The organism is Streptomyces sp. NPDC041968 (assembly GCF_055589025.1).
In genome coordinates, this window is the sequence record NZ_JBVJCB010000001.1 from 618135 (window position 1) to 674976 (window position 56842).

Sequence of the window (56842 nt, forward strand, 5' to 3'; positions counted from 1 at the left end):
GTGGCTGTGCGGGTGCTCGTCGAAGCCGGCGCCGGGGGCGAGACGCTCCTCGTTGCAGGCGAGCAGAGCGCCGAAGCGGAGGTTGTCCGGGTCGTAGTGGGGGCCGAAGGAGAAGGCGTGGCGGGAGACGATCCCGGCTGCCGGATCACCGCCCGGGAAGCGCTCGTCGGCGCGGCGTACGTCCATCACGTCGTTCACCGTAGCCCCGGCGGCACACCCGCCCGTCCCGATAAGGCAGTCTTGTCCCCGTGCCCGAACCCGAAACCGGCAAGCCCGACGCCCCCACCCGGCCCGTCCACTCGCACACCGCGACCCTGAAGCGGCTGGAGCAGTCCGCCGGATCGCTCGCCGCGCAGGCCATCGCGCGGATGGACGAGACACTGCCGTGGTACCGGGCCATGCCACCGGAGAACCGTTCCTGGATCGGGCTGGTCGCCCAGGCGGGCATCGCCGCCTTCACCGAGTGGTTCCGGCACCCGGACGCCCCGCAGGCCATCTCCACCGACGTCTTCGGCACCGCGCCGCGCGAGCTGACCCGGGCCATCACGCTGCGGCAGACCGTGGAGATGGTGCGGACGACGATCGAGGTCATGGAGTCCGCGATCGACGAGGTCGCCGCTCCCGGGGACGAGTCGGTCCTGCGCGAGGCGCTGCTGGTGTACGCCCGGGAGATCGCCTTCGCGACCGCCCAGGTCTACGCGCAGGCCGCCGAGGCACGCGGTGCCTGGGACGCGCGGCTGGAGTCGCTGGTCGTGAACGCCGTGCTCAGCGGCGAGGCCGACGAGGGAGCCGTGTCGCGGGCCGCCGCCCTCGGGTGGAACTCGCCCGAGCACGTGTGCGTCGTGCTGGGCACCGCCCCCGACGGCGACTCCGAGCTGACCGTGGAGGCCATCCGGCGCGCGGCCCGGCACGCCAAGCTCCAGGTGCTGACCGGGGTGCTCGGGGACCGGCTGGTGGTGATCGCGGGGGGCAGCGACAACCCGCTCGCGGTGGCCAAGTCGCTGATCGGGCCGTTCGCCCAGGGCGCGGTCGTGGCCGGTCCCGTGGTGCCGGACCTGCTGGCCGCGACCCGGTCCGCGCAGGCCGCCGCGGCCGGGCTCAAGGCGTGCACCGCCTGGCAGGACGCTCCGCGCCCCGTGCTGGCCGACGATCTGCTGCCGGAGCGCGCCATCGCCTCCGACCCCTCGGCCCGCGAGCAGTTGGTGGAGGAGATCTACAGACCGCTGGAGGAGGCCGGTGCAGCCCTGCTCGAGACGCTCAGCGTCTATCTCGAACAGGCGAGCAGTCTCGAAGGCGCCGCCCGGATGCTCTTCGTTCACCCGAACACCGTGCGCTACCGGCTCCGACGTGTGACTGACGTCACCGGATGGTCACCCTCTGATGTACGGTCTGCGTTCACACTGCGGATCGCGCTCATCCTGGGGCGTCTGGCCGATGGAGATCCGCAACTCTAAGCTTTTGTCGGGGGTCCACAAAACCCCCTCCCGTTCTTCGTCCCTGTCCCCACGGGCGGCCGTGGCCGTCCTCAAGAGAGAGTGTGAGAGTGCTCGTACTCGTCGCTCCCGGCCAGGGCGCCCAGACGCCCGGCTTCCTGACTGACTGGCTCGCCCTGCCCGGCGCCGCTGACCGCGTCGCCGCCTGGTCCGACGCCATTGGACTCGATCTCGCCCACTACGGCACCAAGGCCGACGCGGACGAGATCCGAGACACGTCCGTGGCACAGCCGCTGCTCGTCGCGGCCGGAATCCTCTCGGCCGCGGCACTCGGTGACATCGCCGACCTCGCGCCCGGCGCCGTCGCGGGCCACAGCGTCGGCGAGTTCACGGCCGCCGCGTTCGCGGGCGTCCTCGACGACACGGCCGCGGTGTCCCTCGTACGCCGTCGGGGCCTGGCGATGGCCGAGGCCGCCGCCGTCACCGAGACCGGCATGTCCGCGCTGCTCGGCGGCGACCCCGAGGTGAGCGTCGCGCACCTGGAGAAGCTCGGTCTGACCCCGGCGAACATGAACGGCGCGGGTCAGATCGTGGCCGCCGGCACCATGGAGCAGCTGGCCGCGCTGAGCGAGGACAAGCCCGAGGGCGTGCGCAAGGTCGTCGCGCTGAAGGTGGCCGGCGCCTTCCACACGCAGCACATGGCGCCCGCCGTCGACAAGCTCGCGGAGGCCGCGAAGGCGCTGACGCCGGCCGACCCCAAGGTGACGTACGTCTCCAACAAGGACGGGCGGGCCGTCGCCTCCGGTGCCGAGGTGCTGGAGCGGCTGGTCGGCCAGGTCGCCAACCCGGTCCGCTGGGACCGGTGCATGGAGACGTTCCAGGAGCTGGGCGTCACCGCGCTGATCGAGGTGTGCCCGGGTGGCACGCTCACCGGGCTGGCCAAGCGCGCGCTGCCGGGCGTGAAGACGCTGGCCCTGAAGTCCCCCGCCGATCTCGACGCGGCCCGCGAGCTCGTCGCCGAGCACGCCCAGCAGGCCTGACAAGGAGCGCGAGAGCATGTCGAAGATCAAGCCCAGCAAGGGCGCCCCGTACGCGCGCATCCTCGGCGTCGGCGGTTACCGCCCGACGCGGGTCGTGCCGAACGAGGTGATCCTCGAGAAGATCGACTCGTCCGACGAGTGGATCCGCTCGCGCTCCGGCATCGAGACGCGGCACTGGGCGTCGCCCGAGGAGACCGTCGCGGCGATGTCGATCGAGGCCTCCGGCAAGGCCATCGCGGACGCCGGGATCGCCGCCTCGCAGATCGGCGCGGTGGTCGTCTCGACCGTGTCGCACTTCAGCCAGACCCCGGCCGTCGCGACCGAGATCGCGGACAAGCTGGGCACGGACAAGGCCGCCGCCTTCGACATCTCGGCGGGCTGCGCGGGATTCGGCTACGGCCTGACCCTCGCCAAGGGCATGGTCGTCGAGGGCTCGGCGGAGTACGTCCTGGTCATCGGCGTGGAGCGGCTCTCCGACCTGACCGACCTGGAGGACCGGGCCACGGCCTTCCTCTTCGGCGACGGCGCGGGCGCGGTCGTGGTCGGCCCCTCCCAGGAGCCGGCGATCGGCCCGACCGTCTGGGGCTCGGAGGGCGACAAGTCCGAGACGATCAAGCAGACGGTCTCCTGGGACCGGTTCGCGATCGGCGACGTCTCGGAACTGCCCCTCGACAGCGAGGGCAACGTGAAGTTTCCTGCGATCACGCAGGAGGGCCAGGCGGTGTTCCGCTGGGCCGTGTTCGAGATGGCGAAGGTCGCCCAGCAGGCGCTGGACGCGGCCGGGATCAGCCCGGACGACCTGGACGTCTTCATCCCGCACCAGGCCAACGTGCGGATCATCGACTCGATGGTGAAGACACTGAAGCTGCCGGAGCACGTCATGGTCGCCCGTGACATCCGCACCACCGGCAACACCTCGGCCGCCTCGATCCCGCTCGCGATGGAGCGGCTCCTGGCGACCGGCGAGGCGAAGAGCGGCGACACCGCGCTCGTCATCGGTTTCGGGGCGGGTCTCGTCTACGCCGCGACGGTCGTTACCCTCCCCTAGGCACTCCGTGCCGGATCATCCGGTCCGGGACGGAGACCAGCACCAACCCGCCGCCGACGCGGCGGGCCGCCACACCCTATGGAAACTACGAAGGAGCGCCATCATGGCCGCCACTCAGGAAGAGATCGTCGCCGGTCTCGCCGAGATCGTGAACGAGATCGCCGGCATCCCGGTTGAGGACGTCCAGCTGGACAAGTCCTTCACCGACGACCTGGACGTCGACTCGCTGTCCATGGTCGAGGTCGTCGTCGCCGCCGAAGAGCGCTTCGACGTCAAGATCCCGGACGAGGACGTCAAGAACCTCAAGACGGTCGGCGACGCGACCAACTACATCCTCAAGAACCAGGGCTGATCGACCGATCACGTCCCTGGGCTGACTGCCCCGCCACCCGGCGGTGGCGCCGTACGAATCCCGTATCCCGTTGGAGAAAGAATTCCCGTGAGCTCGACCAATCGCACCGTGGTCGTCACCGGTATCGGCGCAACCACACCGCTGGGTGGCGACGCAGCCTCTACCTGGGAAGGCCTGGTCGCCGGCAAGTCCGGCGTCAAGCCCCTGGAGCAGGAGTGGGCCGCCGACCAGGCGGTCCGCATCGCCGCACCGGTCGCCGTGGACCCCTCCGAGGTCATCCCGCGGCCCCAGGCCCGCCGTCTGGACCGCTCGGCCCAGTTCGCGCTGATCGCGGCGCAGGAGGCCTGGAAGGACGCCGGTTACTCCGGCAAGGCGGGCGAGAGCCCCGCCGAGGAGGGGGCGGCCCAGGTCGACCCCGACCGTCTCGGCGCGGTCATCGCCTCCGGCATCGGTGGCGTGACGACCCTCCTCGACCAGTACGACGTGCTGAAGGAGAAGGGCGTCCGCCGTGTCTCCCCGCACACCGTCCCCATGCTGATGCCCAACGGCCCCTCCGCCAACGTGGGCCTGGCCGTGGGCGCCCGGGCGGGCGTGCACACGCCCGTCTCCGCCTGCGCGTCGGGTGCCGAGGCCATCGGCTACGCCATCGAGATGATCCGTACCGGCCGCGCCGACGTCGTCGTCGCGGGTGGCACGGAGGCCGCGATCCACCCGCTGCCCATCGCCGCGTTCGGCAACATGATGGCGATGTCCAAGAACAACGACGACCCGCAGGGCGCCTCGCGTCCCTTCGACACGGGCCGTGACGGCTTCGTCCTCGGTGAAGGCGCCGGCGTCCTCGTCCTGGAGTCCGCCGAGCACGCCGAGGCACGCGGTGCCCGCGTCTACGCGGAGGCGGTCGGCCAGGGCATCTCCGCCGACAGCCACGACATCGTGCAGCCGGAGCCGGAGGGCCGCGGCATCTCGCACGCCCTGCAGAACCTGCTGGACCGCACCGACCTGGACCCGACCGAGATCGTGCACGTCAACGCGCACGCCACCTCGACGCCGGCCGGTGACATCGCCGAGCTGAAGGCGCTGCGCAAGGTCCTCGGCGACGACGTGGACCACATTGCGGTCTCCGGCACCAAGTCGATGACCGGTCACCTCCTCGGTGGTGCCGGCGGCGTCGAGTCCGTCGCGACCGTGCTCGCCCTGTACCACCGGGTGGCCCCGCCGACCATCAACGTCGAGAACCTCGACCCCGAGGCCGAGGCCGCGGCGGACATCGTCCGCGGCGAGGCCCGCAAGCTGCCCGTCGAGGGCCGGATCGCCGCGCTGAACGACTCGTTCGGTTTCGGCGGACACAACGTGGTGCTGGCCTTCCGCACGGTCTGAGCCGTACCCGTACGCAGCTGAAGGGCCCCCACCGGTCGGTGGGGGCCCTTCAGCTGCGTACGGGTACGGCGGCGGTCAGACCACCTGGTGGAGCCAGCGGACCGGGGCGCCCTCGCCCGCGTGGCGGAAGGACTCCAGTTCGTCGTCCCAGGGCTTGCCGAGGAGTTTCGCGATGTCGGACTCCAGGTCGGTCTCGCCGCTCCGGGAGCGGACCAGGGCGGCGCGCAGCCGGTCCTCGGGGACGAGGATGTCGCCGTGGATGCCGGTGACGGCGTGGAAGATGCCGAGGTCGGGGGTGCAGCTGTAGCGCTCGCCCTCCGCGTTCGCGGACGGTTCGGCGGTGACCTCGAAGCGCAGCAGCTGCCAGCCGCGCAGCGCGGAGGCGAGCTGGGAGGCGGTGCCGGCCCGGCCCTGCCAGGAGAACTCCGAGCGCCAGGTGCCGGGCGCGGCGGGCTGCCGGATCCAGTCCAGGCTCACGCGCGTACCGAGCACCCCGGCGACGGCCCACTCGACGTGCGGGCACAGCGCGCGCGGCGCGGAGTGCACGTACAGAACTCCACGTGTCGTCACCGGAACCTCCGGGCTGAGCGGGACATCTCGGAACGGGCGGAACGGCTGTGGCCGGGCGGGCCACGTTGAGGCCGAGGCTACCGTGCGCCGGGGCGCGGAGTGTGACGTACCGTCGGTCCCGGTGCCGACAAACCCCAGGTATTCACCCAGTAGGACGCTTGTACGGGTGTGAGCCGTTGCATCGCCGCTCGCGGGAACCCCCGCGCGGTGTCATGGGTTGAGGACACTGGAAGCACGAGGCGAGGGGTGGGAGCCGCATGGTTCAGGGGTCGGAGCAGGGTGCGCGGCGTGTCCGTCGCCGTTCGCGTGCCGCGCTCGCCGTGCTGACGGCCGCCGTCCTGGGCGTGACGGGCTGCGACGCCGTGGGTGGCGACGCCTCCCCCGGCCCGTCCGCCTCGGCCTCGAAGCGGACGAGTCCGGCCCCGGTCTGGGACACCAGCCCGGCGTCGGTCGCCGCCGTGGGGGACTCCATCACGCGCGGCTTCGACGCCTGCACGGTCCTGTCCGACTGTCCCGAGGTCTCGTGGGCGACCGGCAGCAGTGCCGAGGTCGACAGCCTCGCGGTGCGGCTGCTCGGGCAGGCCGGGGCGGCCGGGCGGAGTTGGAACTACGCGGTCACCGGGTCCCGGATGGAGGACCTGCCCGGGCAGATGACGCGGGCGGCGGCGCGCAGGCCGCAGCTCGTCGCGGTGATGGTCGGGGCGAACGACGCCTGCCGCGCCACCACCTCGGCGATGACCCCGGTGGCGGACTTCCGGGACCGGTTCGAGGAGGCCATGGCCACCCTGCGCGCGAAGCTGCCGAAGGCCCAGGTGTACGTGGCGAGCATCCCGGACCTCAAGCGGCTGTGGTCCGAGGGGCGCACCAACCCGCTGGGCAAGCAGGTGTGGAAGCTGGGCCTGTGCCCCTCGATGCTGGGCGACGCGGACGCCCTGGACGCGGCGGCGACGCAGCGCCGCAACACCGTGCGGGACCGGGTGCGGGCCTACAACGACGTGCTGCGGGACGTCTGCGCGAAGGACCGCCGGTGCCGCACCGACGGCGGTGCGGTGCACCAATTCCGGTTCGGCACCGACCAGTTGAGCCGCTGGGACTGGTTCCACCCGAGCGTGAGCGGCCAGGCCCGGCTGGCGGAGATCGCGTACCGCGCGGTGACCGCGAAGAAGCCCTGAAACCGCCCTGACCTGCGGGTGTCCTAGAGTTCCGCACATGAGCGAACTCTTCGGCACACTTTCCGACGGCACCCCCGTCCACCGCTGGACCCTGGAGCGGGCCGGAGTACGGGTCCGGGTCCTGTCGTACGGCGGGATCGTGCAGTCGGCCGAGGTCCCGGACCGGGACGGCCACACCGCCGACGTGGTGCTGGGGTTCGCGGACCTGGACGGCTATCTGGCCCACCCGGGGCCGTACTTGGGCGCGCTCGTCGGGCGGTACGCCAACCGGATCGCGGGCGGCCGTTTCCCGCTGGACGGGCGGACGTACACGACGGTGCGCAACGAGGGGCCGAACTCGCTGCACGGCGGCGAGCGGGGCTTCGACCAGCGTGTGTGGGACGTGGAGCCCGTCGGGGACGGCGGACACGGCGTCCGGCTCAGCCGGGTCAGCCCGGACGGCGAGGAGGGCTTCCCCGGCCGGGTGGAGATCTCGGTGACGTACACGCTGGACGGGTCGGGCGCGCTGCGGATCGCCTACGAGGCGGTGACGGACGCGCCGACCGTGCTGAACCCGACCAACCACAGCTACTTCAACCTCGCCGGCTCCGGCCACGCGGGCGGCCACGAGCTGCGGCTGGACGCCTCCCGGATCACGCCGGTCGACGCCGCGCTGATCCCGACGGGCGAACTGCGGGACGTGACGGGCACGCGCTTCGACTTCCGGCGGGCGCGCGAGGTCGGTTCGGGCTTCGACCACAACTTCGTCCTGGACAAGGGGGTGACGGACACGGCCGTGGAGGTCGCCGAGCTGTCCGACCCGGTGTCGGGGCGGGTGCTCACGGTGTCGACGACCGAGCCGGGCCTCCAGCTCTACACCGCCGACCACCTGGGCGAGCCCTTCGCGCCCGGCGCGGGCGTCGCGCTGGAGACGCAGCACTTCCCGGACTCCCCGAACCGGCCGGAGTTCCCCGGCACGGTGCTGCGGCCGGGTGAGGTGTTCCGCTCGGAGACGGTGTACGGCTTCTCGGCGCGGTGACCCGTGCCCGCGGGCCGGCCCGGCGAGCCCCGGCCCGGCCGTCAGGTTCCGGGCCGGGGCTGTCCGCGGGGGGACGCCGTCTGGAGGCGTCCCGGTTCAGACGGTAATCGTCGCGGTGATCCGACGGTCCTCGATCGAGCGTCCGCTCACGAGTTCGTACGAACCCTTCACAAACGCCCACGAGCCGGTCGCCCCGTCCACGACCTCGGCGTCGGTGGACATGCCGGGCACCTTCGGGGCTTCCTCGCCCTCCTCGGCGAGGTCGTGCCGTAGCGCACGCCCCTTCCGTCACGCGATACTGCCGCCGTCCGGCAGCGCACCCCACGGCGACGGAAGGACCTGGACTCCCTTGACACACCTACGCGTTCGGACCGGCGTACTCGGACTGGCCCTGGTGGCGGGGCTGGTGGCCCCGGCGACGGCCACGGCGGCTCCCCCGGCCCCCTCCCCCGCCTCCGCCCCCACCGTCGAGGAACGGCGCCTCGACGGGGAGGTGCCCCGCGAGATCCTGCGGCGCTCCGGGTTCGCCGGGGTGGCGCCGGCGTTCGCCCGCGGGCTCGACCGGGCGGACTCCTACCGGGAGGCCCGCTGGGTCGTCGCCCGCGAGGGCACCGCGCTGTGGCGGCGGGCCGTGGACCGGGCGCAGGGGCGCGGGCCGGCGCGCGGGGACCTCAGCCGGGACGACGACCGCCCGCTGTACTGGGCGCGCCTCGGGATGACGCGGGAACTGCGCGCCTGGGCGCCCGGCTTCCGGCTGTCCGAGGGGCGGCGGGCGGCGCTGCTCGACGTGCTGGAGCAGGCCTCCCGCGGCCAGAGCGACCTGCGGCTGCCCCGCGGTGAGCGGGACGAGGGCACCAGGCGGGTCCTGCTGACCGGCTTCGACCCCTTCACCCTCGACCGTGACATCCGGATCTCCAACCCCTCCGGCGCCGCCGCGCTCGCCCTGGACGGCACGGTGATCGACACACCGGACGGGCCCGCGCGCGTGGAGACGGCCGTGTTCCCGGTGCGCTGGCGGGACTTCGCCGAGGGGGCGGTGGAGCGGGCGCTGCGGCCGCACCTGCCGCGGGTGGACCTGTTCACGACCGTGAGCCAGGGGCGGGTCGGGCGCTTCGACGTGGAGCGGACCAACGGGGCCTGGCGGGGCGGTTTCGCGGACAACGAGAACGTCTCCCGCACGGAGACGGTGCCCGTCGCCGACCCCGCCACGCAGCCGCAGTGGACGACGACCACGCTGCCCTACGGGGCGATCACGGCCGCGGACACCGGGCGCTTCCCCGTGTACGACAACACGAGTGTGACCGAGATTCCGGCGGGCGCCACCGAGCCGGTCGTACGGCCCGAGGGGCCCACGCCCGGGTCGACGGCCCGCGCGGGGGGCGGCGGGGACTACCTGTCCAACGAGATCGCCTACCGGGCGACGCTGCTGCGGGACCGGCTCGGCCTGCACGCCACGCTGCCGGGCGGGCACGTGCACACCCCGGTGCTTCAGTTCGGCGCCGGGAACACCGATCCGGCGACCGGGGCGGTCACCGATCCCGCGTTCGTGCGCAACCGGCTGGACATCGTGGCGCAGGTGCGGGCGATCGTGGCCGCGGCGGTCAGTGCGCCGGGGCCGGACCGGGGCTGACCGCCGGGTCCGTGGAGCCGCCGTCGGAGCGGTCGCCGTCGCCGTCGCGGGTCTCCTCGCCCAGCAGCTCGCGGGCGAGGAGGGTGGCGCCGGCGACCGCGCCCGGCATCAGGAAGACCGCGACGAACGGCACCAGGAAGGCCACGCCGAGCGGCGTGCCGAAGCCCCAGACCAGCCTCTTGCGGGAGCGCAGGAGGACAAGGCGGTCACGGAGTCGGACCCCGCGGCGCTGGAGGGCGACGGAGGTCAGTTCCTCGGTGAGGAAGAAGCCGGTGACGAAGAAGCCGATCACCGGGACCACCGTCTGCCCGATGAGCGGGATGAAGCCGAGGGCGAAGAGCAGCACGCCCCATCCGAGGGCGCGGACGAGGATCCGGAGGCTGTCGCGGCCCGAGATCCACAGCTCGCGCATCAGCGGCAGGTTCGACTCGGGGGTGGTGCCGTCCGGGGAGACGTCGCGGTCGACCCGCTCGGAGAGGCTCTCGTAGAACGGCTGGCCCACCAGCAGCGTGACGGCGGTGAAGGTGAGGACGGCCAGCAGCAGGGCGAGGGCGAACAGGACGGCGGTGAGGAAGCCGCGGAAGAGTCCGGGCCAGGGGCTGGACCAGTCGTCGGCGAAGGGGGTCGCCCAGGCCACGAAGTCGGTGCCCCACAGGGCCAGTCCGACCAGTGCCGCCGCGTACAGGACCATGGTGATCAGACCCGGCAGGAGGCCGAAGCCGTAGCTCCTGCCGTGCCGGGCCACCCATCGCTGGCCCTTCATCAGATGACCGAAACCCGCCCCGAGATCGCGCATGGGCGGAACTCTACCGGGCACCGTCACACCGGCCCGGGGGACGGCCCGGAGGCCGCACCCCGTGGTCCCGGGTCGGGCCTTCGGCCCGTCCGTGCCGGACGGCCCCGGTCAGACGAGCGTCACCGTGATGTTGCCGCGGGTCGCCTTCGAGTAGGGGCAGACCTGGTGGGCCTTCTCCACCAGCGACCGCGCGGTGGCGGCGTCCACGGACGGGATCTCGGCGGAGATCTCGACGATGATGCCGAACCCGTCGTCGTTCTTGCCGATGCCGACCTTCGCGGTGACGGTCGAACCGGTGACGTCGGCGCCCTCCTGGCGGGCCACGACGGCGAGCGCGCCCTGGAAGCAGGCGCTGTACCCGGCGGCGAAGAGCTGCTCCGGGTTGGTGCCGGCGCCGCTGCCGCCCATCTCCTTGGGCGGGTTCACGACCACGTCGAGCTTGCCGTCATCGGTGGCCACCCGGCCGTCACGGCCGTTCTCGGCGGTGGCTACGGCGGTGTAGAGGACCTCGGACTGCTGAATCGGCATTGCGGTTGTCTTCCTCCTCGGTCCGCCGTGACTCGCGCCCACGATCACGACGGATTTCGGAAAGACGCTACCGCATGCCGGAAAGTCCGGGAAGGGCACTCCCGCGCGAGGCCGGCGCCGGGTGCCCGTCGCCGGCCTCGGGGGCCTCGCTCGGGGGCCTCAGAGCTTGACGATCATCTTGCCGGTGTTGTCGCCGCGCAGGACGCCGAGGAAGGCCTCCAGGTTGTTCTCGATGCCCTCGACGACCGTCTCGCGGTACTTGAGCTCACCGGAGGCGACCCAGGGGCCGACCTCCTGGACGAACTGCGGCTGGAGGTCGTAGTGGTCGCCGACCAGGAAGCCCTCGATCCGGCCGCGGGTCTGGATGAGACGGGCGAGGTTCTTCGGGCCCGGGGCGGGCTGGGTGTTGTTGTAGACGGAGATCGCGCCGCAGATCGCGATGCGGCCGTCCCGGTTGAGGGACCCGATGGCCGCCTCCAGGTGATCGCCGCCCACGTTGTCGAAGTAGACGTCGACCCCGTCCGGGGCGGCGGTGCGCAGCTGCTCGCTCACCGGGCCGTCCTTGTAGTTGAAGGCGGCGTCGAAGCCGTACTCGTCGACGAGCAGCTTCACCTTCTCGTCGGAGCCGGCGGAGCCGATGACCCGGGAGGCGCCCTTGAGCTTCGCGATCTGGCCCACCTGGCTGCCGACGGCACCGGCGGCGCCGGAGACGAACACCGAGTCGCCCTCCTTGAAGGCGGCGGTGCGCAGCAGACCGGCGTACGCGGTGAGCCCCGTCATGCCGAGCACACCGAGGTACGTCGACAGCGGCGCCGCCTGCGGGTCCACCTTGACCGCGTTCCTCGCGTCCACGGCGGCGTACTCGCGCCAGGCGAAGAAGTGCAGGACGTGGTCGCCCACGGCGAGGCCCTCGGCGTTGGAGGCGACGACCTCGCCGACCGCGCCGCCCTGCATGGGCTTGCCCAGCTCGTAGGGGGCGACGTAGGACTTGGCGGCGCTCATGCGGCCGCGCATGTACGGGTCGACGGAGACGTACAGGTTGCGCACCAGGACCTGGCCCTCGCCCGGGGTGGGCAGCTCCGCCTCGACGAGGGCGAAGTCCTCGGGCTTGGGCCAGCCGACCGGGCGGCTGAGCAGGTGCCATTCGCGGTTGACGGTGGGGAGGGCGGGGGAGTCGGTCATGAGGGCGCCTTTCCGGTGGTCGGGGATCACAGGCGATGTTTCAGCCTCTGAAACAACCATGCGTCTGAACATTTCACCTTGTCAAACAAATGGGTACCCTGGTTTCCATGGCCACACCACGCGACACCGCCCGCCGACCCGACGCGCTCACCCTGGAAGTCGTCGAGCTGATCGGCGAGGTCGTGGCCCGTTTCCACGCCGACTACGAGGAGGCGGCCGCCGAACGCGCCCTGACCGGGGCGCAGGCCAAGCTGCTCAGCCTGCTGTCGCTGGAGCCGCTGCCGATGCGGAAGCTGGCCCAGAAGCTGAAGTGCGAGCCGTCGAACGTCACGGGGATCGTGGACCGGCTGGAGGCGCGGGGCCTGGTCGAGCGCCGCCCCGACCCCGCCGACCGGCGCGTGAAGGTCGCGGCGGCGACGGAGGAGGGCCGCCGGGTGGCACGGGGCCTGCGCGAGTCCCTGCGCTTCGCCCGGGAGCCGCTGGCGGGACTGTCGGACGGGGAACGGATCGCTCTGCGGGACGCGCTGCGGAGGATGCTGCGGGACTGAGCGGGGGGCGCGCGTTCACGGAGGCCGACGCACGGCGCGCGGCGGTGGTCGCCGGTGACCGGCGCCGCCGGGACGCCCGTTCGGCGGCGGAGGGCGGCGCGGTCCCAGGGCGTGAGCCCCTAGGTGCACCACCACAGGAAGCGGTCGCACGTCTCCGTCGGGGTCGGGGCCGGGGTCGTCGGTGCCGGGGTGGGGGTCGCGGCCGGGGGCGGGTCGTTCGGGGCCGAGGACGGGGGCGGCGTGTTCTCCGGCTCCGGGGGCGTGGGCGCGGACGGGTCCTCTTCCGTGTCCGGCGTCCGCGGGTTCTCCGCCCGGGGGGACCCCGACGACGACTCCGACTCCGATGCCGACGCCGAGGCCGAGGAGGAGGAAGAGGAAGAGGCTTCGGGGGACGGCGTGCCCGAGGGGGGCGTCGTTCCCGACGTGCCGTCGACCGGTGCGGCCGAGGTCTCGCCCACCTCGCGGGTCACCCCGCCGTCCGTCGTCTCGTCCCCGGCGGCCGCCGGTGTCGCCGGGGAGCCCGGGGCGTCCAGGCCGAGTTCCGCGAGGCTCAGACCGCCGGCCGCCAGGACGAATCCCGCGGCGACGAACAGGGTCCGGCGACGTCGGCGGCGGTGGGCGGCGGCCTTGCGGTCGCGGCGGCCGGCCCGGCCGCCGGTGAAGGCGTCGTCCGGGGTGCCGTCGGGGGTGCCGGCCGACGGGTCCGTCTCCTCGGCGGCCGGCGGTACGGGCGCCGTGTGCCGCGCGTACCCCGGGGCCTCCGCGGGACCCGCGTACGGCGTCCGCACCGGCAAGTGGGGCTCGGGCGGGTGGAGTTCACCGGCAGGGGTGCCGCACCCCGGGCAGGCGAGGGCGCCGTTGAGGTGCCGTCGGCACGGGAGGCAGTAGTCCATGACGCGGGAAGGTTAAGTTCCGCAACAGCGGTGTTCCTAGAGGCCGCCGTGAAGGTTGTGTGGGGAAGCGGTCCGGGCCGTTCCGCGCCGCCTCGGGAAACTGCCGAAACCGTTATGTGTCCGACCCATTGACACCTCCGCCGCCCCCTCCTTACTGTCACGCCAGCATTTCGAACGAGTGACGAAATATCGAACACAGCGAGGGGCAACCGCCGTGCGCATCACCGGAATCAGCACACACGTGGTCGGGACGCCGTGGCGCAACCTGACCTACGTCCAGGTGCACACCGACGAGGGCATCACCGGAGTCGGCGAGACCCGGATGCTGGGGCACACCGACGCTCTCCTCGGCTACCTGAAGGAAGCCGAGGCCAACCACATTCTCGGATCGGACCCGTTCGCTGTCGAGGACCTGGTCCGCCGCATGAAGTACGGCGACTACGGCCGGGCGGGCGAGATCGTGATGTCCGGTATCGCCGTGGTGGAGATGGCGTGCTGGGACATCAAGGGCAAGGCCCTCGGGGTCCCGGTCTGGCAGCTCCTCGGCGGCAAGGTCACCGACAAGGTCAAGGCGTACGCCAACGGGTGGTACACGACCGAGCGGACCCCGGAGGCGTACCACAAGGCCGCACAGGGGGTCATGGAGCGCGGGTACCGGGCGCTGAAGATCGACCCGTTCGGCACCGGGCACTTCGAGCTGGACCAGCAGCAGACGCACTACGCCGTCTCGCTGATCGAGGCCGTGCGGGACGCCATCGGGCCGGACGCCGAGCTGATGCTGGAGATGCACGGCCGCTTCTCACCCTCCACCGCCGTCCGGCTCGCGCGTGAACTCGCGCCCTTCAAGCCGGCCTGGCTGGAGGAGCCGGTGCCGCCGGAGAACCTCAAGGCGCTGCGGAAGGTCGCCGAGAAGGTCGACATCCCCGTCGCCACCGGTGAGCGCATCCACGACCGGATCGAGTTCCGCGAGCTGTTCGAGGACCAGTCCGTGGACATCATCCAGCCCGACGTCGGCCACATCGGCGGCATCTGGGAGACCCGCAAGCTCGCCGCCACCGCCGAGACCCACTACACGCTGGTCGCCCCGCACAACGTGGGCGGGCCGGTGCTCACCGCGGCCTCCCTCCAGGTCGGCTTCACCTCCCCGAACTTCAAGATCCTGGAGCACTTCAACGACTTCGCCGACGCGGAGATCAAGAAGGTGGTCAAGGGCGCCCCGCAGGTGGACCCGGAGGACGGGTGCTTCCACCTGTCCGACGCCCCCGGCCTCGGCGTCGAGCTGGACACCGACGCGGCGGCCGAGTTCCCGCAGCAGCAGGCCCGGTTCGACCTGTGGGCCGAGGGCTGGGAGCAGCGCAAGCCGAAGGGGACCGGGGCATGAGCGGCGCGGTCGTCGTCGACGCGCCGGGCGAGCACCGGATCGTGCCGCACGAGCCGCGCGAGCCCGGTCCCGGTGAGGCCCTGGTCCGGGTGCACGCGGCCGGGATCTGCGGCAGCGACCGCGAGGTGTACCAGGGCAACCGCCCCGAGGGGTACGTGCGTTACCCGCTCACCCCCGGCCACGAGTGGTCCGGGACCGTGGAGCGGGTCGGCGCGGGAGTCCCCGCCGGCCTGGTCGGGCGCGGGGTCGTCGGTGAGGGGTTCCGCAACTGCCAGGTCTGCGACCGCTGCCACGCGGGCGAGACGACGCTGTGCACGGCCGGGTACGAGGAGACGGGCTTCACCGAGCCCGGGGCCATGGCGCCCACCCTCACGCTGCCCGCCCGGCTCCTGCACGTCCTGCCGGACGGCGCCGACCTCACCGCCGCCGCCCTGCTGGAGCCCGCCGCCTGCATCGCCGCCGCCGCGCTCAAGGCGAACGCCCGCCCCGGCGAGCGGGTCGCGGTCGTCGGCACCGGGACCCTCGGCATGTTCGCCGTGCAGTTCCTGCACGCCGCGTCCCCGGGCGAGCTGCTGGTCGTCGGGACGCGCGGGGACCGGGAGGCGCTGTCGCGGCGGTACGGCGCGAGCGACTTCCGGACCAAGGACCAGCCCCTCCCCGACGACTTCGACGTCGTCATCGAGACCGCCGGGTCCGCCGACGCGGCCCGCACCGCCGCCGCGCTGCTCCGCAGGGGCGGGCGTCTGGTCCTGACCGGCATCCCCGCCCCGGGCGCCGACGGGCTCGACCCCACCGACCTCGTGGTGCGCCAGCTGGAGGTGCACACCGTGTTCGGGGCGCCACCGGACGCCTGGGCGCACACCGTGCGGGTCTTCGCGGCCGGCCTGCTCGACCCGGGGCCGCTGGTGACGCACGAGCTGCCGCTCGACGGGTTCGCCGAGGCCATCGAGCTGGTGGGGTCCGGCGACCCGAAGGTCGGCAAGGTGCTGCTGCGTCCCTGACCCCGCCCCCCGAGCCGTACGCCGGTACGGGGGCGACCTGACGGTCCCCGTACCGGCGTACCCCCATCCGCACGGGCTTCCCGTCCCCAGAGACGCGAACCCCGTCCGAAATACCGAACATTAAGGACAGCTTGTGACCGACGCTTCCGCCAAGGCCGCCGCACGCAGGCCCGGCGAGCAGGCGCTCGCCGCGCTCGGCCTGGCCGCGCCCGCCCCGGACCCCGCCGACGCCTCGCCGCACTCCTTCCCGGGCGGCGGCCGCTGGCGCACCGAGATCCCGTCCGTCGAGGGTCCCGAGGCGCTGGGGGTGGTGCTGAAGGAGTCCTCGCGGCTGGACGTGCCGATCCACCGGATCAGCCAGGGCAGCGGCGTGTGGATGCTGACCGACGCCGAGATCACCGAGATGGTCGAGGCCACCGCCGAACGCGACATCGAGCTCTGCCTGTTCACCGGCCCGCGCGGCACCTGGGACATCGGCGGCTCCACCCGGACCGACTCGGGCGGCGCGGGTCTGCGGGCACGCGGCCACGACGCGGTCGCCGGGTGCGTCGAGGACGCCGTGCGTGCCACGGAGCTGGGCGTCAAGTGTCTGCTCGTCGCCGACGAGGGTGTGCTGTGGACGCTGCACCGGGCGCGCGCCGCCGGCCTCCTCCCGGCCGGCACCACGCTCAAGCTCTCCGCGCTCGTGGGGCCGGTCAACCCGGCCTCGTACGCGGTCTACGAGCGGCTCGGCGCCGACTCCATCAACGTGCCCAGCGACCTGACGACGGATCACCTGACCGAGATCCGGCGGGTTTCGGCCGCGCCCATGGACATGTACATCGAGGCTCCCGACGACCTCGGCGGCTATGTGCGGATGTACGAGGTGGCCGAGCTGATCCGGCGCGGAGCCCCGCTGTACCTGAAGTTCGGTCTCTCCAAGACCCCCGGGATCTACCCGTACGGCCACCACTTGAGGGAACTGACGCTGGCCACCGCGAAGGAGCGGGTGCGGCGCGGCCGGCTGGCGCTGGACCTGCTCGCGCGGCACGGGGCGGACGGGGACATGGCTCCGCTCGGCTCGCGGGAACCGGGCCCGCTCCACCGGTTCGAGATCTCGTCATAACGTTCCGGAAACGTGCTTCACAAAAGAAGACACGACCGCGCACAATCCCACACACACCTGTCATCGGTCGATCCACCCTCAGCTCTTCGCGGGTCGGCACCACCCGACCGAACCCTGCACCCACATCAAGGATGATGACCATGCGCAACCGCAGAGCCGCACTCGCCGCGATGGCCTCCGCCGCCTCCCTCGCCCTCACGCTGACCGCCTGCGGCCAGAGCGGGGAGGGCGGCAGCGAGGAGGACAAGGGCGGTGCCGACGGCGGCACGATCGGCATCGCGATGCCGACCAAGTCCTCCGAGCGCTGGATCGCCGACGGCGCCAACGTCGAGAAGGAGCTGAAGGCCAAGGGGTACGAGACCAAGCTCGTCTACGGCGAGGACGACCCGGACCAGCAGGTCTCCCAGATCGAGAACATGATCACCCAGGGCGTGGACGCCCTGATCGTCGCCGCGATCGACAACAAGTCGCTCAACAACGTGCTCCAGCAGGCCAAGGACGCCGACATCCCGGTCATCTCCTACGACCGGCTGATCCTCGGCACGGAGAACGTCGACTACTACGCCTCGTTCGACAACGAGAAGGTCGGCGAACTCCAGGGCGGCTACATCGTCGACAAGCTCGGTCTGAAGGCGGGCAAGAAGGGCCCCTTCAACGTCGAGCTGTTCGCCGGCTCCAACGACGACAACAACACCAAGTACTTCTTCCAGGGCGCGATGAACGTCCTGAAGCCCTACATGGACAAGGGCGAGGTGGTCGTCCGCTCCAAGCAGACCGCCCTCAACCAGGTCACCACCCTGCGCTGGGACGGCGGCACCGCGCAGAAGCGCATGGACGACCTGCTCACCTCCAGCTACCGCAGCGCCCGGGTCGACGCGGTGCTCTCGCCGTACGACGGCATCTCCATCGGCATCCTGTCGGCCCTCAAGTCGGACGGCTACGGCTCCAAGGCCAAGCCGATGCCCGTCGTCACCGGCCAGGACGCCGAGGTCGCCTCGGTGAAGTCGATCATCGCGGGCGAGCAGACGCAGACCGTCTACAAGGACCTGCGCCAGCTCGCCAAGGTCGCCTCCAACATGGTCGACGCGGTCCTGAACGACAAGAAGCCCGAGACCAACGACACCAAGTCCTACGACAACGGCGCCAAGGTCGTCCCCGCCTACCTGCTCCAGCCGGTCAGCGTGGACAGGACCAACTACGAGAAGGAGCTCGTCGACGGCGGCTACTACACCGCCGACGACCTCAAGTAGCCGGGCCCTCTCAAGGATTGGAAGGCACGACCATGGCGGGACCCGTCCTGGAAATGCGCTCGATCGTCAAGACCTTTCCCGGTGTCAAAGCGCTGTCGGACGTCACGCTGACCGTCCGCCAGGGCGAGGTCCACGCCATCTGCGGGGAGAACGGCGCCGGGAAGTCGACCCTGATGAAGGTGCTCTCCGGCGTCCATCCGCACGGCAGCTACGAGGGGGACGTCCTCTTCGAGGGCGAGACCTGCCGGTTCAAGGACATCCGGGCGAGCGAGCAGCACGGCATCGTGATCATCCACCAGGAGCTGGCGCTGGTGCCGTATCTGTCCATCGCGGAGAACATCTTCCTCGGCAACGAGCACGCCAAGCGCGGACTGATCAACTGGAACGACACCCTCAGGCACGCCACCGAACTGCTGCGCCGGGTCGGTCTGGACGAGCACCCGGAGACCCGGGTCGCCGACATCGGCGTCGGCAAGCAGCAGCTGGTGGAGATCGCCAAGGCGCTCTCCAAGAAGGTGAAGCTGCTCATCCTCGACGAGCCGACCGCGGCGCTCAACGACGAGGACAGCGGCAAACTCCTCGACCTGATCCTCCAGTTGAAGGACCAGGGCATGACCTCGATCATCATCTCGCACAAGCTGAACGAGATCCGCCGGGTCGCCGACTCGGTCACGATCATCCGCGACGGGCAGTCCATCGAGACGCTCGACGTGAAGGCGGCGGAGACGACCGAGGACCGGATCATCAGCGGGATGGTCGGCCGGGACCTGGAGAACCGCTTCCCGGACCGGACCCCCCACCACCCGGAGGAGGGCAGCGCGCCCGCCCTGGAGATCCGCAACTGGACCGTGCACCACCCCATCGACCAGCAGCGCAAGGTCGTCGACGACGTCTCGATCGAGGTGCGGCGCGGCGAGATCGTCGGCATCGCCGGGCTCATGGGCGCGGGCCGCACGGAACTCGCGATGAGCGTCTTCGGCCGCACCTACGGCCGGTACGCGGGCGGCACGGTCCTGAGGGACGGCGCCGAGATCCGTACGAAGACCGTCCCGGAGGCGGTCGGGCACGGCATCGCGTACGTCACCGAGGACCGCAAGCACTACGGCCTCAACCTCATCGACACCATCAACCGGAACATCTCGCTGACCGCGCTGGGCAAGGTCGCCAGGCGAGGGGTCGTCGACGAGCACGGGGAGCGGCAGGTCGCCGAGGGCTTCCGCAAGTCCATGAACATCAAGGCGCCGACCGTCTTCGAGCCGGTGGGCAAGCTGTCCGGCGGCAACCAGCAGAAGGTCGTCCTCAGCAAGTGGATCTTCGCGGGTCCCGAGGTGCTGATCCTGGACGAGCCCACGCGCGGTATCGACGTGGGCGCCAAGTACGAGATCTACACGGTCATCGACCAGCTGGCCGCCCAGGGCAAGGCGGTCGTCTTCATCAGCTCCGAACTGCCGGAGCTGCTCGGTATGTGCGACCGCATCTACACCATGGCCGCGGGCCGGCTGACGGGTGAGTTCTCGCGGGCCGAGGCCTCGCAGGAAGCGCTGATGCGTCGGATGACGAAGGACAAAGAGGTAACCCGATGAGCACGGACGTGACCGCCAAGACGCCGGCCCCCGCGCCGTCCGGCCGGGGCGGGTCGGCCGCCGGGGACGGACTGCTGCGGCTGATGCTGGACGGCATGCGCCGCAACATGCGGCAGTACGGCATGCTGATCGCCCTCGGCCTGATCGTGGCGCTGTTCGCGGTGTGGTCGGACGGCGACCTGCTGCTGCCGCGCAACGTCTCCAACCTGGTGCTGCAGAACAGCTACATCCTGATCCTCGCGATCGGCATGATGCTCGTCATCATCGCGGGCCACATCGACCTGTCGGTCGGCTCGCTGACCGCGTTCATCGGCGCGATGGCCGCGGTGCTGATGGTCGAGAACAACCTGTCCTGGCCCGTCGCGGTGGTGCTGTGCCTGGCCATCGGCGCCGTCGCGGGCGCGGTGCAGGGATTCTTCATCGCCTATCTCGGCATACCGTCGTTCATCGTGACCCTCGCGGGCATGCTGCTCTTCCGCGGTCTCACCGAGATCTTCCTGGAGGGCCAGACCCTCGGCCCGTTCCCGAAGGACCTGCAGGAGATCGCCAACGGCTTCCTGCCCGAGGTCGGCCCGGACACCAACTACCACAACCTCACGCTGCTGCTGGGCTTCGCGCTGATCGCGTTCGTGGTGTACCAGGAGGTCCGCGACCGCAAGCGGCAGCAGGAGTTCGCGCTCGAGGTGCTGCCGGCCAAGATGTTCCTGCTCAAGCTGGTCGCGCTGGTCGCCGCCGTCCTCGTGGTCACGCTGCTGCTGGCCAGCTACAAGGGCGCCCCGATCGTGCTGCTCATCCTGGGCGCGCTGGTCGTCGGCTTCGGCTACCTGATGCGCAACGCGATCATCGGCCGCCACATCTACGCCATCGGCGGCAACCTGCCCGCGGCCAAGCTGTCGGGCGTGAAGGACAAGAAGGTCACCTTCCTGGTCTTCCTGAACATGGGCATGCTCGCGGCCCTGGCGGGTCTGGTCTTCGCCGCCCGCTTCAACGCGGCCTCTCCCAAGGCCGGTCTCAACTTCGAGCTGGAGGCCATCGCCGCCTCGTTCATCGGCGGCGCGTCGATGAGCGGCGGTGTCGGCACGGTCCTCGGCGCGATCATCGGCGGTCTGGTCCTGGGCGTGCTGAACAACGGCATGAACCTCGTCGGCATCGGCACCGACTGGCAGCAGGTCATCAAGGGCGCTGTGCTGCTGGCGGCCGTCGGCTTCGACGTGTGGAACAAACGCAGGGTCGGTTCGTAGGTCCCCCGGGCCCCGCCGACCGAGGCGGGGCCCGCTTCTTTCCCGGAAGTACAGGAGCCCGCACATGGAACTGAGCAGACGCACGGTCATCGCATCAGCAGCAGCCGCCGGCCTCGCCGCCTCCGCGGCCGGCGGCACGGCACACGCCACGGGAGGCAGGAAGCCGGTGAAGGAGCTCTTCGGCAGGCTCGCCGACGGCACGAAGGTGCACCGCTGGTCGCTGGAGAACGGCGGCACGCGGATGAAGGTGCTGTCCTACGGCGGAGTCGTCCAGTCCCTGGAGGTCCCCGACCGCCGGGGCCGGTACGCGAACGTCTCCGCGGGCTTCGACAACCTCGACGACTACGTGGCGTCCAGCCCGTACTTCGGCGCCCTCATCGGCCGCTACGGCAACCGCATCGGCCGCGGCCGCTTCACCCTGGACGGCAAGGCCCACCAGCTCTCCGTCAACGACGGCGAGCAGAGCCTGCACGGCGGCGCCCAGGGCTTCGACAAGCGGGTGTGGGACGTCGAGCCGTTCACCGCCGGCTCCGACGTCGGCCTGGTCCTGTACTACACCAGCGTCGACGGGGAGATGGGCTACCCGGGCACGCTCCGCTCGAAGGTGACGTACACCCTCACCCGACGCGGCGAGTGGCGCATCGACTACGAGGCCACCACCGACAAGGCCACCGTCGTCAACCTCACCAGCCACGTCTACTGGAACCTGGCGGGCGAGGGCAGCGGCACGATCGAGGACCACGAGCTGTCGATCGCGGCGTCCCGCTACACGCCCACCGACGCGGGACTGATCCCGACGGGCGAACTGGCGAAGGTGTCCGGCACGCCCTTCGACTTCCGCCGGGCCAAGACCGTCGGCCGGGACCTGCGCGACGCCCACCCGCAGTTGGTCACCGCCAAGGGCTTCGACCACAACTGGGTGCTGGACAAGGGCGTCACCGACCGTCCCGAGCACATCGCCACCCTGCGCGACCCGGCCTCCGGCCGCACCCTGCGCATCGCGACCGACCAGCCGGGCCTGCAGTTCTACTCGGGCAACTTCCTCGACGGCACCCTGACCGGCACCGGCGGCTCCCTCTACCGCCAGGGCGACGCCCTGTGCCTGGAGACGCAGCACTTCCCGGACTCGCCGAACCAGCCGTCGTTCCCCTCGACGGTGCTGCGGCCCGGGCAGACGTACCGGACGACGACGGTGCACTCGTTCGACGCGTGAGGCCGTCCGGCGGCGCGCGGGGGCGTGCGGGGGCGCACGAGGGACACACTTTCTTCACACGCGTTGAACAGTGTCACTCCGTCCCCCGTATGTAGGGGCGGCCCGCGCTCCCCCGCGGGCCCCCCACCGACGGAGGTCCACTTGTCCGGCAACGTCACCTCGCTGTTCCGCAGCACCGCGGCACACAGCCCGTCGATGGCGGCGCTGGCGCGGGAGAGCGGCGGGACGGGCGCCGGACCGGTGGACTTCTGCATCCCCTGCAACCCGTACTTCCCCACCCCTGCGATGTTCGACGAGATGGCCGCCCGGCTGCGCGACATCATCACGTACTACCCGAGCAGCGCCGACACCATCACCGCCGAGCTGTGCAGCCTGCTGCAACTGCCCCCGCAGTGCGTGGCGATGGGCAACGGCTCCACGGAGCTGATCACCTGGATCGACCATCTGCTGGTCCGCGAGTCCCTCGCCGTCCCCGTCCCCACCTTCGGCCGCTGGACCGACCAGCCGATGGAGACCGGCAAACGGGTCGACATGTTCCCGCTCCAGGAGTCCGGCGGCTTCGCCCTCGACCTCGCGCGTTACGCCGAGTTCGTCCGGGCCCGCGGCACCCGGGCGGTGGTGGTCTGCAACCCCAACAACCCCGACGGCGGCTATCTGCACAAGCAGGCGCTCGTGCAGTTCATGGACGCGATGGCCGACCGGGACCTGGTGGTGATCGACGAGTCCTTCCTGGAGTTCGCCGACGCGGAGGCGGAGCCCAGCGTGGTCCAGGAGGCGATGCTGCGGCCCAACGTCGTCGTCCTGCGCAGCCTCGGCAAGAACTTCGGCCTGCACGGCATCCGCTTCGGTTACCTGGTCGCCAACCCGGCGCTCGCGGGCCGGGTGCGCGCCATGCTCCCCAAGTGGAACCTCAACTCCTTCGCGGAGTATGTGGTGTTCATGCTGCGCGACCACGGGCCGGAGTACGCGCAGAGCCTGCACCAGGTCCGCCGGGACCGCCTGGAGATGTCCGGTCAGCTCTCGGCGCTCCCCGGTCTGACCGTCTACCCCTCCCAGGGCAACTTCCTCTTCGTGCGCCTGCCCGTGGGCGCCGAGGGCACCGTCGTCCGGGACCGGATGCTCACCGAGCACCGGGTCCTGGTCCGCGAGTGCGGCAACAAGATCGGTTCGTCCAGCCGCTTCCTGCGTCTCGTGGTGCGCCCCCAGGCCGACGTCCGTCGCCTGGTGTCCGGCCTGGAACAGGTGCTCTACGGGACCGGAAGGGGAGCCGCCGTGCCCGAGCCCGCCACAGGGACCGGTTACAGCTCGGGCACGGCGGTGGTGGACCGCCTGCTGAGCCAGACCGACGGCGCGGGCCTGCGGGCGCTCGCCGACGGTGGCTCCACCCCGGGACCGGCCGCCCCGGCGGCCCCCGGCACCGGCATGCCGCTCCCGGCCGCGGCGCCCGTCGCCCCGGCGGCGGCCGCCCTCGGCCCGATGCCGGTGCCGGCACCGCCGCCGCAGGTCCCGCAACCGGCGCCGGTCCCCCACCCGGCGCCGTACCCCGGGCCGGTGCCGGTCCCCCACCCGGCACCGGCCCCGCAGCCCGTGCCCGCCCCGGCTCCCGCGGCGGACCCCTACCCGGCACCCACCCCGCCCGGCGTCCCGGCCCGTGGCGGACTCACGGCCGCCCAGGTCCGGGGCACCAACGGGCTGGAGTCGGTACCGGCGACGGGCTGGCCGGCCCAGCAGAACTGGCCGAGCGCGGCGGGCATGGGCCGCACCGGATGAGGGCGCGGGGCCGGAGCGACGCGCCCTACACCGGGTCCAGTCGCCACTGCTGGCAGGCGTTGTTCAGCCAGGACCACTGCCGTACGTCGGCGGAGTCGGCGGTGGAGCAGTTCGCGACGTCGGCGACCTTGCCGGTGGCCCGGTTGACGATCCGGACGTGGCCGCTGTCGGTGGCGAGGAACCGGAACCGCTGACAGGTGTTGTCCAGCCAGGACCACTGCCGCAGGTCGGCGCCGTCGGCGGCCGAGCAGTCGGCGGTGTCCAGCACCTTCCCGGTGGCCGCGTTGAGCAGCCGGTGGGTGTCGTCGCCGAGGTCCTCCAGGCGCCAGCGCTGGTGGGCGCCGCCGTTGCAGGTGTACTGCCGCACGTCGGCCCCGTCCGCGGCCGAACCACCGGTCACCTCCAGGCACTTGCCGCTGTTGCGGTTGGTGACGGTGTACGTCCTGCGGACCGTGGACGGCTCTCCCGAAGGACCGGGCAGGGCGGCCCCCAGCCGGACGGGCGTACCCAGGTTCGGGGTGCCGTCGGCGTTCCAGGCGAACTTCTGCGCCCGTGCCGTACGCCCGTTGTCGCAGCCGTCGGTGGCGGCGTCGTTGGCGTGGTAGACGATCCAGCTCTCGGTGCCGTCCGGCGAGGTGAAGAAGCCGTTGTGACCCGGGCCGTAGACGCCGTTGCCGTCGCTGCGCTGGAAGAGGGGCGTGGGCTTCTTGGTCCAGGAGGACGCGGACGTCGGCGGGGACCCGGTCAGTTCGAGCTGCCCCAGCTTGTAGTCCGGGGTCCAGCAACCGCTCGCGGAGTAGACCAGGAAGGTCCTGCCGCCCCGCCGGAGGATCTCCGGCCCCTCGTTGACCGGGGCGCCGGAGCGTTCCCAGTCGTACGTCGGCGTGGACACGGTCGTGAAGGAGGAACTGACCGTGTACGGGTTGGACATGCGCGCGGCGACGATGTTCTGCGTCCCGTCGTGCGTGCTGCCGAAGAGGTAGAGCTGCCCGTCGATCGTGGCGACCGTGGGGTCGAGCATCCAGGCGGAGTTGAGCTGCCCCCGGTAGGTGTACGGCCCCATGGGGTCCGGGCCGGCGCTCTCCAGGACGTGGCTGCGCTGGGTCGGGTTGTAGTCGGTCACGTTCTGGCCGGCGACGTAGTACAGGTACCAGCGCCCGTTCAGGTGGTGCAGTTCGGGCGCCCAGATGTTGCAGCAGCGGGAGGCCGCGTCGCCCTGCCACACCTGCACACCCGGCGCGGTGGACAGCCCGCCCAGGGTCGGGGACTTCCGGACGGTGATCACGTCGCTCCAGCTCGTCGACACCAGGTAGTAGTCGCCGTCGTGGTACGTGATCCAGGGGTCGGCGCCCTTCTGCGCCTTGACCGGGTTGGCGAAGGAGGCGGCGCTCGCGGACGGCTGGCCCAGCGAGAGGGCGAGCAGCAGCGCGGCCAGCAGGGTCAGTAGGCGACGGGCCATCCGCTGCTCCAGTTCAGGAGGTTGATGCCGAGCTTGGGCGTGCCGTTGTCGTTGCCGTCGTAGTAGTGGTAGACGATCAGGTCGCCGTCGACGTCGTTCATGATCGACTGGCCGCCGGGGCCGATGACGCTGCCGTGCGACTCCAGGACCGGCGTCCCGCCGTTGTTCATCATCGAGACGCCGTTCCTGTCGCGGTACGGCCCGGTGACGCTCGTGGCGCGGCCCACCTTGACCTTGTACGTGGAGCCGGTGCCGGCGCAGCAGGTGTCGTACGAGGCGAAGAGGTAGTAGTAGCCGTTCCGCTTGACGATGTACGGGGCTTCGACGGCCTTGGTCCCGGAGGGCCGGGAGGCGATCGAGTGGCGGGTGGTGTCGGACGAGAGCTGCTTCCCGGTCGACGGGTCGATCCGGATCATCTTCAGCCCGGTCCACCAACTGCCGAAGGACAGCCACCACTTTCCGTCGTCGTCGACGAAGAGGTTCGGGTCGATGGCGTTGTAGTCGCTGGACGAGCCGGAGGTGTAGACGATGCCGTAGTCACTCCAGCTGCCCGGCCGGCCGGTGGTGGAGGCGGCGAGGCCGATGGCGGAGGTGTTGGAGCCGAACTTCGAGACGGAGTAGTACATCAGGTACTTGCCGCCGTGGTACGAGACGTCGGGCGCCCAGGCCTCCGGCACGCTGGAGTAGCGGGACCACCAGCTCGGCCGGGAGCCGAAGGCGTCCGCTCCGGCGGCGAAGGCGGTGCGGTCGGAGGAGGTCTTGCTGCTGATCCCGCCGCCGGTGGCGTAGAGCTGGTACTGCCCTGACGCGGTGCGGATCATCGTCGGGTCGTGCGTGACGACGGAGCCGGTGACCCGGCCGGGGTAGGGGTAGGCCGACGCCGTGGTGGGGACGAGCGCGAGCAGGGCCGCGGCGGGGAGGGCGAGGAGTGCGGTTCTCTTGCGCGTCATGGTCGCGATGGTCATGGGGGGACGCTCCTTCGTGTCCGGCATTTCGAACAGCGATCGCCTTTTCGGACGGGAACGTAGAATCGAACCCCTTGCGCGTCAATGGTTCGCGCAACGCCGGCAACCAACGCCCGGGGAACACCGCGCTTCTCACATGACGCGCCGGTGAATTGCTGACGGACGGTCAGCAGCGCGTCGCCCGGACACGCCTCCCCGCCGTCACCATGGCCTCCCCGTCCCTGTACGTCCGTCCTGCCTCGGGAGTCGGTCATGAACGGTGTGCCGTGGGAGTCGGTGATCGCCGTGCTCGGCCTCGCCGTGCCCCTGATCGCCGCCCTGTGGGAGTTCTTCCTGGCGGGACGCAAACGGCTCGGCTACCGCGTGCAGATGGACACCACCGTCCGGGACTCGTCCACCTCCGGTCCCGAGACCCGCGTGTTCCAGCGGATGCAGTGGGACGGCAGGACGCTGACCGACCCGTCGGTCGTGCTGCTGCGCATCGAGAACGCCGGCTGGTCCCCGATCGTCGAGGGCGACTACGTGGCGCCCGCCACCGACCCGGTGGGCGTGAGCATCGCCTTCCCGGGCCGGCGGGTGGTCGGCATGGCCGTGACCGAGCGCAGCCGCCACGTGCCGCGCAGCTTCTTCACGCCGGACCGGCCCGGGTTCGCCGCCACGGACGGCATCATCCGGCTGCCGAAGGTGATACTCAACCGCCGGGCCCACTACAAGGTGCTGGCGGTCCTGGACCGTGAGGAGGGCTTCACCGAGCCCGAGTTCCCCGACCCGGAGGTCACCGCGGCCGTCGTCGGCGGGGTGCGCGGCGGGACCGCCAGGAAGACCGAGTACTCCCCCTTCGCGTCCCGGCCGGTCCGCTGGCTGCTCGCCGTGCTCGTCCTGGTCAGTGTCGCCCAGTCCGCGTCCACCTTCGCCCGCGGCGAGGACCCGGTCGCCGCGCCGCTGGACTGCGCCCGGGGGACGCTGCACCTGTCGGGCTCCACCGCCTTCAGGCCGGTGCTGGAACTGGCCGCCGCGCAGTACACCAAGACGTGTCCGGACGCCCGGATACCGCTGTCCGACGACTCGTTCCGGGGCAGCGTCCCGGGCCTCGACACCCTCGTCGCGGCCGGCGAGAAGGCGGCGCCCGACGGGACCGCGGGGCTGGGCGACCGGCTGGCCTTCAGCGACGGGCCCAAGACGGAGGGCCGTCCGGAGCTGCTTCCCAGGCCGGTCGCCCTGTCGCTGTTCACCCTGGTCGTGAGCGAGGACGCCGGGGTGCGGGACCTCTCCCTGCGGCAGGTGCGGGACATCTACGCCGGGAGGATCACCCACTGGAGCCAGGTGAGGGGCCGCGACCTGCCGATCCAGCTGGTCAGCCGCCATCCGGGCTCCGGCACCCGCGCCGCCCTCGAACAGCGGGTCCTGGGCGGCCGGCCGCTGCCCGCGGTCACCACGAACGACTGCCGGAGCCTGGACGCCGCCCGGCCCGGGCGCTGCGAGGTCGGTGGCACACCGTCCCTGCTGGACACCGTCGCCTCCACGCCCGGCGCCCTCGGCCACAGCGAGGTCGGCTCCGCCACCGGTCACGAGGGCGTGCGGCAGGTCCGCATCGACGGCTATCCCGCGACGCTGGAGGGCGCCGACCAGGGCGCGTACCCCTTCTGGGAGACCGAGATCGCCTACACCTACGGCGAGCCGCCGGCGGACTCGATCGCCGCGGGATTCCTGCGCTACCTCGCCGACGAGGTCGGCAAGGACGTCATCCGCTCCAAGGGCCACCGTCCCTGCGCCGAACTCGACAAGCCACTGGTGTGCCGCCCGGGCGGGCCGTGAGACGTCGCCCTCTGCGCTTGACCCGTTCGAACGCGCCGATCCCCTGAACCGGCGTCATGCGAGAGGCACTTGGATGAGGATCGGACATCGGGTCGTCGTCGTGTGGGCGGGGTTGTGCCTGGCCGGTGCCGCCGCCACCTCCGCGCTCGGCGGGGAGCCGGACGCGGAGGGGACGCGGGGCACCGCCGAGGAGCCGACGGCGACAAAGTCGTCCGCCGTCAACTGCGAGGAGGCCGCCGACCTCGTCGAACAGGCGCGCGCCGAGGCCGCGCGCGAGCGGGTGGAGAACGACGGCGCCACCCAGCGCCTCACGGCGGTGTCGGTGCCCGAGGAGTGCGCCGACGAGACCGAGGCGCGCGGGCCGGCCGAGCGGTGACGCCGGCCCGCACCCTTTCGTCGGTCACCCGTCAGGACTCGGGGCACTCCTTCCACGCCAGGTGGTAGACCGTGCTGATGTCGCCGTCGGTCGAGTCCATCGTCATGAAACTCACCTCGGCGGGGTCGGACGTCCCCGCGCTCACCCGCAGCTCCGTGTTGATGTTGAAGTTGCGCTGGACCCCGCAGGGTGCCCACACCAGCTGGGCCCAGTCGGTGGTGTCGGTGGCCTGCCAGTTGTCGTCGTAGGGCCCGCTGAAGGGGTGGGTCCGGTACTCCGTGTTCGGGGAGCCCTGGAAGTAGTACGAGGCCCGCTGGGTGCCCTTGGCGCCGGGCTGGAGGGCGGCGAAGCCGCGGTAGTCCGCGCTGGCGACGGCGTAGGTGAAGCCCTGGGGCACGTGGACGAGCAGGTTGAGCTGGCAGTTCTTGCGGAAGGCCGTGGGGGCGGAGTCGCCGCCGGCCTGGGCGAGGTATTCGCTGTAGGTGACGGTGAAGGCGGTGTTGTCGTCGGAGACGGCGACCGCCGCCGTGCCCTGGGGACAGCCGGAGCCGTTCACGGTGGCGACCTTGATGACGATCCGGTCCGGCGGCGGGTCCTCGAACCCGTCGGCCGGCTGCGCCGGCAGCGCGGAGGTGAGGAGCGCGGCGATCGTGCCGCTCAGGAGCAGGCCGGTGGCCATGGATCTCCCCTTCGGTTCGGTGGGGGGTGGGTGTTGTTGAATGCGTCCGCCATCCACACATGTTGTGCACATGACATTCACAGAACGTTCGCATGGTAGGCACCCCCGCGGGACGCGAACAGCGGGAAGTCCGGCCATTTAACGCATCGCCGGGTCCTTGTGGAGAATGGCCCGGCAGCGCAGCAGGAAGTACGGCAACAGGAGAGGCTCCCTTGGAGCTCAGCAGGCTCAGCAGACGAGCGTTCAGCGCCCTCGCGGGCACCACCGTCCTCGGTCTCTCGCTCGGCGGCAGTGTGAGCGGCCGGGCGCTGCCCGCCTCCGGCGCCGCCGGCCCGGCGCCCACCGGGCCGCCGCCCGGGCCGCCCGGCGCCGACGGGGTGCGCCACCGGGTCGCCCTGGACCGGTACAGCCTGCTGGTCGACGGCAGACGCCTGAGCCTGTGGTCCGGCGAGCTGCACCCCTTCCGCCTGCCCAGCCCCTCCCTGTGGCGGGACGTCCTGCAGAAGATGCGGGCGTACGGCTACAACGCGGTCGACGTCCGCCTCGCCTGGAACCAGCACTCCCCCGCCCCCGGCGCCTACGACTTCACCGGCGTCCGCGACCTGGACCTGTTCCTGCGCACGGCCGCCGAGACCCGCCTGTACGTCGTCCTGCACCCCGGCCCGCACATCGGCGCGGACGTGGACGCCGGCGGCCTCCCGGGCTGGCTGAGGTCCGCCGGGGGCGGGGCCGGGACCACCGACGCCGCGTACGCGCGCCACGCCGACGAGTGGCTGAGCCGCGTCAACGCCGTCGCCGCCCGGCACCAGTACACCCGCGGCACCGGCACCGTCCTGCTCTACCGCGTCGACGCCCCCGAGCGCGCCGGCCTGACCCGCCTGCACGACCGGCTCCGCGCCGACGGCATCGAGGTGCCCGTCCTGCACGCCGGCGCCCCGGTCCCCCGGGGGGAGGCCGAGCGCAGCCGCGACGCCGCCGAGGCGCGGCGCGTCCACCTGGCGCACCTCGCGCGGGGGGTCACGCTGCACAGCGTGCGCACCGCGTTCGGCGGCACCTCCTGGGGCTGGCTGGCCGCCTCCTCGGCGCCCGCGCCCACCTACGACCCCACCGCGGCGATCGACGAGGCGCGCCGGCCCACGGACCGGCTCGCCCCGCTCCACCAGCTCGGGCACCTGCTGCGCCACGTCCCCGACTTCACCCGGCTCGACGAGGCCCCCGGGGTCCGGGCCGCGGACGCCCGCCTCCAGGTGCGGCACCTGGCCAACCCGGACACCGGCACGCACGCGTACGTCCTGCGCAACGACTCCGCCGCCGACGTGACGTCGACGCTCCCGATGGGCGGGACCGACGTGGAGGTCACCGTCCCCGCCCGTGACGCCCGGCTGTACGCCACCGGGCTGCCCGTGGGCTCGGGCCGCAAGCTGGCGTACGCCACCGTGCAGCCCATGGCGACCCTGAGCGTCGGACGGCTGGACATCGCCGCCTTCACGGGCCGGGCCGGGGAGATGGCCCACCTGGTGCTGGACTGCCCGCACGAGCCGTGGCCGACCCGGCTCGACGAGGAGGCGGCCTGGGCGTACGACCACGGCCAACTGCACGTCACGGTGCCGCTGCGCGAGAACGGGCTGACCCGGGTCCGCATCCGCAGCGGTGAGTCCGACCGCACCACGCTGCTGCTCTTCGCCGACGACGCCGCCTCGCTGCGGCTGTGGCCGTACGAGACCCCGTCGGGCCGCGTCCTCGTGCACGGCCCGGCGCTGCTGCGCGACGTCGCCCTGGACGGCTCCACGGTCAGGCTGACCGGTGACACCGTCGAGGAGTGCTCCCTGGAGGTGTGGGCACCCCGCGGCATCACCGACGTGACCTGGAACGGCGAGCCGGTGAGCACGTCGGTCAGCCGCGCCCACAGCCTGCTGGCCACCTGGCAGCTGCCCGGGGTGCCCGAGCTGGTGCTGCCCGCGCTCGACGGCTGGCGGCGACGCGCGGAGAACCCCGAGTCCGCGCCGGACTACGACGACTCCGGCTGGCGGACCGCCGACCTGCGGACCTCGCACGGCACGACCCCCGTGCCGGACGGACAGCCCGTGCTCTTCGCCGACGACTACGGCTTCCACTACGGCGACGTCTGGTACCGCGGCCGGCTCACCGCGGCCGCGGGCCTGGAGTCCGTGTCCCTCGCCTACCGCACGGGCGCGCGGGGCCTGCTGATGGCGTGGCTGGACGGGGAGCCGCTGGGCACGCACCGCACGGGCGGGGAGGGGGAGGCGGGCACGTGGGCGGCCACGGCCCGCTTCCGGCTGCCGGCCGCGCTGCGCGAGCGCCGGCGGCGACGGCCCGACGCCGGTGCCTCGCCCGTCCTGTCCGTCCTGGTCCGGCGTACCCAGCACGACCAGGACGCCTACCGGTCGGCCCGCGGCCTCGTCTCGGCCGCCTTCGAAGGGGCGTCACCGAAGGCGGAGTGGCGGATCCGGGGCGCGGCCGCGCCCGACCCCGTGCGCGGCCCACTCAACACGGGCGGGCTGTACGGGGAGCGGCACGGCTGGCACCTGCCCGGGTACGACGACAGCCGCTGGGAGGCCGTCACCCCCACCCGAGTGGACGCCGGCGGGGACCGGCGCCAGGGCGTGACCTGGTACCGGACCACCTTCCGGCTGGACGTCCCGCCGGACGTCGACGCCTCGGTCGGCCTGGTCCTCGACGCCGGCGGGGGCCGCGGCAACCGCGCGCAGGTCTTCCTGAACGGCTGGAACCTGGGCGAGTACGCGGGCGACCTGACGGACTCGCCGGGAACCTTCGTCCTGCCCAACGGCATCCTGCGCACCCGCGCCGCCGCCAACACCCTGGCCCTCGCGGTCCTGTCGGGCGGCGACGCGGCCCCGGGGCCGGGCCGGGTACGGCTCGAGCTGCTGGGCAGCGCGGCCGGAGGGGTGCCGGTGGAACCGGTCGCCTCCCCCGGCCGACGCTGACCCGGCGGCCCTCCCCGGCCCGCGCCCGCGCCCCCGGCGGTCTCAGCGCAGCCGGATCACGTTCCAGGACAGCGGCTCCAGCGAGGCGGTGAGCCTGCCGTCCGCCAGGGCCGTGCCGTCGACCCGGTGCGGGGCGACCCGCTCGGGCTCGGCGAGCGTGTTGCGGGCGTCGGGGTCGGCGTCCGCGAGGGCGCTGTGCTCGACGACCTCGCTCAAATCCAGGCCGCTGAGGGCGACGTCCAGCGGCAGGGCCCCGGTGCGGGAGCGGTTGACGGCGAAGACGGTGACGGAGCCGTCCTCGGCGCGCACGGCGGTGGCGTGCAGCAGGTCGGCCTCGCCGTACTTCTTCGTCTCGTACGTCGGCGAGTCCACCCGCACGTCGAGGACCTCGCCGCGGCCGTACCGGGAGGCTTGGGCGAAGGGGAAGAAGGTCGTCTGGCGCCAGGCGGGGCCGCCCGGCTCGGTCATGATCGGGGCGATGACGTTGACCAGCTGGGCGAGGCAGGCGACGGTGACCCGGTCGGCGTGCCGGAGCAGGGCGATGAGCAGCGAGCCGAAGACGACCGCGTCCATGACGCTGTAGTTGTCCTCCAACAGGCGGGGCGCCTCGGGCCAGTCCAGGGCGCTCACCTCCGCCTGCGTCTTGGTCATGTACCAGACGTTCCACTCGTCGAAGGAGAGGTTGATCTTCTTCTTGGACTTCAGGCGGGCGCCCACGTGGTCGCAGGTGGCGACGACGTTCTCGATGAAGGACTCCATGTCCACGGCGGAGGCGAGGAAGGAGTCGACGTCGCCGTCGAGCGGCTCGTAGTAGGCGTGCAGGGAGATGTGGTCGACCAGGTCGTACGTCTCCTGAAGGACCGTCGCCTCCCACGCGGCGAAGGTCTCCATGGACTGGCCGGAGGAGCCGCAGGCGACGAGTTCGACGCCGGGGTCGATCTGGCGCATCGCGCGAGCGGTCTCGGCGGCGACGCGGCCGTACTCCTCGGCGGTCTTGTGGCCCGTCTGCCAGGGGCCGTCCATCTCGTTGCCGAGGCACCAGAGCCGGATGCCGAAGGGGTCCTTGTCGCCGTGCTCGGCGCGCAGGTCGGACAGGGCGGTGCCGGCCGGGTGGTTGGCGTACTCCTGGAGTTCCAGGGCCTCGGCGACGCCCCGGGTGCCGAGGTTGACCGCCATCATGGGCTCGGCCTGGGGGCCGACCTTCTTCAGGAAGGCGATGAACTCGGAGAGGCCGAAGCGGTTGGTCTCGGTGGAGCGCCAGGCCAGGTCGAGGCGGCGGGGGCGGTCCTCCACCGGGCCGACGGAGTCCTCCCACTTGTAGCCGGAGACGAAGTTGCCGCCGGGGTAGCGGACGGCGGTGACGCCGAGTTCGCGGACGAGGTCCAGCACGTCCTGGCGCAGGCCCGCGTCGTCGGCCGTGGGGTGTCCGGGCTCGAAGACGCCGGTGTACACGCAGCGGCCGAGGTGCTCCACGAAGGAGCCGAAGAGACGGGGGTTGACGGCGCCGACGGTGAAGGCGGGGTCGAGGGTGAAGCGGGCGGTACGCATCTTTTCCTTTCGGGGGACTCTGCTCGGGGGACTCTTCGGGGGCGCTACTGGCCGGCCAGGCCCGTGTGGGCGACGCCCGCCACGATCTGACGCTGGAAGAAGACGAAGACGACGATCAGCGGCAGGCCCGCCATGAGGCCGCCGGCCATGAGCTGGGCCCACTGGATGCCGTAGGAGTTCATGACGGTCGCGATGCCGTTCGGCATGGTCATCAGGTCGGGGTTGTTGGTGACCATGTACGGCCACAGGAAGTTGTTCCAGGAGCTGATGAAGGTGAAGATGCCGACCGCCGCCAGGGACGGGCGGGAGAGCGGCACGATGATCGTGAGGAAGACGCGCCAGCGGCCGGCGCCGTCGATGAAGGCCGCCTCCTCCAGTTCGCGCGGGACGCCCTGGAAGAACTTGTAGAGGATGAAGACCATCGCGGCGGGCGCGCACTGCGGCAGGATCATGCCCCAGTAGGTGTCGACCATCCCCATCTGCTGGACGGTGGTGAACAGCGGGACGCCGAGCACGGCCGGGGAGACCATGAGGCCCGCCATCACCACGCCCATCAGGACGGACTTCCCCCGGAACTCGGTGCGGGCGAAGCCGTATCCGGCCAGGGCGCTCACGACCAGCACGATCGTCGTGACGCACACCGACACGACGAGGGAGTTCACGAACCAGTCGGTGATGTTGCCGGTCTCGAAGAGGGCCTTCCAGGCCTGGCCCGTCCAGTCCTCGGGCAGCCAGTGCGTGGGCACCTCGACGGCCTCGGTCTCCGACTTCAGCGAGGTGAACAGCGCCCACAGCAGCGGGGCGAGGAAGACCGCGGAGACGGCCGTGGCGAGCAGGGTGAGGCCGATCTGACTCGGCGTCCAGGGGCGGCGCGGGTCCTTGTGCACCGGTGCGGCGGTGGTCATCGGCCGTCCTCCTCACGGTTGCGCAGCAGCCACATCCGCGCGAGGGCGACGGCCGCGATGAGCACGAAGAAGATGATGGAGATCGCGGAGGCGTAGCCCACGCGGTAGCTGGTGAAGCCCTGTTCGAGGGTGTACTGCACGAAGGTGCGCGTCGAGTCCTCCGGTCCCGGCCCGAAGTCCTGCATGACGACGGCCTGGTCGAAGACCTGGAGCGAGGCGAGGATCTGGAGCGCCACGATGAGACCGGTGATGTTGCGCAGCATCGGCAGCGTGATGTGGAGCATGCGGTGCCAGGCGTTCGCACCGTCCAGCTCGGCGGCCTCGTAGAGGTGGGCGGGGATGCCCTGGAGCGCGGCGAGGTAGAGCAGGAAGCTGAAGCCGACCGTCCACCACAGGGTGCAGACGACGACGGCGAGCATGGCGTACGACTTGTCGGTCAGCCACGCCGTGTCGAGGCCGAGGACGTGGTTGACCATGCCGGTGCCGGGGTTGAAGAGCCACTGCCAGAGGTTGGCGGCGACGGTGGACGGCAGCAGGAACGGCAGGAAGAAGCAGAGCCGCCAGAGCCACTTGCCGCGTTCGATGTGGTGGGCCAGCAGCGCCAGCAGCAGGGCGAGCACGGTGATGCAGGGCACCACGAGCAGCGTGAACCAGGCGCTGTGCCCGAGGGCGTCCCACATCAGCGGGTCGTCGAGGGCCTCGCGGTAGTTGTCCAGGCCGACGAAGCGCGCGGCGTCGCCGGAGATGTTGGCGTCGGTGAAGCTGAGCCACACGCCGCGCAGCAGCGGCCAGATCACGAAGAGGCCGAACAGCACGAGGAAGGGGGCGACGAACCAGCCGCCGTGCTGGAAGCCCTGCTTGCGGCGGACGGTGGCGGTCTCGGCGGCGGTCCGTGCGCGGGCCGGGCGGACGACGGTCTCGGCACTGGTCGTCGTCATGCGACGGCACCTCCCTCGGCGGCGGTCTTCCCGTCCATCGGGTTCTTCGAGGCGAGGAGCCGGGCGAGCGTGCTCTTCATCCGGCGGGCCACCGCGTCGGGCCTCGCGGAGCCCAGCGTGGACGAGACGACGATCGGTCCGACCCGCTGGGCGAGGATGCCGGTGGACCCGGCGAACCACACCTTGGGCTCGGTGGCCTGGTGGTCCATGGCCGAGACGTACTCGCTCTGGGGCTTCAGCTCCCGGTACGCGGCCGTGGACAGGGTCGGGGTGAAGGCGGGGATGTGGCCGCCGGCCGCCCACTGCCGGGCGTGCCGGACGACGTAGGCGGCGAGGCGGTGGGCGCCCTCGTTCTCGGGGCCGCCCCGGCCGGCCTGGTGGGGCAGGACGAAGGCGTGCGACTCGGCGTGGGTGGCCTGCTTCCCGAAGACGGGCGGCAGCGGCATCGCCCCGTAGTCGAGCTTCGCGCCGTCGAAGACCGGCACGGACCAGTTGCCCTCCCAGACGAAGGGGCCGCCGTTGACGAACTGCTCGGCGCCCGCGCCGCCCGCGAAGCCCGGGTCGGCGTACCCCTCGGTGATGTGCCGGCGCAGGAACTCCAGGACCTGGGTGGCCTTGTCGGTGTCGAAGGTGACCTCGGTGTTGTCGGCGCTGAACCAGGTGCCGCCGAGCTGGGTGTAGAAGGCGACGAAGAACCACCACTGGAAGTTCTGGTCGTTGACCCACAGCCCGAGGGTCTGGAGTCCCTTCCTGGTGGCCGCCTTGGCCTCCTTCAGTACGTCGAACCACTCGTCGGCCGACGTCACCGGGACCATCCGGCCGTCCGCGTCGAGCAGGCCGGCCTTCCTCAGCACGTCCCTGCGGTAGAAGCAGAGCTGGACGTGGATGTCGAGGGGCAGCGCGTAGAGCTTGCCGTCGATGACGGCGCGCTTCCACAGCGCGGGGTTGAAGTCCTGTTCGCGCACGCCGTACTGGGCGAGGAGGCCCACGTCCCAGGGGTCCAGGAGGCGGCCCGGCGAGAAGCCGGTGACGCGGCCCAGGTGCATGACACCGAGGTCCGGCGCGCGGTTGCCGGCGGCCGCCATGGCGAGCTTGGTGTAGAAGGGGCTGCCCCACTGGAGGGTGGAGTCCTTCACGTCGATGCCGGGGTTGTCCTTCCGGAAGGAGTCCAGCATCGCGATCATGTTGTAGCCGTCGCCGCCGCTGAAGAGGTTCCAGTAGCGCACCCGGGTGTCCGCTCCGGAGGCGAGCGCGTCGGCTCCGGTACCGAGCGCCGCGAAGCCGAAGCTCCCGGCGACCGTCAGCCCGCCCATCGCGGCGAGCAGTTGCCTGCGATCGAGGCCAGGTCGTCCCATGCCCTGCCCTATCTGCTCAGGGATATCCGCTCACGGTTGTTCGAGATATCGAATATCGCTCGTAACTTCGAACGGGACCGTAGGTGGGAAGCGCTTTCGCGTCAATGGTTCAAGCAAGAACTCGGGCAGGGATCCGGACCGGGACGTCCACGCGCCGCGCTCACTCCCCGCATCGCATGACGCGGACACATCCATCCGCGTAGGCTCGAACGGCCTCGAGCACGGCGGCGAGTGAGAGCGGGGGGACACCATGGCAGCCCGTGGTCCGCGCCCGCGCCCGCGCCCTGGCACCCCGGGACACCGCGGCGGTCACCCGGTGACCGCTCGGCACGCGGAACTGGCCCGGACGGCGGCCGTCTTGGCATATTGCACTGGTGACCGAGCCACACCCAGGCGAACAGGGAGACAGCGGTGCGTACCAGGAAGGAGATGCGTCGTCTCGCTGACGCCCTCATCGACCCCATCCGGGTGCCGGTACCGGCGGATCCCGAGGTCCTGTTCGAAGCGCTCGTCGCCTCCGTCAGCGCCTGGCGGGGACGCGACGTGGTCGTCCACCGGGCGGCGTTCCCGCCGCACACCGCGAGCGGGCTGTGGCTGGAGCGCGAGCACCACGACGACGTGGTGGTGGACGAACGCGCCGCCGTGTGGCACCAGATCGTGATCCTCTGCCACGAGGTGTGGCACATGAGCCGCCGCCGCTCCGACCCGGACGAGGCCACCGGCGGACAGCCCCGGCCGGTCGCCGCGCGCACCGACTTCTCGCTCGCCGAGGAGCAGGAGGCGGACCGCTTCGGCATGCTGATGGGCGGTCGGCTGCGCACCTGGCTGGAGGCCTCCACCGACTCGGTCTTCGCCGCGGAGGGCGGCGATCCCGACGACCCCCAGGACCTCGCCGGACGCATCGGGGCCGCGCTCAACTACCGCGGGACCACGCGGTGAACGCCCTGATCAACTACGTGAGCTGCGGGGTGCTGTGGCTGGGACTGCTGGTGAAGGCCCCCGACCTGCTCCGGCACCGCCGTGACCCGTACCTGCGCGCCCTGTGCGCGGTGCTGGGGCTGGCCGGCCTCTGCTTCCTGCTCGGGGCGCCGCCGACGGTCGGCGCCGTCAACCGGCTGAGCGGGGTGCCGAACCTGGCGGCCCCCCTCACCTACGCGGCGATCACCGGGTACTGCGCCGCCTCCCAGATCCTCGTCGTCCACTGGCGCGGCGGGCCCCGGGTGCGGCGCACCGCCCGCCGCTGGACCCTCGCCTACGCCCTCGTGGTCCTCGGCATCGCGGGGACCTTCGCGCTCGGCGACGCGCCCGAGGAGCGCCGCACCGACCTGGACACCTACTACGCGCGCACGCCGTTCCTCGCCCAGATGATCGTCCTGTACCTGGTCGCGCACCTCACCGCGGCGACCGTCACCGCGGTGTCCGCGCTGCGCTGGGCGCGCCGGGTGCGGGGCGGGCTGCGGGCGGGCCTGACCCTGCTCGGCATCGGCTCGCTGTGCGGCGCCGGCTACAGCGTGGTCAAGCTCGTCGCGGTGGGCGCCCGCTGGTCCGGGCACGACTGGTCGGCGCTCGGCACCACCGTCTCCCCGGCCGCCGCCGGCCTCGGCGCCCTGCTGACGGTCGTCGGGGTCCTGGTCCCCCTGCTCGCGCCCCGGGTGACCGCGTGGCGGCGGGCGCGGCGGGCGTACGCCCGGCTCGGGCCGCTGGAGCGGGCGCTGGACGGTCTGCTCACCCGCCGGGCGCTCAGGCTGCCCCGGCCCCGGTTCGCCTCCCCCGCCACCCTGCTGATGTGGCGCCGGACCAGCATCCACAACGCGCTCGGCCACCTGGACGCGTATTTCGACGGGGACCTGTACGACCGGGTCCACGCCGGGGCGCTGGCGGCGACCGGGGCCCCGGAGCGGGCCGAGGCCGCCGCCTGGGCCGCCGTGATCAGCGACGCGGTACGACGCGAGGCGGACCCGGCGGGGCGGCACCCGGCGGCCCGCGGCACGGCCCGGCTGCCCGGCCCGGCCGCCCTCGACCGGATCGCCGACGCGCTGGCCGGCACCGCGCCGGTGCCCGCGGTCCCCGCGGTGCCGAGCGGTACGACCACGGCGGGGACCACGTGAACCGGGCCCCCGGCGAAGGGAGGAGGGCGGCGTGAGCCTCGTCGTGTATCTGGCGGCCCTGGTGTTCGGGATGACGTCCGTCCTGCTGTTCCGGCGGCCGCGCACGGCCATGCGGAACCCGCTGACCCTGTCCACCTGCGCGGCGGTCGTCCTCGGCGCCCTGGTCTTCGTCTGCGCGGCCCCCGCCACCCTCGCCACCGTCAACGACCTCACCGGCGTCCCCAACTTCGGCGCCCCGCTGACCTACGGCATGCTCTCCGCGTACAGCTGCGCGGTGCTCGTGCTGCTGATCAACTGGCGGGGCGGCCCCCGCGCGCGGGTGCGGCGGATGGTGCTGCGCAGCATGGCCGCCTACGGGCTGCTGGTGGTCGCCATCGTCGTGCTGTTCATGCTCGCCGACGCGCACACCGAGCGGCTGACCGACCTCGACACGTACTACGCCGGCACCCCGTTCATGCGCGAGATGATCCTGCTGTACCTGCTCGGCCACAGCGCGGCGATGCTGGTCATGTGCGTCGTCTGCCTCAAGTGGGGCCGCGAGGTGGGCGGGCTGCTGCGCACCGGGCTGCGGCTGATCCTGCTGGGGGCGCTGCTGGACGTGGTGGGGTTCCAGCTGGCGAAGTACACGGCGGTCGTGGCGCGCTGGACGGGGCATGACCTCGACTTCCTGTCCACCACGGTGGCCCCGCCGATGGCCTCGCTGGCGGCCCTGCTGGTTTCGGCGGGGTTCGTGCTGCCGAGGCTGCTGCCGCCCGTGGTCGCCCACTGGCGGGGACTGGAGGACTACCGGCGGCTGGAGCCGCTGTGGTCCCTGGTCGAGCCGGTGTCCACCGCCCCCGGACCACCGGCCGCCCGGTGGCAGCTGCCCCGGGCCCGGCTCCAGTGGCGCGAGGTGTCCATCCACGACGCCCTGCTCGCGCTGGCGCCGTACTTCGACCACCGGGTCCGGGAGCGGGTGCGGGACGCGGCCCTGCGCGGTGGCCGCACTCCCCACGAGGCCCGGCTGGCGGCGGAGGCGGCGATGCTCGCGGACGCCGCGCGGCGGGCCCGCGCCCGTGAGGAACCACCCGAGAGCACCGGTTCGTACCGGCTGCACGCCACCGAGGTCTCCGGCCCGAGCGGGCTGGTGGAGCTGGCGCAGGCGCTGGTGCGTCCGCCCGCCGGGGCCCTCGCGCCCGACGGAGCGGCGCGCACCTCCATGACCGGATCCCTGGCCGAACCCGAGGAGCCCCATGTCGCGTAGAGCTGTCGTCGTCGGTGCCGGCCTGGCCGGCATGCTGGCCGCGGCCGTGCTGTCCACCGCGGGCGTCGACGAGGTGGTGGTGGTGGACCGCGACGAGCTGCCGCCGGGGCCGGAGCACCGCCGCGGGCTGCCGCAGGGGCGGCACGCGCATCTGCTCATGGCCGGTGGCCTGGCCGCCATGGAGGAGCTGGTGCCGGGCCTCGGCCTGCGCGAGCGACTGGTCGCCGCCGGAGCCCACGAGGTCTCCCTCAGCTCGGGCATGCTGGCCCGCACACCCGAGGGCTGGCTGCGCAGATGGCGGCGCGAGGGGCCCGTGATGCTGACCTGCACCCGGGCGCTGCTGGACTGGACGGTGCGGGCCGCGGTGCTCGAGCACCGACCCGTCGAGATCCGCCGGGCCGCGGTGATCGGGCTGACCGGCGACGCGGGGCGGGTGCGGGGGGTGCGGATCGCCGCGCCCGGCGGGGACACGGACCTCGACGCCGACCTGGTCGTCGACGCGAGCGGACGCGGCACGCGGGTCGTCGCCTGGCTGGACGGGCTCGGGCTGTCCGGCGTCCGGGAGCGGACCGTGGACTCGGGCCTGGTCAACGCCTCGCGCGTCTACCGGGTTCCGGCGGGTGCGGAGCGGTTCCCGCTGACGGTCGTGCAGGCCGACCCGTACGTGTCCCGGCCCGCCCGCAGCGCGATGGTGATGCCGGTCGAGGGGGGCCGCTGGCTGGTGAGCTGCGGCGGCTCGCGCGGCGGTGAGCCGCCGGCGGACCCGGAGGGCTTCCTGCGGTACACGCTCGCGCTGCCGGACCCGATCGTGGGACGGCTGATCTCCGGCGCCGAGCCGCTCACCGACGTGCACCTGAGCCGGTCGACCAGCAACGTGCGGCGGTACCTGGAGAGGTCGCCGCGCTGGCCTGAGGGGTTCGTGGTCCTCGGGGACGCGCTGGCCACCTTCAATCCGGCGTACGGGCAGGGCATGACGGTGGCCGCGTTCGGAGCGCGGGTCCTCGGCCGGGAGCTGGAGCGGGGCGGTCCGGGCGCGCCCGGTCTCGGCCGGCGGGTGCTGCGGGGCGCGGCCCGCTCGGTGGACGCGGCGTGGTCGCTGGCCGTCGGCCAGGACGTCCGCTACCCGGGGGTGCGCGGCGGGCGGCCGGGCGCCGCCGACCGCGTGGTGACGGCGTACACCCGGCGCCTGACGAAGGCGGCGACGGGTTCGTACGCGGCGGCCTCGGCCCTGTGGGACGTCACCAGCATGCGCACGCCGCCGACCCGCATGTTCCGTCCCGACGCGGTCCTGGCCGCCCTCGCCGGCCCCGCGCTCCCGCCACCGGCGGAGCCGCCGCTGACGCCCGGCGAGCGCGAGGTGCTGCGGGGGCTGGACCGCACGGGGGCGTGAGCGGCCGGGCGCCTTCGGCAGGCCACCCGCCCCGGCCCCGCCGCCCGTTCAGCCCGCGAACGCCGGCTGGGGCACCCCCCGCCCCGCGTCCGGCACCACCAGCACCGCGCCCGCCAGCGGGTGCGGGGCCGTCAGTCCCACCCGGGCGGTGGTGAGGTACAGGTCGGTCAGACCGGGGCCGCCGAAGGCGCAGGCGGTGACCCGGGGGACCGGGAGGGGGATCACCCGGTCCAGGTCGCCGGACGGGGTGTAGCGGCGCACCGCGCCCCCGTCCCACAGCGCGACCCAGACGCAGCCCTCGGCGTCCACGCACAGGCCGTCGGGGTAGCCGGCGCCGTCCTCGATCACGGCCAGCGGACGGCGCCCCGAGACCAGGTGGTCGGCAGGGGAGACGTCGAAGACGTCGATGCGCCGGGTCGGGGTGTCGACGTAGTACATCAGCCGGCCGTCGGGGCTCCAGCCGGTGCCGTTGCTCACCGTGACGTCGGTCAGCACCGGCGTGACCGTGCCGTCCCCGGCGGCCCGGGACAGCGTCCCGCCGCCGGTCGCCTCGTCGTAGCGCATGGTGCCGGCCCACAGGGTGCCGTCGGGGGCGACGGCGGCGTCGTTGCCGCGGCGGCCGGGCACGACCTCCCGGTGCAGCCAGCGGAAGGTGTCGTCGGGGTCGACCAGGCCGATCCCGTCGCGCAGGTTGAGCACCAGCCCGCCGCCCGCGCGCGGCTTGGCGGCGCCGACGTGCTGCTCGGTGCGGCGGACCGTACACCGGCCGGTGGCCGGGTCGTAGGTGTGGACGCGGGAGGCGAGGATGTCGATCCACAGCAGGCGTCCCGTCGCCGGGTCCCAGGTGGGGCCCTCGCCGAGGGCCGCCTCCGCCCGGACGGCCACCTCGTACGGCGGACGGCTCGCGCTCATGCCGCGCTCCGGTGGCCGAGCCGCTCGGACAGGTCGGCCGCGCCCTCGACGGCGAGCCGCTCCAGCTCGCCGAGACGCTCCTCGCTCCAGCGGATCATGGGCACGGAGATCGACAGCGCGGCGACGACCCGGCCGCTGCGGTCCCGGACCGGGGCGGCCACGCAGGAGACGTCCGGGTTGGACTCGCGGCTCTCCACCGCGACGCCCCGCTCCCGGATACCGGCCAACGCCTCGCGCAGGGCGGCCGGGTCGGTGATGCTGTTCGGGGTCATCGCGGTCAGCCGGGCGTCGTCGGGGAAGCGGGCGGCCAGCTCCGGCTCGGGCAGGGAGGCGAGCAGCATCTTGCCGACGGACGTGCAGTGCGCGGGCAGCCTGCGCCCGGCCGCCGACACCATGCGCACCGCGTGCGTGGAGTCCACCTTCGCGATGTAGATGACGTCCGTGTCCTCCAGGATCGCCACGTGCACCGTCTCGTCGCAGGTCTCGGCGACGCTCCGGGCGACCTGCTGGCCCTCGGCGGCGAGGTCGAGGTGCTCGGCGTAGCGGGCGCCGAGCTGGTACGGCCGCACGCCGAGCCGGTACCGTCCGGGCTGACCGGCCACGGGGACGATGTACTTGCGGGCGGAGAGCGTGGTGACCAGTTCGTGCACGGTGGTGCGCGGCAGCTGGAGCCGGCGCACGATGTCGGGGGCGGAGAGCGTGCCGTCCCCGTCGAGGAAGAGCTCCAGTATGTCGAGAGCCCGGGTCACGGCTGGTACGAGGCGTCCCATGTCCGGCCCCCTCCCTTAGTGTTCGAAATTTCAACAGGCGATCGGAATAGCGAACACAGGCTACTCACATCGCGTTTCCCGGGGCAATGGGCGTGCGTCCGCGCACCGCCCGCCCGGCCGGTGGGCGACGATGGCCCCCATGCCCACCGGTAAGCGGCCCCCCGCCCCCTTCACCCCGCTCGACTTCCAGCTGGTGCTGCTGCGGCGCATGGCCGACCACAACCCCGGGCTGGTGGAGGACGCCCGCCGCGCGCTGGGCGCCTCGCTCGCGGACCAGCGGGAGGCGAACAAGCGCTGGCAGGCCATGCTCCGCTCGCCGCACTCCCGTTCGGCCGCCTCCCGGTACCGTTCCGTCCTCGGCGAACCCGAGTCGTCGGCGCCGCGCCGGATCGGCGACCTGGAGTGCGAGGCCCGGCGGTGGCCGCTTCCCCTCTGGCCCGACCTGCGCTTCGAGGTGCTGGTCGCCGACCGGGGAGTCGTCTGGAACGAGTGGCTGGTGCGGGCCCCCGGCGCCCAGGGGCCGGAGCTGCGCACCCTGGACGACCTCACCCCCTGGTCCTGCACGGTCGACGAGGTCGCCCGCGCCTTCGCACCCGCCCGCCCCCTCCAGGGCTCGGCCCCCACCCGCTGGGGGCTCGCCTTCACCGCACCGGACGCGCGGGGCCGACGGCACGAGGTCACCGCCGAGTTCACCTGGGGGCTGCTCCAGCGGACGGCCGTCGGGGGCCGTTAACGGGCCGCCGCCAGCACCGCCTCGACGACCCGCGGCAGCGACTCCTCGTGCAGCCACAGGAAGAGGTTCGGCTCGACCAGTTCCAGCTCCATCACCCGGGGCCGCCCGTCCTCCCCGTCCACCAGGTCCACCCGGGCGTACAGCAGCTCGGGGGCATCCGGTACGGCGGCCAGGGCGCTCTCGGCGACGGCGCGTTCGGCCGGGGTCGGGGACCAGGGTTCCAGGCCGGGATGCGCGACCTTCCGCTCGTCGTACGGCGTCCCGGGGGTGAGGACGGCGCCCTTGCGGGAGGCGTGCAGCAGGCGCCCGCCGAAGAACTGCAGCGCCCGCTCACCTGCGGTGTCGATGCTGCGCATGTAGGGCTGCACCATCGCCGTGAACCCCTCGGCGTGCATCCGCTCCACCTGCCGCAGCGCGGTGGCGTGCTCGTCGGGCGTGTAGCGGGCGGCGAAGCGGGCCCCGGCGCCCGAGGTGGGCTTGACGACGTACTCGTGGTCGTCGGGCAGGTCGGGCACCTCGCCGGGGGCGATGCAGCGGGTGGGGACGACGGGCACGCCGGCCGCCGCGAGGTCGCCGAGGTAGCGCTTGTCGGTGTTCCAGCGCACGACCGCCGCCGGGTTCGACAGCCGCGTCAGCTCGCCGCACTCCTCCGCCCACGCCGTGAACTCGCCCGCCCGCCAGCTGTAGTCCCAGGTGGAGCGGATCAGCGCGAGGTCGAAGGACGCCCAGTCGACGTCCTCGTCGTCCCAGATCTCGGCGGACGCCTCGGCCCCCGCCGCCTCCAGCGCCCGCACCAGCACCGGCAGATCGCGGTCGACGCTGATCTGCGGGCCGGGGCGGCAGGTGACGAGTGCTATCCGGGGCACGGCGGGCTCCCTCTTCGTACGGCGCGGGTGACGGCTCCGCAGGCTAGCAACCCCATCCGCCGCCGGGTCCGGCTACCGCTCCTCGCCGGGGTCCCAGTCCAGCAGCCGGACCTTGGCGACCGTACGGACGTGGCGGCGCATCGCGCCGGCCGCCTGCCGGGGCCTGCGGGCCGCGACGGCGTCGAGGATGTCCTGGTGCTGGGCGAGGGAGCGGCCGGGCCGGCCCGGCTGGCGCAGGGACTCGGTGCGGCTCTCGGCGATCTGGTGGGCGATGGAGCGCATGAACTCGGCGAGCAGGCTGCTGTGCGCCGCCGCCGTCACCGCCGCGTGGAACAGCCGGTCGCCCTCGACGCCGTGGTCGCCCCGCTCGATCTCCTCGGCCATCACCGCGAGCGCGGAGCGCATCGCCGCCAGGTCGTCCTCCGTGCGCCGCTCGGCGGCCAGTTCGGCGAGCTTCGTCTCCAGCGCCTCGCGGGCCTCCAGGACGTCCGGGAGCCGCCGTCGGCGCTCCACCATGTCCTCGACCGGTTCCACGTCGAGGCTGTCCCGGACCAGGTACGTCCCGCCGCCGTGCCGCGCTTCCACCAGGCCCTGGACCTCCAGGACCACGATCGCCTGCTTCACCGAGGCCCGGCTGACGCCGAGCCGCTGGGCGAGGTCCCGTTCGGGCGGCAGCCGGTCGCCGGCCCGCAGACCGCCGTCGGTGACGTACTGGCGCAGCCGCTCCAGCACCTGTTCGTACAGGCGCTGCTTGGTCATGGGGCGCAGGGCGTCGGTCACGAGGTCCCCCTCTCGCCGGGAGCGTAGCACCGGGCGGTGGTTGGCCGAGTGGCTGAGCCAATTCGTGCGCGACCCCTTGACGGCCGCCCGGCTCGGGCCCACGCTGACCGACCAACCGCACGACACAAGTGGCTCAGCCACTCAGCCAATCAGGTCAGCCCTCGGGAGCCCCCGCATGTCCCCCGAACTCGTCTCGATCCTCGTCCTCGTCGTGGTGTTCGTCATCGCCACCACCCGTTCCGTCAACATGGGCGCGCTCGCCTTCGCCGCCGCCTTCGGGGTGGGCACGCTCGTCGCCGACCTCGACGCGGACGGCATCTTCGCCGGCTTCCCCGGCGACCTGTTCGTCGTCCTCGTCGGCGTCACCTACCTGTTCGCCATCGCCCGGGCCAACGGCACCACCGACTGGCTGGTGCACGCGGCCGTCCGGCTGGTGCGGGGGCGGGTGGCGCTGATCCCGTGGGTGATGTTCGCGCTCACCGGCGCCCTCACGGCGATCGGCGCGGTCAGCCCGGCGGCGGTCGCCATCGTCGCGCCGGTCGCGCTGAGCTTCGCCACCCGGTACGCGATCAGCCCGCTGCTCATGGGCACGATGGTGGTGCACGGCGCGCAGGCGGGCGGCTTCTCGCCGATCAGCATCTACGGCTCGATCGTCAACGGCATCGTCGAGCGGGAGGACCTGCCGGGCAGCGAGATCACCCTCTTCCTGGCCTCGCTGATCGCCAACCTCCTCATCGCGGGCGTGCTGTTCGCGCTCTTCGGCGGACGGAAGCTGTGGGCGCGGGGGGCGGTGGCGCCGGAGGAGGGCGGTCGGACGGGCGACGGCACGGCGGGGACGGGGAAGACGGGGACGGGAGAGACCGGGACGGCGGGGACGGGGAGGACCGGGACGGCGGGCGCGGCCCCGGGCACCTCCGGCACGGTATCCACCGGTACCGGTACGGCCACCGGAACCGCCCCCACCGCCGTGGCCGTCCGCCCCGGCCAGGACACCTCCGGCGACGGCGACGGCGACGGCGACGACGGCGCGGGACCGCGCCTGACCCCCGCCCGGATCGCCACCCTGGTCGCCCTGGTCGCCCTCGTCGTGGCCGTCCTCGGCTTCGACCTGGACGCGGGCCTGACCGCCGTCTCCCTCGCCGTCGTATTGAGCACCGTCTGGCCCGACGACAGCCGCCGCGCGGTCGGTGAGATCGCCTGGTCGACGGTCCTGCTGATCTGCGGTGTCCTCACGTACGTGGGCGTACTGGAGGAGATGGGCACCATCACCTGGGCCGGTGAGGGCGTCGGCGGCATCGGCGTACCGCTGCTGGCCGCGGTGCTGCTCTGCTACATCGGCGCGCTCGTCTCGGCCTTCGCCTCCTCGGTGGGGATCATGGGGGCGCTGATCCCGCTGGCGGTGCCGTTCCTCGCGCAGGGCGAGATCGGGGCGGTAGGCATGGTGGCGGCGCTCGCGGTCTCGGCGACGGTGGTGGACGTCAGTCCGTTCTCGACGAACGGGGCACTGGTCCTGGCCGCGGCCCCCGACGTCGATCGAGAGCGCTTCTTCCGGCAGTTGATGGTGTACGGAGGGATCGTGGTGGCGGCCGTACCCGCGCTGGCCTGGCTGGTGCTGGTGGTACCCGGCTTCGGGTAGGTCCCGTCAGACGACCGGCAACCCGGTAACAGCGAGCAACGACCAAGGAGTACGACGCGTGTCCTCTCTCTTCCCGGCCCTCCTCCCGGCCGCGACCGCCGCGGCCGACCGGCCCGCCCTGCGCTTCGGCGAGCGTTCCCTGACCTACGCGGAACTGGCCGCCGCGGCGGGCGGCACGGCCGGCCGGATCGGGGCCGCCGGCCGGGTCGCCGTCTGGGCGACCCCGGCGCTGGAGACCGCGGTCGCCGTGGTGGCCGCGCTGCTGGCCGGCGTCCCCGTCGTGCCGCTCAACCCGAAGTCGGGCGACAAGGAACTCGCGCACATCCTGTCGGACAGCGAGCCGTCACTCGTCCTGGCGGCCCCGGGCGGCGAACTGCCGCCCGCCCTGGCCGGCCTGGAGCGCGTCGACGTCGACGTGGCCGCCGGCGGGCCCGTCCCCGAGGACCACACCGGCGACGGCGACCCCGCGCTCGTCGTCTACACCTCCGGCACCACCGGGCCGCCCAAGGGCGCCGTCATCCCCCGGCGCGCGCTGACGACGACCCTGGACGCGCTCGCCGACGCCTGGGCGTGGACCGGCGAGGACGTGCTGGTGCACGGGCTTCCGCTGTTCCACGTGCACGGCCTGGTGCTCGGCGTCCTCGGTCCGCTGCGGCGCGGCGGGTCCGTGCGGCACCTGGGCAGGTTCTCCCCCGAGGGTGCGGCGCGGGAGCTGAACGCCGGCGCGACCATGCTGTTCGGGGTGCCGACGATGTACCACCGGATCGCCGAGGCGCTGCCCGGCGACCCGGAGCTGGCGAAGGCGCTGGCCGGGGCCCGGCTGCTGGTCTCGGGGTCGGCCGCGCTGCCCGTGCACGACCACGAGCGGATCGCCGCCGCGACCGGCCGGCGGGTGATCGAGCGGTACGGCATGACGGAGACCCTGATGAACACGAGCGTGCGGGCGGACGGCGAGCCCCGCGCCGGGACGGTGGGCGTACCGCTGCCGGGGGTGGAGCTGCGGCTGGTGGAGGACGACGGCACACCGATCGCGGAGCCGGACGGGGAGAGCGTCGGCGAGATCCAGGTGCGCGGCGCGAACCTGTTCACCGAGTACCTGAACCGCCCCGACGCCACCGCCGCCGCGTTCACCGGGGACGGCTTCTTCCGCACCGGCGACATGGCGGTGCGCGACCCGGACGGCTACGTCCGCATCGTCGGCCGCAAGGCCACCGACCTGATCAAGAGCGGCGGTTACAAGATCGGGGCCGGTGAGATCGAGAACGCGCTGCTCGAACACCCGGGGGTGCGCGAGGCCGCCGTCACCGGCGAGCCCGACCCCGACCTCGGTGAGCGGATCGTGGCGTGGATCGTGCCGGCCGACCCCGCCGCGCCGCCCGCCCTCGACGCGCTGGCCGACCACGTCGCCGGCCGGCTCGCCCCGCACAAGCGGCCCCGGGTCCTGCGCCTCCTGGACACCCTCCCCCGCAACGACATGGGGAAGATCATGAAGCGGGCGCTGAGCCATGACTGACCGCCTGTCCGCACGCGCGTTCCTCGCCCTGCTCACCGACGACTTCACCGAACTGCCGCACCCCCCGGGCACGTCGGAGCCCGACGGCCCGCTCGGCTGGCACGGCTACGACGCCGCCCGCGCCCAAGCCGCCGGACGCACCGGCGAGGAGGAGTCCGTCGTCTGCGGGACCGGGCACGTCCTGGGCACCCCGGCCGTGTTCCTCGCCTTCGAGTTCGGCTTCCTCGGCGGCTCGTTGGGCCGGCGCACCGGTGACCGGCTGGAGGCGGCGTACGCCCACGCGCGCGAGCGGCGGCTGCCGGTGGTGCCGCTGGTCGCCACGGGCGGCAGCCGGATGCAGGAGGGGATGCTCGCGCTGACCCAGCTCCAGCGGGTGGCCCGGCAGTCGGCGCTCACCCGCGCGGCCGGGCTGCCGCAGATCGCCGTGTTGCGGGACCCGGCCACCGGGGGCGGCTGGGCGACGCTGGGCGCGGGCGCCGACGTGGTCCTCGCGCTGCCCGGCGCCCAGGTCGGCTTCGCGGGCTCCCGGGTCCGGCCGCCGGACGCCGATCCGGCCGCGTACACGGCCGAGGCGCAGGTGGCGGCGGGCAGCGCGGACGCCGTCGTGCCGCCCGGCGAGCTGCGCGGCACGCTGGGCCGGTGGCTGCGGCTGCTGACGGCGCCGTCCGACGACCCGGCTCCCGTGCCCGCACCGCTCGGCGCGCGGGACCTGCCGGAGACGGGCTGGGACGCGGTACGGCGGGCCCGCTCCCCCGAACGACCGCGCGCCGGGGCGTACCTGGACGCCTACTTCACCCACCGCGTCGCCCTCTCCGGCGACCGCTGCGGGGGCACCGACCCGGACGGCATGCTCTGCGGCTTCGGCGAGCACGCGGGGCGGACGGTCGCGTACGCCGCCCAGACGGGGACGGCGACCCGGCCCGCCGGGTACCGCACCGCCGCCCGGCTGATCCGGCTCGCGGACCGGCTGGGCGTCCCGGTGCTGACCCTGGTGGACACCCCGGGCGCGGCGAACGACGCGGCGGCGGAACGGCAGGGCGCGGGTGCGGCGATCGCCGACCTGTTCACCGCGGTGGCGTCGGTGAGTACGCCGGTCACCACGCTGGTGATCGGCGAGGGCGGCTCGGGCGGGGCGCTGGCGCTGGCCGCGCCCGGCAGCACCTGGGCGACCCCGGACAGCTACTTCTCCGTCATCGCGCCGGAGTCGGCGGCGGCGATCCTCAAGCGCCCGCCCGAGGAGGTGGAGGCGACGGCGGACCAACTGCGACTGCGGCCGCAGGACTTGGTGGCGCTGGGCGTGATCCGAACAGGCGAGCAGTTGTTCCCTGGAACAGGTGATCGTCGCCCGTAGGAGCGAATGTGACTGCCGGGACCAACGATACTTACGGTGTGCGACCGACGGGCTGCAGACCGTGATCGACGCACATGTCCCAGGGGGTCCCGCCCATGGTGGCCCCCCACATGCACAGCGCAAGGAGCTGCACGATCATGAACCTTCTCACCGACGTCCTCGCCGGCCTCGTCCACTTCGTCGGCTGGCTGGTCTGACGGTCCGAGAGACACGACGGCGCCGCCTCCCCGTCCCAGGGAGGCGGCGCCGTCCGCGTACCGGCGAACGGCCCGCGTCAGCGCACGGCCACCGCCCGCACGATCTCCTGCGTGACCGAGCCGCCCCGGTCGTCGCGTGCCGAGGCCCGCAGGGACACGTGCTCGGCCTGGCGGGGCACGCTCAGCGTCCCCTGCCAGGACGCCGGCCCGTCACCGCCGCGCAGCGACACGCGCTGCCAGGACTTCCCGCCGTCGTAGGAGGCCTCCAGCCTCCCGCCGCCGAGCCGCCCGGTGTCCGGGGCGCCCGCCACGTACTCCGCGCCGAGCCCGATCCGCACCTTCTTCCCGCCGCGCACCTCGCCCGCGAGGTCGGTGTCGACGTCGAAGGAGAGGTTGATCAGCGGGAGGTGGGTCCACCGGTCCTCGGGCGTGGCAGCCGAGCGGAACGTCCACTCGGCGTGCCCCTCGGTGCCGAGCTTCCAGCGTCCGGCGTCGAGCGCGGTGTCGGTGACGAGCCGGTACGTGCGCGCGTCGGCCGGCGCGCCGTGCACGTAGGCGGCGGAGGACGGCCCCTGGTCGACCAGTTCGCCGTCCAGGTACACCGACGTGGTCTGCGACATCCCGCTGCCCTCGCTCCACACGTCGCCGAAGCCGGTGTGGTCGGGGCCGGAGTCGCCCCACCCGGGGGCGTTGAACTGGAGCCGGTCGCCCGCGCGCTGCTGGCCCCAGCCCAGCCCGGTGCCGAGGTAGGGGTGCCAGACGGGCTTGAACCAGTTCAGCTCCTCGCGCGAGCCGCCCTCGTACCGGACGGTCCCGGACCGCTGCTCCAGTGCGTCGCCGGCGGCCGTCACGGACTCGTGCCACAGCTGACCGGGTCCGGTCGACACGTACTCGGTGCGCTCGGCGGGGTAGTCGATCCGCTCCCGGAAGCCCAGCCCGACGGGGAAGGCGTCGGTGATCGAGTAACGGAACTCACCGCCGCTCGCCGGCTCGGCCGCGTGGTAGCGGGTCCGCAGCTCGGCGAGGTCGCGGCGGCCGGGCTCGTAGGTGAGGTCCCGGTCGGGCACGGCACCGCGGTGCCCTTCGGAGAGGTCGTACGTGTAGGGCGTGTTGCGCGTGCCGGTCATGTCGACGCGCCCGGCGTCCCGCAGCCGCTCCGCGTCGGCCGCGCCGACGGTGGCGATCTGCAGCGGCCGGTCGGCGTTGTCGTCCGTGCCCCACCACTGCATCAGCCGACCGGGCGCGTCGTCGGTCACGAACAGCGCCTTGACGCCCGCGTCCTGGGCGGCCTGGGCGAGTCCGGCCGGTCCGGTGCCCTCGGTGAGCCGGGCGAGGACCGCCTTGCCCCGGACACCGCCGGGGAAGGGGCCGTCCCCGACGTCGACCAGCGGCAGCCGGCTGCGGCCCTCGATCAGGGTGCCGCCCGACTGGACGGTGGCCTCACCGACGCCCTTCACCTCCAGCAGCGGCTTGCCCAGCCGCCACACGGTCCGGTACTCGAAGTCGCCCTCGGTCACCTTCCGGCCGGTGGGCGCCGCGAAGACGCTGTCGTACGTCAGGGGCACCTGGACCGCGCCGAACAGGTCGGAGCCGCCGCCGCTGCGGTCGTACTCCATGAGCAGTTGCCGCGTCTCGGTGCGCCGGTCGACGTCGGCGCCGATCTCGCGCAGCTTCCTGCCGTCGAGGGTGATCTCGCGGTCCCGGTCGACGACGACCTCGGGCGCCGCGAGAAAGCCGAGCCCGAGCGAGTCGGCGCCGCGGCTGCCGCGCACGTCCAGGAAGGTGGTGAGGCTGTACGTCCCCGGTGTCAGCCGCAGCTCCAGGGTGCCCGAGTCGCCGACGTGCGCGGGGACGGGGTCGACGCCCTCGGCGAGCTTCTGGACCACCAGGTCGGCCGGCGTGGCCGCACCGGCGCGGTCCTTGACGTGCACGGTGAGCGCGTACCGCTCCTCCTCCTTGACCATGCCGAACGCGGTGTGCGCGACGACCGTGCCGTCCGTGCCGGTCGCGACGATCCGGCCGCTCGTCGTCCCGACCGGGGCCTTGGCGCCGTCCCCGGTGACGGTCGTGGAGGCGGTGCCGTGCGCGGGCACGGTGAGGGCGGTGTCGGCGAGGCTGGCGACGCCCTCCGGCGCACCCTGCACGGACAGCGCCAACTCGACCGCGGAGTCGGAGTCGTTGGTGTAGGTGACGGTCCGCGTGACCGGCTCGTTGCCCTCGTAGGGCCAGGCGAAGAAGCCGAGGTCCGCGCTGCCGGTGGCCGTGACGGCGGCGCCGATCGCGTCCGGCACGCTGACCCGGCCCGCGCCCAGGTGGTAGGCGGAGGCGTCGAGCCGCTTCGACGAGGACATCAGCGCGTCCTTGAGCCGCGCGCCGGACCAGTCGGGGTGCTCCTCGGCGAGCAGGGCGGCGACCCCGGCGACGTGCGGCGTCGCCATCGACGTACCGCTCATCGACGTGTAGTCGCCGCTGCCCTCGCTGAGCCGGGAGCGGGCGGCGAGGATGTCGACACCGGGGGCGGACAGGTCGGGCTTCAGGGCGTTGTCGCCGTGGCGCGGTCCGGCGCTGGTGAAGTAGGCCGCTTCGTCGGCGGAGTCGACAGCGCCCACGGTCAGCGCGGCGTCCGCGGCGCCGGGCGAACCGACGGAGGACGGGGCGCCGGTGTTCCCGGCCGCGATGACGAACAGGGCACCGGTCTCGCGGGACAGGGTGTTCACGGCCTCGGCCATCGGGTCGGTGCCGTCGCTGGGCTCGGTCGAGCCGAGGCTCATGGAGACGATGTCGGCGTCCACGTCCCGGGCGGCCCACTCCATGCCGGCGATGATCTCGGACTCGCTGCCCGAGCCGGAGTCGTCGAGGACCTTGCCGACCGCGAGCGTGGCGCCCGGCGCGACGCCCCGCTCCGCGCCGTCGGAGGCCGCGCCGCTGCCGCCGACGGTGGAGGCGACGTGCGTACCGTGGCCGTGCCGGTCGGCTACCTCCTCCCCGGCTATGAAGCTCCGGCTCTGCGCGACCCGCCCGGCGAGGTCGGGGTGGCCCGCGTCGACGCCGCTGTCCAGCACGGCCACGGTGACGCCCTTGCCGGTCAGTCCGGCCTGCCAGGCTTCGGGGGTGCCGATCTGCGCGTTGGACTCGGCCATCGCGGCGGTGACCCGTCCGTCGAGCCACACTCCGTCGATACCGGCGCCCCGACGGGTGAATTCCCGCCAGAAGTCCCGCCCCTTGTCGGCCTCGACGGCCGCCCCGCGCACGCTGGGCAGCGCCCGGGTCCGCTCGGTGCCGCGCGGGGTGGCCGCCCGGGTGCCCTTCTCGTAGGTCACGATCAGCGGCAGCTCACCGGTCGCCGAGTCGCCGAGCCCCTGCTCGATCAGCTCCCCGACGTCGAAGAGCCGTTCGTCGAGGCTGCCGTCGCGCAGGTACGGCAGCGCCTCGTCGGGTACGACCGTGGTCCGGCCGCCGGAACTGCGGGTGTGCACCGCCCCGGTGGCTCCCTCGGGCCGCTCCACGGTGACGGTCTTCCGGCCGCCGCCCAGCTCGGTCACGGTCACCCGGTCACCGGTGACGAGGGTGACGGTGTCGGCGGCGGCAGCGGCCGGGGTGCCTGCCGTACCCGTGGGCGGGTCCTGCGCCGCCGCCGTCCCGGCCGGCAGCAGCGCGATCACGAGCCCCGCCGACAGGAGGGTCGCCCCGCGTCTGACTGGTCCTCTGCTCATCCACGTCTCTCTTCGTGTCGTCGTAGAGTGCTGCGAGCAGTCTCAGGGGGTGTGCGGGACGGACGAGTTGACCGGACGTGGCGGAATGGCGCCCTGGCGGGTTTCCGCCAGTCCGGGTCCGGACCGGCCGGGGACCGCGGGACACGCCCAAGTACCGTCCGTCACAATGGCATTCCGCACAGGTACGGACGGACACGGGGAGCGAGCGGCGCCATGGACGGGTTGGTCGAGTTCAGGACCGAGGACGGCGTGCACGTGGTCGTCGAGGGCGTCGAGGACGAGGACGGCGCACGGCTGGTCTCACGCGGCGACGGACCGGCTCGGGCGGCGCGCACCTTCGAGGACTCCCTGGACGGTGTGCGGGCCGCCGCCGCGTCCGCGTTGCGGGTCTTCCGCGACGGCTCGCTCAGACCCGACTCGGTGGAGCTGGAGTTCGGCGTCAAGCTGAGCGCGGAGGCCGGCGCGGTCATCGCCAAGGGCTCGGCGGAGGGGCACCTGGTGGTGCGGCTGAGCTGGTCGCCGGAGCCGTCGCCCACCCGCCCGCTGGGCCCGGACGCCGCCGGCCGGTCATGAGCGGTGCCGCCTGGCACGCCCGCGTCGCGTGCGGCAAGGAGGTCGGCGCGGGGTTCCTGGTCTCCGCCCGTCGGCTGCTCACCTGCGCCCATGTCGTCAGGTGGAGCGGGGACGCGGAGGTCACCGTCTCCTTCCCGGGCCGCCGGGAGCTGGGCGAGCTGTCCGCCACGGTCGCCGTGCACGGCGGCTGGCGGGGTGGCGCCGCCGACGTGGGCGACCTGGCCGTGCTGGAGCTGGACCGCGAGGTGCCGCTCAGCCCCGCCGCCTTCGCCCGCCCCGGCGCGGAGCGGACCGCGCCCGTCCCCGAACTGGTCGCCTACGGCTTTCCGAAGGGGTACGACGAGGGCATGCTCGCCTCCTACCGGGCCCTGCCCGGCCCGCTCATCTCGGACGAGTGGGTGCAGCTGGAGGCGCTCACGGGGCACGGGCAGCCGCTGGCCGCCGGGTTCAGCGGCGCGGCGGCGACCCTGGCCGACGGCACGGTCGTCGGCATGGTCTCGGCGGTCGCCGGCGCCAAGGACGTCCGCGTCGGCCGGATGCTGCCCGTCGAGGTCATGGCCCGCTACTGGCCTGAGCTGGGCGAGCTGGTACCCACGCCCGGGCACCGGGCGGACGCGCGCAGGCGCCTGTACGCGCTGGTGCGCCGGGCCGAGGAGACCGGCCTGACCTGCGACCCCGAGCGGCTCTACGTCTCCGCGATGGACGCCTTCGCGCCGCCGCCCCCGGAAGGCGGGTTCGCCTCGCTGCGGGAGGCCGCCGCCTACGTGCAGTGGGAGGTGCCCGAGCCGGACGCGGTGGCCCGGTTCACCGACCGGCTGGAGGCGCTGCTGCACGCCCCGCCGCCGCGCCCGGCGACCTGGTCGCCCATCGTCGTGGAGATCGACCACAGCGGTGCCGGCGCCGACCAGGTCACCGTCGAGGTGTCCGCCTACCGGGACGGGCAGCGCCGCCCCGTGGGCGCACGCCGGCTGGCCCGCGGCGCGGTGCGCTCCTTCGTGCAGGAGCGCATCGACGAGGCGTTCGCCCAGCTCGACCCGGGCGCCGAGGAGCTGCTCACCTTCGTGCTGCCGCGCGAGTGGCTGAACGAGCCGGTGGCGCACTGGGCGTGCAGCGAGGACGACCCCACGCCCCTGGGCTGCGCCTACCCGCTGGTGGTGACCGACCGCAACCGCCACCGCAGCGGACGCCTCCGCCACCAGCTGCGCAAGAAGTGGCGCAAGCTCGGCGTCAGCCCCGGCGGGACACTGCACCGCGTCGACTGCGGGGCCCGCGAGCGGCCGGCCGGACTGCGCAAGCGGCTGCGGGACGACGCCGAGCTGGCCGGCTTCGCCACCCCGCCCGGGGTGGCGCGCGAACACTTCGAGGTCGGTCTGCACGTTCCCGTCCCCGTACTGCTGTGGCCGCGCGCCGGGTGCCCCGGTGACGGGCACGACGGTCCCTGCTCCGGAACGGCCTTCCTCGACGAGCTGGCCGTCTCCGTGGCGGGCGTACCACCGTCCGAACTCCCCCGCCTGGTCATGGAGCTGCGCGAGACGGCGGACGCGGCCGAGGACCCGGACGGGCACTGGGCCAGGGACCTCCAGCTCCTGTGGGACGACCCCCGCTGCTTCGCCGAGCCCACGGCCCTGCTGCACTCGCCCGTCGGCTGACCGCCCGCCACCGCCCGCGCCACCCGGAAACGGCCCACCACCGTCCAGCCCCACACCGCACCGGACACCCCGCCGCCGTACCACCCACCGCACCGCCCGCCGAAGCCCCACCGCACCGATCGCTCGGAGTGAAGAACCATGCCCCTGTGGCCCGTCTACACCGGCGCGCCGGTCCCGCACGACGGCATCGCGCAGCTGCCCCCTCCCCCGCCCTGGCGGGCCTTCGACGGCCACCCCGTGCTCGACCCGCCGGACCCGGACGGCGACACCC

The 56842-nt window shown here is 73.0% G+C and carries 50 protein-coding genes (2 of these 50 only partly in view); 31 read left to right on the plus strand and 19 right to left on the minus strand.

Features of this window, described 5'->3' with window-relative positions; translation table 11 throughout:
• On the minus strand, positions 1-186 hold the start of the coding sequence (locus tag ACZ6EG_RS02875; RefSeq protein WP_391968283.1) for a pirin family protein. 465 nt of this gene lie to the left of the window's left edge; the window shows 186 of its 651 coding nt (coding positions 1-186); its start codon is at positions 184-186; its stop codon lies beyond the left edge, outside the window.
• Positions 187-248: 62 nt separating this feature from the next.
• Between ACZ6EG_RS02875 and fasR the strand changes: the two genes are divergently transcribed.
• The 5 genes from fasR to ACZ6EG_RS02900 all read left to right on the plus strand — a co-directional run bounded on the left by fasR (position 249) and on the right by ACZ6EG_RS02900 (position 5250).
• Positions 249-1454, plus strand: coding sequence for a fatty acid biosynthesis transcriptional regulator FasR (gene fasR / locus ACZ6EG_RS02880; RefSeq protein WP_356603047.1), 1206 nt, complete (start codon positions 249-251; stop codon positions 1452-1454).
• A gap of 89 nt (positions 1455-1543) precedes the next feature.
• Complete coding sequence (locus ACZ6EG_RS02885; RefSeq protein ID WP_356603049.1) at positions 1544-2473, plus strand: ACP S-malonyltransferase; 930 nt, start codon at positions 1544-1546, stop codon at positions 2471-2473.
• A gap of 16 nt (positions 2474-2489) precedes the next feature.
• Complete coding sequence (locus ACZ6EG_RS02890; protein ID WP_356603051.1) at positions 2490-3521, plus strand: ketoacyl-ACP synthase III; 1032 nt, start codon at positions 2490-2492, stop codon at positions 3519-3521.
• Positions 3522-3624: 103 nt separating this feature from the next.
• A complete protein-coding gene (locus ACZ6EG_RS02895; protein WP_053130192.1) occupies positions 3625-3873 on the plus strand; it encodes an acyl carrier protein in 249 nt (82 codons plus the stop codon).
• A gap of 87 nt (positions 3874-3960) precedes the next feature.
• On the plus strand, positions 3961-5250 hold the full coding sequence (locus tag ACZ6EG_RS02900) for a beta-ketoacyl-[acyl-carrier-protein] synthase family protein (protein WP_391967854.1): 1290 nt from the start codon (positions 3961-3963) through the stop codon (positions 5248-5250).
• 75 nt (positions 5251-5325) lie between these two features.
• On the opposite strand, the gene ACZ6EG_RS02905 is transcribed toward ACZ6EG_RS02900, so the two are convergent.
• Positions 5326-5820, minus strand: a complete 495-nt coding sequence (locus ACZ6EG_RS02905) for a DUF3145 domain-containing protein (RefSeq protein WP_391967855.1) — start codon at positions 5818-5820, stop codon at positions 5326-5328.
• 257 nt (positions 5821-6077) lie between these two features.
• Here ACZ6EG_RS02905 and ACZ6EG_RS02910 point away from each other — a divergent pair, with 257 nt between their 5' ends.
• Both ACZ6EG_RS02910 and ACZ6EG_RS02915 read left to right on the plus strand, forming a co-directional pair.
• On the plus strand, positions 6078-6992 hold the full coding sequence (locus ACZ6EG_RS02910; protein WP_391967856.1) for an SGNH/GDSL hydrolase family protein: 915 nt from the start codon (positions 6078-6080) through the stop codon (positions 6990-6992).
• Between the two features lie 37 nt (positions 6993-7029).
• Positions 7030-8010 carry an aldose epimerase family protein gene (locus ACZ6EG_RS02915; RefSeq protein ID WP_391967857.1) on the plus strand — a complete coding sequence of 327 codons (981 nt, stop codon included), beginning with the start codon at positions 7030-7032 and terminating at the stop codon, positions 8008-8010.
• A gap of 96 nt (positions 8011-8106) precedes the next feature.
• Here ACZ6EG_RS02915 and ACZ6EG_RS02920 read toward each other — a convergent pair whose 3' ends face one another.
• Positions 8107-8232 (minus strand): hypothetical protein, encoded by a 126-nt coding sequence (locus ACZ6EG_RS02920; protein ID WP_391967858.1) that lies wholly within the window; start codon positions 8230-8232, stop codon positions 8107-8109.
• Between the two features lie 127 nt (positions 8233-8359).
• On the opposite strand from ACZ6EG_RS02920, the gene ACZ6EG_RS02925 reads away from it, so the two are divergent.
• On the plus strand, positions 8360-9640 hold the full coding sequence (locus ACZ6EG_RS02925; protein ID WP_469600984.1) for a pyroglutamyl-peptidase I: 1281 nt from the start codon (positions 8360-8362) through the stop codon (positions 9638-9640).
• On the opposite strand, the gene ACZ6EG_RS02930 is transcribed toward ACZ6EG_RS02925, so the two are convergent.
• From ACZ6EG_RS02930 to ACZ6EG_RS02940, 3 genes are all read right to left on the minus strand, one after another.
• Positions 9612-10436, minus strand: coding sequence for an EI24 domain-containing protein (locus ACZ6EG_RS02930; RefSeq protein WP_391967860.1), 825 nt, complete (start codon positions 10434-10436; stop codon positions 9612-9614). The genes ACZ6EG_RS02925 and ACZ6EG_RS02930 overlap by 29 nt on opposite strands.
• A 108-nt stretch (positions 10437-10544) precedes the next feature.
• Complete coding sequence (locus tag ACZ6EG_RS02935) at positions 10545-10964, minus strand: organic hydroperoxide resistance protein (protein ID WP_053130225.1); 420 nt, start codon at positions 10962-10964, stop codon at positions 10545-10547.
• A 159-nt stretch (positions 10965-11123) separates the two neighbouring features.
• Positions 11124-12146, minus strand: a complete 1023-nt coding sequence (locus tag ACZ6EG_RS02940; protein ID WP_469600989.1) for an NADP-dependent oxidoreductase — start codon at positions 12144-12146, stop codon at positions 11124-11126.
• Positions 12147-12253: 107 nt separating this feature from the next.
• Here ACZ6EG_RS02940 and ACZ6EG_RS02945 point away from each other — a divergent pair, with 107 nt between their 5' ends.
• Positions 12254-12694, plus strand: coding sequence for a MarR family winged helix-turn-helix transcriptional regulator (locus ACZ6EG_RS02945; RefSeq protein WP_391967861.1), 441 nt, complete (start codon positions 12254-12256; stop codon positions 12692-12694).
• A 119-nt stretch (positions 12695-12813) separates the two neighbouring features.
• Here ACZ6EG_RS02945 and ACZ6EG_RS02950 read toward each other — a convergent pair whose 3' ends face one another.
• On the minus strand, positions 12814-13587 hold the full coding sequence (locus ACZ6EG_RS02950) for an SCO2400 family protein (RefSeq protein ID WP_469600992.1): 774 nt from the start codon (positions 13585-13587) through the stop codon (positions 12814-12816).
• A 214-nt stretch (positions 13588-13801) separates the two neighbouring features.
• Here ACZ6EG_RS02950 and ACZ6EG_RS02955 point away from each other — a divergent pair, with 214 nt between their 5' ends.
• The 8 genes from ACZ6EG_RS02955 to ACZ6EG_RS02990 all read left to right on the plus strand — a co-directional run bounded on the left by ACZ6EG_RS02955 (position 13802) and on the right by ACZ6EG_RS02990 (position 24131).
• Positions 13802-14968, plus strand: a complete 1167-nt coding sequence (locus ACZ6EG_RS02955; protein WP_356603071.1) for a mandelate racemase/muconate lactonizing enzyme family protein — start codon at positions 13802-13804, stop codon at positions 14966-14968.
• Positions 14965-15969, plus strand: coding sequence for a zinc-dependent alcohol dehydrogenase (locus ACZ6EG_RS02960; protein WP_391967863.1), 1005 nt, complete (start codon positions 14965-14967; stop codon positions 15967-15969). Before ACZ6EG_RS02955 ends, ACZ6EG_RS02960 begins: the two co-directional genes overlap by 4 nt.
• 133 nt (positions 15970-16102) lie before the next feature.
• Positions 16103-17074 (plus strand): hypothetical protein, encoded by a 972-nt coding sequence (locus ACZ6EG_RS02965; protein ID WP_356603075.1) that lies wholly within the window; start codon positions 16103-16105, stop codon positions 17072-17074.
• A gap of 140 nt (positions 17075-17214) precedes the next feature.
• Positions 17215-18324: a multiple monosaccharide ABC transporter substrate-binding protein gene (chvE, locus tag ACZ6EG_RS02970; RefSeq protein ID WP_391967865.1), complete on the plus strand. Its 1110-nt coding sequence runs from the start codon at positions 17215-17217 to the stop codon at positions 18322-18324.
• 32 nt (positions 18325-18356) lie between these two features.
• On the plus strand, positions 18357-19907 hold the full coding sequence (gene mmsA, locus ACZ6EG_RS02975) for a multiple monosaccharide ABC transporter ATP-binding protein (RefSeq protein ID WP_391967866.1): 1551 nt from the start codon (positions 18357-18359) through the stop codon (positions 19905-19907).
• Complete coding sequence (mmsB, locus tag ACZ6EG_RS02980; protein ID WP_391967867.1) at positions 19904-21148, plus strand: multiple monosaccharide ABC transporter permease; 1245 nt, start codon at positions 19904-19906, stop codon at positions 21146-21148. The genes mmsA and mmsB overlap by 4 nt, the downstream gene beginning before the upstream one ends.
• A gap of 64 nt (positions 21149-21212) precedes the next feature.
• Positions 21213-22361: an aldose epimerase family protein gene (locus ACZ6EG_RS02985; protein ID WP_391967868.1), complete on the plus strand. Its 1149-nt coding sequence runs from the start codon at positions 21213-21215 to the stop codon at positions 22359-22361.
• 141 nt (positions 22362-22502) lie between these two features.
• Positions 22503-24131, plus strand: a complete 1629-nt coding sequence (locus ACZ6EG_RS02990) for a pyridoxal phosphate-dependent aminotransferase (RefSeq protein ID WP_469601001.1) — start codon at positions 22503-22505, stop codon at positions 24129-24131.
• A gap of 25 nt (positions 24132-24156) precedes the next feature.
• Here the strand turns inward: ACZ6EG_RS02990 and ACZ6EG_RS02995 are convergent, their stop codons facing one another.
• On the minus strand, positions 24157-25590 hold the full coding sequence (locus ACZ6EG_RS02995) for a family 43 glycosylhydrolase (RefSeq protein ID WP_469601004.1): 1434 nt from the start codon (positions 25588-25590) through the stop codon (positions 24157-24159).
• On the minus strand, positions 25572-26540 hold the full coding sequence (locus ACZ6EG_RS03000) for an arabinan endo-1,5-alpha-L-arabinosidase (RefSeq protein WP_366766640.1): 969 nt from the start codon (positions 26538-26540) through the stop codon (positions 25572-25574). The genes ACZ6EG_RS02995 and ACZ6EG_RS03000 overlap by 19 nt, the downstream gene beginning before the upstream one ends.
• A gap of 267 nt (positions 26541-26807) precedes the next feature.
• Here ACZ6EG_RS03000 and ACZ6EG_RS03005 point away from each other — a divergent pair, with 267 nt between their 5' ends.
• Both ACZ6EG_RS03005 and ACZ6EG_RS03010 read left to right on the plus strand, forming a co-directional pair.
• Positions 26808-28370: a substrate-binding domain-containing protein gene (locus ACZ6EG_RS03005; RefSeq protein ID WP_391967871.1), complete on the plus strand. Its 1563-nt coding sequence runs from the start codon at positions 26808-26810 to the stop codon at positions 28368-28370.
• A 73-nt stretch (positions 28371-28443) separates the two neighbouring features.
• Positions 28444-28746 carry a hypothetical protein gene (locus ACZ6EG_RS03010; RefSeq protein ID WP_391967872.1) on the plus strand — a complete coding sequence of 101 codons (303 nt, stop codon included), beginning with the start codon at positions 28444-28446 and terminating at the stop codon, positions 28744-28746.
• A gap of 31 nt (positions 28747-28777) precedes the next feature.
• Here ACZ6EG_RS03010 and ACZ6EG_RS03015 read toward each other — a convergent pair whose 3' ends face one another.
• The gene (locus tag ACZ6EG_RS03015) at positions 28778-29425 is read right to left on the minus strand and encodes a DUF4360 domain-containing protein (protein WP_391967873.1); all 648 of its coding nucleotides are present in this window, start codon (positions 29423-29425) and stop codon (positions 28778-28780) included.
• Between the two features lie 212 nt (positions 29426-29637).
• Here ACZ6EG_RS03015 and ACZ6EG_RS03020 point away from each other — a divergent pair, with 212 nt between their 5' ends.
• Entirely contained in the window at positions 29638-32391 is a 2754-nt protein-coding gene (locus ACZ6EG_RS03020) for a glycoside hydrolase family 35 protein (protein WP_469601009.1), read from the plus strand.
• A gap of 42 nt (positions 32392-32433) precedes the next feature.
• Here ACZ6EG_RS03020 and arfA read toward each other — a convergent pair whose 3' ends face one another.
• Genes arfA through ACZ6EG_RS03040 form a run of 4 tightly spaced genes read right to left on the minus strand, consistent with a single transcriptional unit; the run spans position 32434 to position 37137 of the window.
• On the minus strand, positions 32434-33939 hold the full coding sequence (arfA, locus tag ACZ6EG_RS03025) for an arabinosylfuranosidase ArfA (RefSeq protein WP_391967875.1): 1506 nt from the start codon (positions 33937-33939) through the stop codon (positions 32434-32436).
• 44 nt (positions 33940-33983) lie between these two features.
• Complete coding sequence (locus ACZ6EG_RS03030) at positions 33984-34844, minus strand: carbohydrate ABC transporter permease (RefSeq protein WP_469601012.1); 861 nt, start codon at positions 34842-34844, stop codon at positions 33984-33986.
• Positions 34841-35782: a carbohydrate ABC transporter permease gene (locus ACZ6EG_RS03035; protein ID WP_469601015.1), complete on the minus strand. Its 942-nt coding sequence runs from the start codon at positions 35780-35782 to the stop codon at positions 34841-34843. The genes ACZ6EG_RS03030 and ACZ6EG_RS03035 overlap by 4 nt, the downstream gene beginning before the upstream one ends.
• A complete protein-coding gene (locus ACZ6EG_RS03040; RefSeq protein ID WP_469601018.1) occupies positions 35779-37137 on the minus strand; it encodes an extracellular solute-binding protein in 1359 nt (452 codons plus the stop codon). Before ACZ6EG_RS03040 ends, ACZ6EG_RS03035 begins: the two co-directional genes overlap by 4 nt.
• A gap of 411 nt (positions 37138-37548) precedes the next feature.
• Here ACZ6EG_RS03040 and ACZ6EG_RS03045 point away from each other — a divergent pair, with 411 nt between their 5' ends.
• Genes ACZ6EG_RS03045 through ACZ6EG_RS03060 form a run of 4 tightly spaced genes read left to right on the plus strand, consistent with a single transcriptional unit; the run spans position 37549 to position 41878 of the window.
• Positions 37549-38076 (plus strand): toxin, encoded by a 528-nt coding sequence (locus tag ACZ6EG_RS03045; protein ID WP_391967879.1) that lies wholly within the window; start codon positions 37549-37551, stop codon positions 38074-38076.
• The gene (locus tag ACZ6EG_RS03050; protein ID WP_469601021.1) at positions 38073-39245 is read left to right on the plus strand and encodes an MAB_1171c family putative transporter; all 1173 of its coding nucleotides are present in this window, start codon (positions 38073-38075) and stop codon (positions 39243-39245) included. Before ACZ6EG_RS03045 ends, ACZ6EG_RS03050 begins: the two co-directional genes overlap by 4 nt.
• A gap of 31 nt (positions 39246-39276) precedes the next feature.
• Complete coding sequence (locus ACZ6EG_RS03055) at positions 39277-40488, plus strand: MAB_1171c family putative transporter (RefSeq protein ID WP_391967881.1); 1212 nt, start codon at positions 39277-39279, stop codon at positions 40486-40488.
• Positions 40478-41878 carry an FAD-dependent monooxygenase gene (locus ACZ6EG_RS03060; protein WP_469601025.1) on the plus strand — a complete coding sequence of 467 codons (1401 nt, stop codon included), beginning with the start codon at positions 40478-40480 and terminating at the stop codon, positions 41876-41878. The genes ACZ6EG_RS03055 and ACZ6EG_RS03060 overlap by 11 nt, the downstream gene beginning before the upstream one ends.
• A gap of 48 nt (positions 41879-41926) precedes the next feature.
• Here ACZ6EG_RS03060 and ACZ6EG_RS03065 read toward each other — a convergent pair whose 3' ends face one another.
• Positions 41927-42790: an SMP-30/gluconolactonase/LRE family protein gene (locus tag ACZ6EG_RS03065; protein WP_391967883.1), complete on the minus strand. Its 864-nt coding sequence runs from the start codon at positions 42788-42790 to the stop codon at positions 41927-41929.
• The gene (locus ACZ6EG_RS03070; protein ID WP_383642135.1) at positions 42787-43560 is read right to left on the minus strand and encodes an IclR family transcriptional regulator; all 774 of its coding nucleotides are present in this window, start codon (positions 43558-43560) and stop codon (positions 42787-42789) included. Before ACZ6EG_RS03070 ends, ACZ6EG_RS03065 begins: the two co-directional genes overlap by 4 nt.
• Positions 43561-43690: 130 nt before the next feature.
• On the opposite strand from ACZ6EG_RS03070, the gene ACZ6EG_RS03075 reads away from it, so the two are divergent.
• Complete coding sequence (locus ACZ6EG_RS03075) at positions 43691-44293, plus strand: hypothetical protein (RefSeq protein WP_469601029.1); 603 nt, start codon at positions 43691-43693, stop codon at positions 44291-44293.
• Here the strand turns inward: ACZ6EG_RS03075 and ACZ6EG_RS03080 are convergent.
• On the minus strand, positions 44290-45159 hold the full coding sequence (locus ACZ6EG_RS03080; RefSeq protein WP_469601032.1) for an ATP-grasp domain-containing protein: 870 nt from the start codon (positions 45157-45159) through the stop codon (positions 44290-44292). The two genes, ACZ6EG_RS03075 and ACZ6EG_RS03080, sit on opposite strands and share 4 nt — an antisense overlap.
• A 72-nt stretch (positions 45160-45231) precedes the next feature.
• Complete coding sequence (locus tag ACZ6EG_RS03085) at positions 45232-45939, minus strand: FadR/GntR family transcriptional regulator (RefSeq protein ID WP_391967886.1); 708 nt, start codon at positions 45937-45939, stop codon at positions 45232-45234.
• 175 nt (positions 45940-46114) lie between these two features.
• Here ACZ6EG_RS03085 and ACZ6EG_RS03090 point away from each other — a divergent pair, with 175 nt between their 5' ends.
• Genes ACZ6EG_RS03090 through ACZ6EG_RS03100 form a run of 3 tightly spaced genes read left to right on the plus strand, consistent with a single transcriptional unit; the run spans position 46115 to position 50439 of the window.
• Positions 46115-47575 (plus strand): SLC13 family permease, encoded by a 1461-nt coding sequence (locus ACZ6EG_RS03090; protein WP_469601036.1) that lies wholly within the window; start codon positions 46115-46117, stop codon positions 47573-47575.
• A 58-nt stretch (positions 47576-47633) separates the two neighbouring features.
• Positions 47634-49088 (plus strand): acyl-CoA synthetase, encoded by a 1455-nt coding sequence (locus ACZ6EG_RS03095; RefSeq protein WP_469601039.1) that lies wholly within the window; start codon positions 47634-47636, stop codon positions 49086-49088.
• A complete protein-coding gene (locus ACZ6EG_RS03100; protein ID WP_391967889.1) occupies positions 49081-50439 on the plus strand; it encodes a carboxyl transferase domain-containing protein in 1359 nt (452 codons plus the stop codon). Before ACZ6EG_RS03095 ends, ACZ6EG_RS03100 begins: the two co-directional genes overlap by 8 nt.
• Positions 50440-50713: 274 nt before the next feature.
• Here the strand turns inward: ACZ6EG_RS03100 and ACZ6EG_RS03105 are convergent, their stop codons facing one another.
• On the minus strand, positions 50714-54349 hold the full coding sequence (locus tag ACZ6EG_RS03105; protein ID WP_469601042.1) for a S8 family serine peptidase: 3636 nt from the start codon (positions 54347-54349) through the stop codon (positions 50714-50716).
• A 213-nt stretch (positions 54350-54562) separates the two neighbouring features.
• On the opposite strand from ACZ6EG_RS03105, the gene ACZ6EG_RS03110 reads away from it, so the two are divergent.
• The 3 genes from ACZ6EG_RS03110 to ACZ6EG_RS03120 all read left to right on the plus strand — a co-directional run.
• The gene (locus ACZ6EG_RS03110) at positions 54563-54922 is read left to right on the plus strand and encodes a CU044_2847 family protein (RefSeq protein ID WP_391967891.1); all 360 of its coding nucleotides are present in this window, start codon (positions 54563-54565) and stop codon (positions 54920-54922) included.
• A complete protein-coding gene (locus ACZ6EG_RS03115) occupies positions 54919-56571 on the plus strand; it encodes a VMAP-C domain-containing protein (protein WP_469601045.1) in 1653 nt (550 codons plus the stop codon). Before ACZ6EG_RS03110 ends, ACZ6EG_RS03115 begins: the two co-directional genes overlap by 4 nt.
• A 138-nt stretch (positions 56572-56709) precedes the next feature.
• Positions 56710-56842, plus strand: the 5' end (the start) of a protein-coding gene (locus ACZ6EG_RS03120; RefSeq protein ID WP_391967893.1) for an AAA family ATPase. Its footprint extends 893 nt past the window's final position; 133 of the gene's 1026 nt are visible here — the first part of the coding sequence; the start codon lies at positions 56710-56712; its stop codon lies off the right edge, out of view.

Coding starts and splice junctions, on each gene's coding strand:
- ACZ6EG_RS02950 (WP_469600992.1), bottom strand. CDS start 13,587: ATGGACTACTGCCTCCCGTGCCGACGGCACCTCAACGGCGCCCTCGCC.
- chvE (WP_391967865.1), top strand. CDS start 17,215: ATGCGCAACCGCAGAGCCGCACTCGCCGCGATGGCCTCCGCCGCCTCC.
- arfA (WP_391967875.1), bottom strand. CDS start 33,939: ATGCGTACCGCCCGCTTCACCCTCGACCCCGCCTTCACCGTCGGCGCC.
- ACZ6EG_RS03065 (WP_391967883.1), bottom strand. CDS start 42,790: ATGAGCGCGAGCCGTCCGCCGTACGAGGTGGCCGTCCGGGCGGAGGCG.
- ACZ6EG_RS02960 (WP_391967863.1), top strand. CDS start 14,965: ATGAGCGGCGCGGTCGTCGTCGACGCGCCGGGCGAGCACCGGATCGTG.
- ACZ6EG_RS02895 (WP_053130192.1), top strand. CDS start 3,625: ATGGCCGCCACTCAGGAAGAGATCGTCGCCGGTCTCGCCGAGATCGTG.
- ACZ6EG_RS03060 (WP_469601025.1), top strand. CDS start 40,478: ATGTCGCGTAGAGCTGTCGTCGTCGGTGCCGGCCTGGCCGGCATGCTG.
- ACZ6EG_RS03035 (WP_469601015.1), bottom strand. CDS start 35,782: ATGACGACGACCAGTGCCGAGACCGTCGTCCGCCCGGCCCGCGCACGG.
- ACZ6EG_RS03075 (WP_469601029.1), top strand. CDS start 43,691: ATGGCCCCCATGCCCACCGGTAAGCGGCCCCCCGCCCCCTTCACCCCG.
- ACZ6EG_RS02930 (WP_391967860.1), bottom strand. CDS start 10,436: ATGCGCGATCTCGGGGCGGGTTTCGGTCATCTGATGAAGGGCCAGCGA.
- mmsA (WP_391967866.1), top strand. CDS start 18,357: ATGGCGGGACCCGTCCTGGAAATGCGCTCGATCGTCAAGACCTTTCCC.
- ACZ6EG_RS02935 (WP_053130225.1), bottom strand. CDS start 10,964: ATGCCGATTCAGCAGTCCGAGGTCCTCTACACCGCCGTAGCCACCGCC.
- ACZ6EG_RS02945 (WP_391967861.1), top strand. CDS start 12,254: ATGGCCACACCACGCGACACCGCCCGCCGACCCGACGCGCTCACCCTG.
- ACZ6EG_RS03100 (WP_391967889.1), top strand. CDS start 49,081: ATGACTGACCGCCTGTCCGCACGCGCGTTCCTCGCCCTGCTCACCGAC.
- ACZ6EG_RS02915 (WP_391967857.1), top strand. CDS start 7,030: ATGAGCGAACTCTTCGGCACACTTTCCGACGGCACCCCCGTCCACCGC.
- ACZ6EG_RS02920 (WP_391967858.1), bottom strand. CDS start 8,232: ATGTCCACCGACGCCGAGGTCGTGGACGGGGCGACCGGCTCGTGGGCG.
- mmsB (WP_391967867.1), top strand. CDS start 19,904: ATGAGCACGGACGTGACCGCCAAGACGCCGGCCCCCGCGCCGTCCGGC.
- ACZ6EG_RS02890 (WP_356603051.1), top strand. CDS start 2,490: ATGTCGAAGATCAAGCCCAGCAAGGGCGCCCCGTACGCGCGCATCCTC.
- ACZ6EG_RS03005 (WP_391967871.1), top strand. CDS start 26,808: ATGAACGGTGTGCCGTGGGAGTCGGTGATCGCCGTGCTCGGCCTCGCC.
- ACZ6EG_RS02940 (WP_469600989.1), bottom strand. CDS start 12,146: ATGACCGACTCCCCCGCCCTCCCCACCGTCAACCGCGAATGGCACCTG.
- ACZ6EG_RS03090 (WP_469601036.1), top strand. CDS start 46,115: ATGTCCCCCGAACTCGTCTCGATCCTCGTCCTCGTCGTGGTGTTCGTC.
- ACZ6EG_RS03030 (WP_469601012.1), bottom strand. CDS start 34,844: ATGACCACCGCCGCACCGGTGCACAAGGACCCGCGCCGCCCCTGGACG.
- ACZ6EG_RS03115 (WP_469601045.1), top strand. CDS start 54,919: ATGAGCGGTGCCGCCTGGCACGCCCGCGTCGCGTGCGGCAAGGAGGTC.
- ACZ6EG_RS02995 (WP_469601004.1), bottom strand. CDS start 25,590: ATGGCCCGTCGCCTACTGACCCTGCTGGCCGCGCTGCTGCTCGCCCTC.
- ACZ6EG_RS03105 (WP_469601042.1), bottom strand. CDS start 54,349: ATGAGCAGAGGACCAGTCAGACGCGGGGCGACCCTCCTGTCGGCGGGG.
- ACZ6EG_RS03010 (WP_391967872.1), top strand. CDS start 28,444: ATGAGGATCGGACATCGGGTCGTCGTCGTGTGGGCGGGGTTGTGCCTG.
- ACZ6EG_RS02910 (WP_391967856.1), top strand. CDS start 6,078: ATGGTTCAGGGGTCGGAGCAGGGTGCGCGGCGTGTCCGTCGCCGTTCG.
- ACZ6EG_RS03110 (WP_391967891.1), top strand. CDS start 54,563: ATGGACGGGTTGGTCGAGTTCAGGACCGAGGACGGCGTGCACGTGGTC.
- ACZ6EG_RS03070 (WP_383642135.1), bottom strand. CDS start 43,560: ATGGGACGCCTCGTACCAGCCGTGACCCGGGCTCTCGACATACTGGAG.
- ACZ6EG_RS03015 (WP_391967873.1), bottom strand. CDS start 29,425: ATGGCCACCGGCCTGCTCCTGAGCGGCACGATCGCCGCGCTCCTCACC.
- ACZ6EG_RS03000 (WP_366766640.1), bottom strand. CDS start 26,540: ATGACGCGCAAGAGAACCGCACTCCTCGCCCTCCCCGCCGCGGCCCTG.
- ACZ6EG_RS02985 (WP_391967868.1), top strand. CDS start 21,213: ATGGAACTGAGCAGACGCACGGTCATCGCATCAGCAGCAGCCGCCGGC.
- ACZ6EG_RS03040 (WP_469601018.1), bottom strand. CDS start 37,137: ATGGGACGACCTGGCCTCGATCGCAGGCAACTGCTCGCCGCGATGGGC.